The sequence below is a fragment of the Kitasatospora sp. SUK 42 genome, assembly GCF_015776785.2.
Taxonomy (GTDB): domain Bacteria; phylum Actinomycetota; class Actinomycetes; order Streptomycetales; family Streptomycetaceae; genus Kitasatospora.
Genome location: NZ_LFMD02000002.1, coordinates 265,747 through 323,417, shown reverse-complemented (window position 1 = coordinate 323,417; position 57,671 = coordinate 265,747). Strand labels below are relative to the sequence as shown.

At 72.8% G+C, this 57,671-nt stretch carries 45 protein-coding genes and 2 pseudogenes (2 of these 47 only partly in view); 27 read left to right on the top strand and 20 right to left on the bottom strand.

Annotation, left to right across the window (positions count from 1 at the left end; genetic code table 11):
• Positions 1–1,647 carry the 5' end (the start) of a beta-N-acetylglucosaminidase domain-containing protein gene (locus RZ50_RS01370; protein WP_308271131.1) on the bottom strand. It extends 2,340 nt beyond the left edge of the window, so only the first 1,647 of its 3,987 coding nucleotides appear in the window; its start codon is at positions 1,645–1,647; its stop codon lies off the left edge, out of view.
• Between the two features lie 490 nt (positions 1,648–2,137).
• Here RZ50_RS01370 and malQ point away from each other — a divergent pair, with 490 nt between their 5' ends.
• Positions 2,138–4,231 (top strand): 4-alpha-glucanotransferase, encoded by a 2,094-nt coding sequence (gene malQ / locus RZ50_RS01365; protein WP_196948566.1) that lies wholly within the window; start codon positions 2,138–2,140, stop codon positions 4,229–4,231.
• 110 nt (positions 4,232–4,341) lie between these two features.
• Positions 4,342–4,572, top strand: coding sequence for a hypothetical protein (locus RZ50_RS01360; protein ID WP_196948563.1), 231 nt, complete (start codon positions 4,342–4,344; stop codon positions 4,570–4,572).
• A gap of 96 nt (positions 4,573–4,668) precedes the next feature.
• Here RZ50_RS01360 and pepN read toward each other — a convergent pair whose 3' ends face one another.
• On the bottom strand, positions 4,669–7,248 hold the full coding sequence (gene pepN / locus RZ50_RS01355) for an aminopeptidase N (protein WP_196948562.1): 2,580 nt from the start codon (positions 7,246–7,248) through the stop codon (positions 4,669–4,671).
• A gap of 140 nt (positions 7,249–7,388) precedes the next feature.
• Complete coding sequence (locus RZ50_RS01350) at positions 7,389–9,179, bottom strand: PQQ-binding-like beta-propeller repeat protein (RefSeq protein ID WP_217680182.1); 1,791 nt, start codon at positions 9,177–9,179, stop codon at positions 7,389–7,391.
• Positions 9,180–9,762: 583 nt separating this feature from the next.
• On the opposite strand from RZ50_RS01350, the gene RZ50_RS01345 reads away from it, so the two are divergent.
• The 3 genes from RZ50_RS01345 to RZ50_RS01335 all read left to right on the top strand — a co-directional run bounded on the left by RZ50_RS01345 (position 9,763) and on the right by RZ50_RS01335 (position 14,814).
• Positions 9,763–10,941, top strand: a complete 1,179-nt coding sequence (locus RZ50_RS01345; protein ID WP_196948560.1) for an ROK family transcriptional regulator — start codon at positions 9,763–9,765, stop codon at positions 10,939–10,941.
• A gap of 270 nt (positions 10,942–11,211) precedes the next feature.
• A complete protein-coding gene (gene dxs, locus RZ50_RS01340; protein ID WP_196948559.1) occupies positions 11,212–13,116 on the top strand; it encodes a 1-deoxy-D-xylulose-5-phosphate synthase in 1,905 nt (634 codons plus the stop codon).
• A gap of 171 nt (positions 13,117–13,287) precedes the next feature.
• Entirely contained in the window at positions 13,288–14,814 is a 1,527-nt protein-coding gene (locus RZ50_RS01335) for a glycosyltransferase family 39 protein (RefSeq protein WP_308271129.1), read from the top strand.
• A 112-nt stretch (positions 14,815–14,926) separates the two neighbouring features.
• Here RZ50_RS01335 and RZ50_RS01330 read toward each other — a convergent pair whose 3' ends face one another.
• From RZ50_RS01330 to RZ50_RS01310, 5 genes are all read right to left on the bottom strand, one after another.
• The gene (locus RZ50_RS01330; protein WP_196948558.1) at positions 14,927–17,074 is read right to left on the bottom strand and encodes a 3-hydroxyacyl-CoA dehydrogenase NAD-binding domain-containing protein; all 2,148 of its coding nucleotides are present in this window, start codon (positions 17,072–17,074) and stop codon (positions 14,927–14,929) included.
• A 2-nt stretch (positions 17,075–17,076) separates the two neighbouring features.
• Positions 17,077–18,294, bottom strand: a complete 1,218-nt coding sequence (locus RZ50_RS01325) for an acetyl-CoA C-acyltransferase (protein ID WP_196948557.1) — start codon at positions 18,292–18,294, stop codon at positions 17,077–17,079.
• Between the two features lie 258 nt (positions 18,295–18,552).
• A complete protein-coding gene (locus tag RZ50_RS01320; RefSeq protein WP_196948556.1) occupies positions 18,553–19,797 on the bottom strand; it encodes a ribonuclease D in 1,245 nt (414 codons plus the stop codon).
• 161 nt (positions 19,798–19,958) lie between these two features.
• Complete coding sequence (locus RZ50_RS01315) at positions 19,959–20,675, bottom strand: response regulator transcription factor (protein WP_217680181.1); 717 nt, start codon at positions 20,673–20,675, stop codon at positions 19,959–19,961.
• A 323-nt stretch (positions 20,676–20,998) separates the two neighbouring features.
• Positions 20,999–21,661 carry a DUF3000 domain-containing protein gene (locus RZ50_RS01310; RefSeq protein ID WP_196948160.1) on the bottom strand — a complete coding sequence of 221 codons (663 nt, stop codon included), beginning with the start codon at positions 21,659–21,661 and terminating at the stop codon, positions 20,999–21,001.
• Between the two features lie 146 nt (positions 21,662–21,807).
• Between RZ50_RS01310 and hemE the strand changes: the two genes are divergently transcribed.
• Positions 21,808–22,911, top strand: coding sequence for a uroporphyrinogen decarboxylase (hemE, locus tag RZ50_RS01305; RefSeq protein WP_196948161.1), 1,104 nt, complete (start codon positions 21,808–21,810; stop codon positions 22,909–22,911).
• 51 nt (positions 22,912–22,962) lie between these two features.
• Here hemE and RZ50_RS01300 read toward each other — a convergent pair whose 3' ends face one another.
• Entirely contained in the window at positions 22,963–23,937 is a 975-nt protein-coding gene (locus tag RZ50_RS01300; RefSeq protein WP_196948162.1) for a DUF4349 domain-containing protein, read from the bottom strand.
• Positions 23,938–24,102: 165 nt separating this feature from the next.
• Complete coding sequence (locus RZ50_RS01295) at positions 24,103–24,543, bottom strand: DUF523 domain-containing protein (RefSeq protein ID WP_196948163.1); 441 nt, start codon at positions 24,541–24,543, stop codon at positions 24,103–24,105.
• Between the two features lie 44 nt (positions 24,544–24,587).
• On the opposite strand from RZ50_RS01295, the pseudogene RZ50_RS28765 reads away from it, so the two are divergent.
• The 3 genes and pseudogenes from RZ50_RS28765 to hemQ all read left to right on the top strand — a co-directional run.
• Positions 24,588–24,695 (top strand): annotated as a pseudogene (locus RZ50_RS28765) (Uma2 family endonuclease); the annotation flags it as partial.
• A gap of 122 nt (positions 24,696–24,817) precedes the next feature.
• Entirely contained in the window at positions 24,818–26,260 is a 1,443-nt protein-coding gene (hemG, locus tag RZ50_RS01290; protein ID WP_196948164.1) for a protoporphyrinogen oxidase, read from the top strand.
• Complete coding sequence (hemQ, locus tag RZ50_RS01285) at positions 26,257–26,982, top strand: hydrogen peroxide-dependent heme synthase (protein ID WP_196948165.1); 726 nt, start codon at positions 26,257–26,259, stop codon at positions 26,980–26,982. The genes hemG and hemQ overlap by 4 nt, the downstream gene beginning before the upstream one ends.
• 34 nt (positions 26,983–27,016) lie before the next feature.
• Here hemQ and RZ50_RS01280 read toward each other — a convergent pair whose 3' ends face one another.
• From RZ50_RS01280 to RZ50_RS01265, 4 genes and pseudogenes are all read right to left on the bottom strand, one after another.
• On the bottom strand, positions 27,017–27,604 hold the full coding sequence (locus RZ50_RS01280) for a hypothetical protein (RefSeq protein WP_196948166.1): 588 nt from the start codon (positions 27,602–27,604) through the stop codon (positions 27,017–27,019).
• A 45-nt stretch (positions 27,605–27,649) separates the two neighbouring features.
• On the bottom strand, positions 27,650–28,432 hold the full coding sequence (locus RZ50_RS01275; protein WP_196948167.1) for a TIGR04222 domain-containing membrane protein: 783 nt from the start codon (positions 28,430–28,432) through the stop codon (positions 27,650–27,652).
• Between the two features lie 69 nt (positions 28,433–28,501).
• Complete coding sequence (locus RZ50_RS01270; protein WP_196948168.1) at positions 28,502–29,578, bottom strand: TIGR04222 domain-containing membrane protein; 1,077 nt, start codon at positions 29,576–29,578, stop codon at positions 28,502–28,504.
• 27 nt (positions 29,579–29,605) lie between these two features.
• Positions 29,606–30,918, bottom strand: a pseudogene (locus RZ50_RS01265) (DUF692 domain-containing protein).
• Positions 30,919–31,185: 267 nt separating this feature from the next.
• On the opposite strand from RZ50_RS01265, the gene RZ50_RS01260 reads away from it, so the two are divergent.
• The 7 genes from RZ50_RS01260 (at position 31,186) to RZ50_RS01230 (ending at position 37,928) form a co-directional block, all read left to right on the top strand.
• Positions 31,186–32,112: a GNAT family N-acetyltransferase gene (locus RZ50_RS01260; protein WP_196948169.1), complete on the top strand. Its 927-nt coding sequence runs from the start codon at positions 31,186–31,188 to the stop codon at positions 32,110–32,112.
• Positions 32,113–32,304: 192 nt separating this feature from the next.
• Entirely contained in the window at positions 32,305–33,315 is a 1,011-nt protein-coding gene (locus RZ50_RS01255) for an MBL fold metallo-hydrolase (RefSeq protein WP_196948170.1), read from the top strand.
• Positions 33,316–33,451: 136 nt separating this feature from the next.
• Positions 33,452–35,335 (top strand): ATP-binding protein, encoded by a 1,884-nt coding sequence (locus RZ50_RS01250; protein WP_217680179.1) that lies wholly within the window; start codon positions 33,452–33,454, stop codon positions 35,333–35,335.
• Positions 35,332–35,763, top strand: a complete 432-nt coding sequence (locus RZ50_RS01245) for a roadblock/LC7 domain-containing protein (RefSeq protein ID WP_196952674.1) — start codon at positions 35,332–35,334, stop codon at positions 35,761–35,763. The genes RZ50_RS01250 and RZ50_RS01245 overlap by 4 nt, the downstream gene beginning before the upstream one ends.
• On the top strand, positions 35,760–36,122 hold the full coding sequence (locus tag RZ50_RS01240; protein WP_196952673.1) for a DUF742 domain-containing protein: 363 nt from the start codon (positions 35,760–35,762) through the stop codon (positions 36,120–36,122). Before RZ50_RS01245 ends, RZ50_RS01240 begins: the two co-directional genes overlap by 4 nt.
• Before the next feature lie 55 nt (positions 36,123–36,177).
• Positions 36,178–36,738: an ATP/GTP-binding protein gene (locus RZ50_RS01235; RefSeq protein WP_196952682.1), complete on the top strand. Its 561-nt coding sequence runs from the start codon at positions 36,178–36,180 to the stop codon at positions 36,736–36,738.
• On the top strand, positions 36,735–37,928 hold the full coding sequence (locus RZ50_RS01230) for a cytochrome P450 (RefSeq protein WP_196952672.1): 1,194 nt from the start codon (positions 36,735–36,737) through the stop codon (positions 37,926–37,928). The genes RZ50_RS01235 and RZ50_RS01230 overlap by 4 nt, the downstream gene beginning before the upstream one ends.
• A 44-nt stretch (positions 37,929–37,972) precedes the next feature.
• Here RZ50_RS01230 and msrB read toward each other — a convergent pair whose 3' ends face one another.
• From msrB to RZ50_RS01210, 4 genes are all read right to left on the bottom strand, one after another.
• Positions 37,973–38,383, bottom strand: coding sequence for a peptide-methionine (R)-S-oxide reductase MsrB (msrB, locus tag RZ50_RS01225; protein WP_196952671.1), 411 nt, complete (start codon positions 38,381–38,383; stop codon positions 37,973–37,975).
• Positions 38,384–38,405: 22 nt separating this feature from the next.
• A complete protein-coding gene (murC, locus tag RZ50_RS01220; protein WP_374199855.1) occupies positions 38,406–39,809 on the bottom strand; it encodes a UDP-N-acetylmuramate--L-alanine ligase in 1,404 nt (467 codons plus the stop codon).
• A gap of 112 nt (positions 39,810–39,921) precedes the next feature.
• Positions 39,922–40,383, bottom strand: coding sequence for an indole-3-glycerol phosphate synthase (locus RZ50_RS01215; protein ID WP_196952670.1), 462 nt, complete (start codon positions 40,381–40,383; stop codon positions 39,922–39,924).
• 73 nt (positions 40,384–40,456) lie between these two features.
• Positions 40,457–41,227, bottom strand: a complete 771-nt coding sequence (locus RZ50_RS01210; protein WP_196952669.1) for a pyrimidine reductase family protein — start codon at positions 41,225–41,227, stop codon at positions 40,457–40,459.
• A 124-nt stretch (positions 41,228–41,351) separates the two neighbouring features.
• On the opposite strand from RZ50_RS01210, the gene zapE reads away from it, so the two are divergent.
• From zapE to RZ50_RS01190, 4 genes are all read left to right on the top strand, one after another.
• Positions 41,352–42,395 carry a cell division protein ZapE gene (gene zapE / locus RZ50_RS01205; protein ID WP_308271550.1) on the top strand — a complete coding sequence of 348 codons (1,044 nt, stop codon included), beginning with the start codon at positions 41,352–41,354 and terminating at the stop codon, positions 42,393–42,395.
• 36 nt (positions 42,396–42,431) lie between these two features.
• Complete coding sequence (gene uvrB / locus RZ50_RS01200; protein WP_196952667.1) at positions 42,432–44,528, top strand: excinuclease ABC subunit UvrB; 2,097 nt, start codon at positions 42,432–42,434, stop codon at positions 44,526–44,528.
• A gap of 258 nt (positions 44,529–44,786) precedes the next feature.
• Entirely contained in the window at positions 44,787–45,365 is a 579-nt protein-coding gene (locus RZ50_RS01195) for a TerD family protein (RefSeq protein WP_196952666.1), read from the top strand.
• 189 nt (positions 45,366–45,554) lie between these two features.
• The gene (locus RZ50_RS01190) at positions 45,555–46,529 is read left to right on the top strand and encodes a TerC family protein (RefSeq protein ID WP_196952665.1); all 975 of its coding nucleotides are present in this window, start codon (positions 45,555–45,557) and stop codon (positions 46,527–46,529) included.
• 74 nt (positions 46,530–46,603) lie between these two features.
• Here RZ50_RS01190 and RZ50_RS01185 read toward each other — a convergent pair whose 3' ends face one another.
• Together RZ50_RS01185 and RZ50_RS01180 are read right to left on the bottom strand one after the other, a co-directional pair.
• A complete protein-coding gene (locus RZ50_RS01185; protein WP_196952664.1) occupies positions 46,604–47,257 on the bottom strand; it encodes an MBL fold metallo-hydrolase in 654 nt (217 codons plus the stop codon).
• A 45-nt stretch (positions 47,258–47,302) separates the two neighbouring features.
• Entirely contained in the window at positions 47,303–48,040 is a 738-nt protein-coding gene (locus tag RZ50_RS01180; protein WP_196952663.1) for a maleylpyruvate isomerase family mycothiol-dependent enzyme, read from the bottom strand.
• Positions 48,041–48,308: 268 nt separating this feature from the next.
• Between RZ50_RS01180 and uvrA the strand changes: the two genes are divergently transcribed.
• The 7 genes from uvrA to gap all read left to right on the top strand — a co-directional run.
• Positions 48,309–51,224, top strand: coding sequence for an excinuclease ABC subunit UvrA (gene uvrA / locus RZ50_RS01175; RefSeq protein ID WP_196952662.1), 2,916 nt, complete (start codon positions 48,309–48,311; stop codon positions 51,222–51,224).
• Between the two features lie 129 nt (positions 51,225–51,353).
• Complete coding sequence (locus RZ50_RS01170) at positions 51,354–51,797, top strand: Rieske (2Fe-2S) protein (protein ID WP_196952661.1); 444 nt, start codon at positions 51,354–51,356, stop codon at positions 51,795–51,797.
• Positions 51,798–51,863: 66 nt separating this feature from the next.
• Positions 51,864–53,912 carry an excinuclease ABC subunit UvrC gene (uvrC, locus tag RZ50_RS01165; RefSeq protein ID WP_196952660.1) on the top strand — a complete coding sequence of 683 codons (2,049 nt, stop codon included), beginning with the start codon at positions 51,864–51,866 and terminating at the stop codon, positions 53,910–53,912.
• A gap of 118 nt (positions 53,913–54,030) precedes the next feature.
• Positions 54,031–54,915: an RNase adapter RapZ gene (gene rapZ / locus RZ50_RS01160; protein WP_308271116.1), complete on the top strand. Its 885-nt coding sequence runs from the start codon at positions 54,031–54,033 to the stop codon at positions 54,913–54,915.
• Between the two features lie 64 nt (positions 54,916–54,979).
• Entirely contained in the window at positions 54,980–56,065 is a 1,086-nt protein-coding gene (gene yvcK, locus RZ50_RS01155; RefSeq protein WP_196952679.1) for a uridine diphosphate-N-acetylglucosamine-binding protein YvcK, read from the top strand.
• The gene (gene whiA / locus RZ50_RS01150; protein ID WP_196952659.1) at positions 56,056–57,036 is read left to right on the top strand and encodes a DNA-binding protein WhiA; all 981 of its coding nucleotides are present in this window, start codon (positions 56,056–56,058) and stop codon (positions 57,034–57,036) included. Before yvcK ends, whiA begins: the two co-directional genes overlap by 10 nt.
• Positions 57,037–57,336: 300 nt before the next feature.
• Positions 57,337–57,671: the start of a type I glyceraldehyde-3-phosphate dehydrogenase gene (gene gap / locus RZ50_RS01145; RefSeq protein WP_217680177.1), read on the top strand. The gene runs 673 nt beyond the window's last position; the window shows 335 of its 1,008 coding nt (coding positions 1–335); the start codon lies at positions 57,337–57,339; its stop codon lies beyond the right edge, outside the window.

The window sequence follows — 57,671 nt, the reverse complement described above, 5'->3', positions numbered from 1 at the left end:
GGTGTAGGCGCCGAGGAAGAGCCGGTCCGGGCTGGCGTCGTTGACCGGGTAGTTGTCCATGGTGACCAGCGGGTGCCCGTACAGGCCGGCGGTGTCCGAGGCCTGGGCGCCGGTGATCTTCTCCGGGATCACCCCGACCCCGCTCCAGGCCACCTGCACGCCGTCCGGCAGCGCTCCGGCCAGCGCCTTGCGGTACGGGGTCGAGCCCTGCTGGTGGTACTCGGTGGGTACGACGGACAGCGGCGCCAGGCCCGGGTTCTTCGCGATCAGCCGGTCCTGCACCTTGCGGACCAGCTCGGCCTGCGCCTTGGCGGCCGCGGCGGGCCCGGTGCCGTACTTGTCGCGGTCGCCGCCGCAGTGCCACTCGTCGTAGCTGACGTCCAGGAACTGCAACTGGAAGGCGGTGAAGCCGAGCTTGCGCAGCCCGTCCAGCTTGGCGACCAGCGCGTCCACGTCCTTGCCGGAGCTGAAGCAGAGCGACTGCCCCGGGTCGATCGCGTAGCCGAGGGTCACGTGGTTCAGCCGGGCCCGGTCGCCGAGCTCACGCAGCTCCGACTGCTGGGCGGCGGGGTAGGCGTCGCGCCAGCGGGAGAGCCGGAACGGGTCGTCACCGGGGGCGTAGAGGTAGAAGTTCTGCTTGGAGCGGCCCAGGAAGTCCACCTGGTCGAGCCGCTGCTGCGCCGTCCACGGGGTGCCGTAGAACGCCTCCGCGGTGCCGCGCACCGGCGCGCCGCTCGGCCAGTCCCGCAGTGTGATCCCGGGCAGGCCGAGCCCGGCCGCGCCCGGCCCCTGGCCCTGCCCGGCCGGTACGGCGGCGAGCAGTTGGCGCAGGCTCTGCGCGGCGTAGAAGGTGCCGGCCGCGTCCGCGCCCGCCAGCACCACCGCGCCGTACGTCCCGCCGCCCTGGGCGGGCAGCTGACCGGCCGACAGCACGTAGCCGCCGGGCGGCAGGTCCGCGGTCGAGGGCGCGGAGCCCTCCTTGCCGCCGGCCGCGACGGTGAGCTGACGCAGCGTACGGTCGGTCTCGTCCCCGGAGCCCTCGGAGGGCCCGCCGACGTACACCACCAGCGAGCCGGCGGCCGGCGTCCCGCCGTCGGCCTGCGGGGTGACGGCGGTGGCCCCGGCGATGCCGAGCACCTCGTGGACGGCGTCCACCGCGCCGCGGTCGGCCTTGGGCGCGGTCACCAGCGCCACGGCGGCCGGCACCGCGACCGGCTTGCCCGCCACGGTCTGCTGCTGCGGGTGCGGGAACACCTGAGGGTTCGTCATGCTGCCCAGCGGCGTCTGCGACGCGGTACTCACCACGTCCGGTCCGGGCACCGCCGCGTACGCCGCCGAGGGCAGCGGCCCGCCCAGCAGCCCGCCGACCACCGCGGCGGTGGCGACCCCGGCCGCGATCTGCAGCGCCCGCCGCCCCGGCCGCCCGGCCGCACGCCCCGCCCTGACCTCGGCCAGCAGCGGCTCCGTCCCCTTCAGATCGGCGATCAGCCGGTCCGCCGTCCTCGGCGCCAGCTGACGGCAGGTCCGCGCCGTGGCCCGCCGTGCCGCCAGCGCCGCCGGATGGTGGAGCACCTCGCGCAGCGCCGGACTCTGCTCCAACTGCTGCCGCAGCCGCCGCCCGGCCACAACGGACACTCGGGCTTGCACAGGAGCCTCCTCGCCAGGCCTGGACCACATCGCTCGCAACCCCACCAGCTCCCCAACCCGGTGTCAACGTCGCCGACGGCTATGCCGACTTTGCCCCGATTCATCCCCTCCTTCCCCGGGCGTGTCCAACGCGTCGGGCCCGCCCCGCCGACCGGCGGGACGGGCCCAGGAGCGCAGCTCAGGACATGGATGTCAGGTACGCGGCGGCGCAGGCGGCACTGCCGTCCGCAGCATCGGGACGCTCCACTGCTGGTTCGCCCCGTAGCCGCAGTCCCACAGCTGGAGCCGGGCACCGTTGGTCGCCCGCCAACCCCGGCAGGTCGAGGCAGAGGTACGCGGCGCGCGGCCGCGGCGGGCCGTGCGCCCCCGTGTCGCGCAGCGTCATCGGGTCGTCACGCGGGTAGGACTTGGGGAGCCTTGACCGGGCGTCGCCGAGACAGCGCAGGAGCCGCGAGTGGCCGCTTACCACGACAGTGACGGAGCCGACGGAATGCAGGTCCCGGTGCAGGACGCGCCGCCGCCACCCGCCGAACTGGTGGCGCTGGCGCAGGCGTGCGGGGTGGACACCCGGCATCCGGGGCCGGGCGGGCAGGCGGTGGGGGCGCGGACGCTGGTCGCGGTGCTGGCGGCACTCGGGGTGGTGGCGGGAACGCCGGAGCAGGTGCGGGAGGCGCTGGAGCGGCACCGGGCCGAGCAGCGGGCGCGGTTGCTGCCGCCCTGCGTGGTGGTCCGTCAGGGGCGGCGCACCGCGCTGGACGTGCCGGCCGACGCCCGGCTGCACGTGGAGCTGGAGGGCGGGGGGAGCTGGGAGCTGCCGTGCGGGCACTCGCACTGGCTGCCCGCCGACCTGCCGCTCGGGAGGCACACCCTCAGGGCGGACACCAGCGCGGGAAAGGCCCAGGCGGTTCTCATCGTCGCGCCGCGGAAGCTGCCGCAACTCCCGGGCCGCAGCTGGGGGTTCCTCGCCCAGCTGTACTCCGTCCTGTCCGAGCGCTCCTGGGGCATGGGCGACCTCGGCGACCTCGCCGAACTCGCGCAGTGGGCGGGCGCCGGTCTCGGCGCGGGCTTCGTGCAGATCAACCCGCTGCACCAGGCGCTGCCCGCCGACCCCTCCGACCCGTCCCCGTACCGGCCCTCCTCCCGCCGCTTCGCCGACCCGGTGCACCTGCGGATCGAGGCCGTCCCCGAGTACGCGTACCTGGAGGGCAACCGGCGCGACCAGGCCGAGGAGCTGACCCGCCGGGCGGCGAGGCTGCGCGGCGAGGTCCTCGGCCACGACGGGCTGATCGACCGCGACGCCGTCTGGCGGCTCAAGCGCGAGGCCCTGGAGCTGCTGCACGAGGTCCCGCGCGGCCCGGGCGGCGAGGCCGAGTACGAGGCGTACCAGCGGCGCGAGGGCGAGTGGCTGCGCCGCCACGCGCTCTGGAACGCCCTGGCCGAGGTGCACGGCGCCGACTGGCACCACTGGCCGAAGGGCCTGCGTCACCCGAGCGGCCCGCAGATCGAGCAGGCCGCCAAGGAGCTCGCCGACCGGGTCGAGTTCCACCGCTGGCTCGCCTGGCAGGTCGACCGGCAGCTCGCCCACGCCCAGCGCAGCGCCCGCGAGGCGGGCATGCCGGTTGGCCTGATCCACGACCTGGCCGTCGGCGCCCACCCCGACGGCGCCGACGCCTGGGCACTCCAGGACGTGCTGGCGGGCGGCATCTCGGTCGGCGCCCCGCCGGACGCCTTCAACGCCCACGGACAGGACTGGGGCCTGCCGCCCTGGCGCCCGGACGCGCTGGCCGCCGCCGGCTACGCCCCGTACGCGGAGCTGCTGCGGGCGGCGGCGAGGCACGCGGGGGCCCTGCGCATCGACCACGTGATGGGCCTGTTCCGGCTCTGGTGGGTGCCGGCCGGCCACCCGCCGACCGAGGGCGCGTACGTGCGCTACGACGCGGAGGCGATGCTCGGCGTGCTGGCCCTGGAGGCGCACCGGGCCGGGACGGCGGTGATCGGCGAAGACCTGGGCACGGTCGAGCCGGGTGTGCGGGAGGAGCTCGCCGAGCGCGGCGTCCTCGGCACCTCGGTGCTCTGGTTCGAGCGGGACTGGCGCTCCGGCGGCGGCATCCTGCCCCCGGAGCGCTGGCGGCCCGACTGCCTGGCCACCCTCACCACCCACGACCTGCCGAGCACCGCGGCCCGGCTCTCCGGCGAGCACGTCGAGCTGCGGCACCGGCTGGGCCTGCTGGCCCGGCCGCTGGGGGAGGAGCAGGCGGAGGCGGCCGGGGAGCTGGCGGACTGGCGGGCCGAGCTGGACCGGCTCGGGCTGCTGACCCCGGGGGAGCCGCTGTCGATGCCGGTGCTGTACCGCTTCCTGCGGGCGACCCCGGCGGAGCTGGTCGGCGTCTGGCTGCCCGACCTGGTCGGCGATCCGCGCCCGCAGAACCTGCCAGGCACCTGGGACCAGTACCCGAACTGGCGCCTGCCGATCGCGGACGGCGCCGGTGATCCGGTCACCCTGGAGCGCCTCGCCACCGCACCCGCCGCCCGCCTCCTCGCCCACCTCCTCGCCCCGCCGAGCCCCCGGAACCCGTCGCACTGACCGAGCGCGCAGGCCCTGGCCGGACCCGCGGGCCCCCGAACCGGAAGCCCCGACCCCGCTAGCCCGACCCCGACGCGCGCCGCCCCATAAGTGACGGGTAAGTTGGAATCGTGGACAAGAGGAACGCTTTGCGAGCCGGCGCGGTCTCCGCAACGGTCACGCTGATGATGCTGCTGTCGTCGCCCGCCATGGCCCTCACCAGGGACGATGGCGACGACCCGGGTTCCGGCCTGAGCGTCGGCCAGACCATCGGCCTGTACGTGGTGATCCCGATCGTGGCGTTCGTGATCATCGGCGCGCTGGCCGCTCTGCCGTACGGCAAGGGCAAGGGCAAGAAGTAACGGTCGCGTCCACCGAGGAACGCGCAGGACCCCGAAGGGGCGCCGGACGATCCCGTCCGGCGCCCCTTCAGGCGTTTCAGGCGTTCAGCGGCCCGGTCAGCGGGCCCCCGCCGCCCGGTCGACGGCCTGGGCCTTGAGCGCGCGCTCGACCCCGGCCCGAGCCTCGACCACCTGGCGCCGCAGCGCCGGCGCCGGATCGGCCGAGGCCAGCCAGGCGTCGGTGGCCTCCAGCGTCGCCTCGGTCACCTGGAGCGCCGGGTACAGCCCGACGATGATCTGCTGCGAGATCTCGTGGCTGCGGGTCTCCCAGATGCCCTTCACGGCCGCGAAGTACTTCTCCGCGTACGGCGCCAGCAGCTCCCGCTGGTCCGACTGCTGGAAGCCGGCGATCACCGCTTCCTGGACGTAGTTGGTCAGCTTGTCCGACTCCACCACCGCGGCCCAGGACTCCGCCTTGGCCTCGGCGGTCGGCCGGGCCGCCCGGCAGCTGGCCGCGTGCTCCTGGCCGGCCGCGGTGTTGTCCCGCTCCAGCTCGGCCGCGATCTCCGCCTCGTCCGCACGGCCGGTGGCGGCCAGGCGGGCCAGCAGCGTCCAGCGCAGCTCGGTGTCCACGGCCAGGCCCTTGACCTCCACCGAGCCGTCCAGCAGCCCGGCGAGCAGCCCGAGCTGGCCGTCCGTGCGGGCGACCGCGGCCAGGGCGCGGGCCCAGGCCAGCTGGTGGTCGCTGCCGGGCTCGGCGGCCCGCAGGTGCTCCTCGGCGGCGGCGGCCCAGCGGGCCAGGCCCTGCTCGCGCCAGTCCGGGTCGGTGTAGGCGTCCAGCGCCAGCTTGACCTGGCGCTGTACGGACTGCACCACGCCGATGTCGGTCTCCCGCCCGACGCCGGACAGCGCCAGCGACAGGTAGTCGCGGGCGGCCAGCTCGCCGTCGCGGGTCATGTCCCAGGCGGAGGCCCAGCACAGCGCGCGCGGCAGCGACTCGGTGAAGCCGCCGAGGTTCTCGGTGACGACGGCCATCGAGTCCTCGTCCAGCCGGATCTTGGCGTACGAGAGGTCGTCGTCGTTGAGCAGCACCACGGCCGGCCGGTGCCGTCCGACCAGCTGCGGCACCTCGGTGCGCGGGCCGTCGACGTCCAGCTCGATCCGCTCGGTGCGCACCAGCGAGCCGTCCACCAGCTCGTACAGGCCGATGGCGATCCGGTGCGGCCGCAGCACGGCCTCGCCCTTGGCGCCGGCGGGCAGCGCGGGCGCCTCCTGCAGCACGGCGAAGGACTCGATCTCACCGTCCGTGTTCAGCGTGATCGACGGCCGCAGCACGTTGATGCCGGCGGTCTCCAGCCAGGCCTTCGACCAGGCCTTCAGGTCGCGGCCGCTGGCCTCCTCCAGGGCGCCGAGCAGGTCGCCGAGCCGGGTGTTGCCCCAGGCGTGGCGCTTGAAGTACGCCTGCACGCCCTGGAAGAACGCGTCCTGGCCGACGTACGCCACCAGCTGCTTGAGCACCGAGGCGCCCTTGGCGTAGGTGATGCCGTCGAAGTTGACCTGGACGTCCTCCAGGTCGTTGATCTCCGCCATGATCGGGTGGGTGGACGGCAGTTGGTCCTGCCGGTAGGCCCAGGTCTTCATCTGGTTGGCGAAGGTGGTCCAGGAGTGCGGCCACCTGGAGCCGGGCGCCTCGGCCTGGCAGACGGCCTCGGCGAAGGTCGCGAAGGACTCGTTCAGCCAGAGGTCGTTCCACCACTCCATGGTGACGAGGTTGCCGAACCACATGTGGGCCAGCTCGTGCAGGATCGTCGCGGCGCGCGCCTCGTAGGCGGCGTCGGTGACCTTGGAGCGGAACACGTACTGGTCACGGAAGGTGACGGCGCCCGCGTTCTCCATCGCGCCGGCGTTGAACTCCGGGACGAAGAGCTGGTCGTACTTGGCGAAGGGGTACGGGAAGTCGAACTTCTCCTGGAAGTAGTCGAAGCCCTGCTTGGTGACCGCGAAGATCGCCTCGGCGTCCAGGAACTCGCGCAGCGACGGGCGGCAGTAGACGCCCAGCGGCACGCGCTGCCCGCCGTTCTCGTAGGCGTCGAAGACGCCCACGTACGGGCCGGCGATGAGCGCGGTGATGTAGCTGGAGATCCGGCCGGTGGGCTCGAACTTCCAGACCCGGGTGTCCCCTTCGCCGACCGGCTCCGGGGTCGGCGAGTTGGAGACCACGACCCAGCCGCTGGGGGCGGTCACGGTGAAGGTGAACGAGGCCTTCAGGTCCGGCTGTTCGAAGTTCGCGAAGACCCGGCGGGCGTCCGGCACCTCGAACTGGGTGTACAGGTAGGTCTCGCCGTCGACCGGGTCGACGAACCGGTGCAGACCCTCACCGGTGTTGGTGTAGGCGCAGTCGGCGACCACACGCAGCTCGTTCTCGGCGGCCAGGTTCGGCAGCGGGATACGGCTGTCGTCGAAGCTCGCCGGATCGAGCGGCGCGCCGTTGAGGGTGATCTCCTCGACGCTCGGGGCGACGAGGTCGATGAAACTGTCCGCACCGGGCGTGGTGGCACTGAAGCGGACCACCGTGGTGGACCGGAAGGTGCCGCCCTCGCGCGCCGCGCTGAGGTCGAGCTCGATGTCGTACGCGTCCACCCGGAGGAGCTCGGCCCGGATCCGGGCCTCCTCGCGGGTCAGATTGGTGCCGGGCACTCGCTGCACTCCTTTGTCAGGCTGATGGATCGAATCCTCGCATGCCCTACGAATGAGCCGACCGAATAATCGCAGGCGGGGCGGGCCCGGGCTGTTCGCCCGTGCCCGCCCCGCCCCGACGTGCGGTCAGCCGGCCCGCGTCACTTCTTCCACTTGCTGACCGGAGCGTCGGTGGAGCTGCTGAGGCGGCGGAAGGCGTACACCGCGCTGCCGTCGTCCGAGACGATGTACTCCGACGAGCTCATCCCGATGTCCAGGCCGTTGGGCATCGCCATGGTGCCGAGGTCGCTCATCGAACCGTCGGTCGGGGAGAGCGTCACCAGCTTGGCCGGCTTGTCGTAGCCCTGGCTGACGATGGCCCGGACCTTGCCGTCCTTGCTGCCGGACACCAGCCGCATGTCGTTGCTCGACGAGGAGCCGGTCACGGACCAGAGGCGCTTGCCGGTGGTCAGGTCGTACGCGTTGACACCCGACTTGGCACCGCTGATCTGCACGTACATGGTGTTCCCGACCACCACGTTCTGGGTGTAGGCGTCCGACTGGCCGGAAAGCCTCAGGCTGTCCGAGCCCGGCTCCTTGACCGACATCTGGTTGCCCGGCTTGTTGTCCTTGTCGAACGGCAGGATGTAGTCGCCGTTCGGGCCGCTGGCCATCAGCAGCACCAGCGGCTGGTCCTGGATGACCTTGTCGATGCGCTCGATGCTGCCGGAGAGCGGGATCGGCTGGCTGGCGGCCTTGCCGCTCTCGGCGTTGACGACCTGCAGCACCGACTTCTGGATGCCGGTGTCGTAGCAGCGGTCGCTGACCGCGATCTGGGCGCCGGCGGCGCGGCCGTACACGCTGCAGTCCTTGGCGCGCGGCTGGAACTGCCAGGCGGGCTGCCCGTTGTCGATGTTCAGCGCGCCGACGAAGTTGCCGCCGACGGCGACCACCTTGTCGGTCACGCTGAGCGTCGGGGAGGAGAGCCGGTCGGCGCTGACCTTCACGCTCCAGAGCAGCTTGCCCTGGTTCAGGTCGACGGCGCCGACGGTGGAGCAGTCGCTGTCGCCGGTGTTGAAGGAGACGGCGGCGATGCCCTTGGAGTTGGCCGAGTAGGAGGCGGTGCACAGCTCCTTGCTGCCGGCCGGCACCGGGATGCTCCAGGCCTCCTTGCCGTCCGACAGGTTGAGCGCCCGGATGCCGGTGCTGTCGGCCCGGACGGCCACCTTGTCCGCGCCCCAGATGCCCAGCATCTGTGCCAGGCCGTCCGAGTTGGCCGGCTTGGCCGAGTTCCACGCGATGTTGTACGTGGCGTTGGTCCTGGTGTTGGTGGTGTTGTCCGGGGACGGGCTGTCGGAGGTGCCGCTGGTGGTGCCGGCGCTGGTGCCCCCGTTCGCGTTCGGCGAGGGGGAGGGGTCGTTCGGCTTGAGCAGCACGACCAGCCCGATCACGATGGCGATCGCCAGCACACCGCCGATGATCCCGCCCCACAGCATCACGGGGTTGCGCTGCTTGGGCGCGACGGGCATCGGCGCACCCGGGTAGTACCCGGGCTGCTGGTAGTTGTAGCCCCCGGCGCCGTAGCCCGGGGCGGGGTAGCCGCCCCCGGGCACCGGGTCGTACGGACCGATCGGCGCACCGGGCGGGGGCGGCGGGGCCTGCGTGGGGAAGCCTGCCGCGGTGGGCGCGTACGCCGGGTACTCGGCACCGCCGACGGGCGGCTGCGCGGGCGGCTGCGCCGGAGGTGCCGGCGGCTGGACCGGCGGCGGCCCGGCGGGCGCCGGCGGCGCGGCCTGCCCCGGGACCGCCGAGCCGTCGAGCTGCGTCACCTGGTCCGCGACGGCGGCCGGATCCACACCGCCCGCCGGTGGCCCGAACGATCCGCCCCGGTTGTCCTGCGGCCCGCTGCCGGGCACGTCGCCGGCCCCCGGCTTAGGGTGATCCCCTGCCATCTGATTCCCCGTCATGTCTGGAAGCGTCCCCCTGCCGGTACCGTTCACGGCCCGATGGGACGGTTGAGATTGGGCACCATGGTAGTGGCGGGTGTTTCTGAGCCGCCGCCAGGAGCCCCCTGGACCCCTGACCATGCAACACCTTCACCATCCGCCCTCACCCATCGCACCCGCCCCGAGGGCGCGCAGGGCGAAGCCCGCGCGCCCGCACCCACCCGCCCACAGCACCCCCATCACCCCCCCACCCGACCGGGCGAGAGGGACGCGCTGCGGGAGGGGGTGGCGGAGGGGGTGGCCGCGGAGAGGGGCGTAACAGGTGATTTTCAGACTGCCAACGGCGACCAACCCCCCACCCACAGAGTCGGCAGTCGGAAAATCATCCAGCCCCCGGAGCGGCCACCCCCGGAGCCACCCCCGGCGGCACCCACCCTCCCGGGAGCCCCCCGAACACCCGAAGCCCCCGCACCCACCCTCCCGGGAGCCCCCCGAACACCCGAAGCCCCCACCCCGCCCCCCGAGCCGTAGGCTTCAGGAGTTGAAGGGGAAGCCCACCGGAGGCCTCCCCACCCTGGGAGGGTGGATCATGTCGACGGACACGCCGGGCTCGCAGTCGTCCCTGCACCGGGCGAACCTGGAGCGGGTGCTCCGTGCCGTGCGGATGGCCGGTTCGCTCACCCAGGCCGAGATCGCCCGCGGCACCGGCCTCTCCGCGGCCACCGTCTCCAACATCGTGCGGGAACTGAAGGAGAGCGGCACCGTCGTCGTCGCCGACACCTCCTCCGGCGGCCGTCGCGCCCGCAGCGTCTCGCTCAGCGGTGACGCCGGCATCGTGGTCGGCATCGACTTCGGCCACACCCACCTCCGCGTGGCCATCGGCAACCTCGCGCACCGGGTGCTGGCCGAGGAGAGCGCCCCGATCGACGTGGACGTCTCCGCCGCGCAGGGCTTCGACCGGGCCGAGGCGATGGTCGCGCGGCTGCTGGAGCAGGCCGGCTTCCGCCCGGAGAAGGTGATCGGCGTGGGCCTGGGCGTGCCCGGCCCGATCGACGTGGAGACCGGTGCGCTCGGCTCCACCGCGATCCTGCCGGGCTGGACGGGCGTCGCGCCGGGCCGGGAGCTGGCCGAGCGGCTCGGCATGCCGGTGCACGTGGACAACGACGCCAACCTCGGCGCGCTCGGCGAGCTGGTCTGGGGTGCCGGCCGCGGCCTGAGCGACCTCGCGTACATCAAGATCGCCAGCGGGGTGGGCGCCGGCCTGGTGGTCAACGGCCAGATCTACCGCGGCCCGGGCGGCACCGCCGGTGAGATCGGGCACATCACCCTGGACGAGGCCGGCCCGGTCTGCCGCTGCGGCAACCGCGGCTGTCTGGAGACCTTCGTGGGCTCCCGCTACCTGCTCTCGCTGCTCAGCTCCACCCTCGGCCCGGACCTCACCCTGCCCAGGGTGGTCGAGCTGGCCCACCAGGGCGACCTCGGCTGCCGCCGGGTGATCGCCGACGCCGGCCGGCAGATCGGCACCGGCGTGGCCACCCTCTGCAACCTGCTCAACCCGCGCCGGGTGATCCTGGGCGGGGACCTCGCCGACGCCGGTGAGCTGGTGCTCGCCCCGATCCGCGACTCGGTCGCCCGTTACGCGATCCCCAGTGCGGCCCGTCAGCTTTCGGTCGTCCCCGGCACGCTGGGAGGCCGGGCCGAGGTGCTCGGCGCGCTGGCCCTGGTGATGAGCGAGATGGGCGAGTCCGGCGCCCTCGGCCGTCACTGAGCACCCCTGTCGCCGGCGCCTCGGAACCCCAGTTCCACGGCCCGCATCGAACTCATGTCCGTCAATACCGCATTGACCGATGCCCCCTGCCCGACCTCCCGGGATGGCGGTAACCGGTCGGTGGCACCGGGCGTGCCGCTCGGTGTCCGTCAAGCGGAGATTAGACTCGACCGGTCGGCACCGGGCCGAGACCGCCGGCTTGCCGTCTGACCGGGCAGCGAGGCCCGTCGGACCGTCCGCGGTCCGCGAACACTGAACGAGGAGGAACGGGTGGCCCTGCTGACCCGCATTCGGGGACCGCGCGATCTCGACCGGCTCACGCCCGGACAGCTGGCCGCACTGGCCCAGGAGATCCGGACCTTCCTGGTGACCGAGGTCTCCAAGACGGGCGGCCACCTCGGCCCCAACCTCGGCGTGGTGGAGCTGACCATCGCGCTGCACCGGGTCTTCGACTCGCCGCGCGACCGCATCCTCTTCGACACCGGCCACCAGAGCTACGTCCACAAGCTGCTCACCGGCCGCCAGGACTTCTCCGGGCTGCGGACCAGGGGCGGCCTGTCCGGCTACCCGTCCCGCGCCGAGTCCGAGCACGACGTGATCGAGAACTCGCACGCCTCGACCGTGCTGTCGTACGCCGACGGCCTGGCCAAGGCCAACCAGCTGCTGGGCAGGAACGACCCGGTCGTCGCGGTGATCGGCGACGGCGCGCTCACCGGCGGCATGGCCTGGGAGGCGATCAACAACATCGCCGACGCCAAGGACCGCCCGGTCGTCATCGTGGTCAACGACAACGAGCGCTCCTACTCGCCGACCATCGGCGGCATGGCCAACCACCTCGCCACCCTGCGCACCACCCAGGGCTACGAGCGCTTCCTCTCCTGGGGCAAGGACGCGGTGAAGCGCACCCCCGTGGTCGGCCAGCAGCTGTTCGAGACGCTGCACGGCGCCAAGAAGGGCCTCAAGGACTTCATCGCCCCGCAGGGCATGTTCGAGGACCTCGGCCTCAAGTACATCGGCCCGATCGACGGCCACGACCTGACCGCCCTGGAGTCCGCGCTGACCAAGGCGCGCGGCTTCGGCGGCCCGGTGATCGTGCACTGCCTCACCGAGAAGGGCCGCGGCTACCACGCCGCCGAGAACAACGACGAGGACCGCTTCCACGCGGTCGGCGTGATCCACCCGGAGACCGGCCTGCCGATCAAGAGCGCGGGCAAGGACTGGACGTCGGTCTTCGCCGAGGAGATGGTCGCGCTCGGCCGCGAGCGCGAGGACATCGTCGGCATCACCGCCGCCATGCTCCACCCGGTGGGCCTGGCCCCCTTCGCCAAGGCCTTCCCGGACCGCATCTTCGACGTCGGCATCGCCGAGCAGCACGCCGTCACCAGCGCCGCGGGCCTGGCGACCAACGGCCTGCACCCGGTGTTCGCGGTCTACGCGACCTTCCTCAACCGGGCCTTCGACCAGGTCCTGATGGACGTCGCCCTGCACAAGCTGGGCGTCACCTTCGTCCTGGACCGGGCCGGCGTCACGGGCAACGACGGCGCCTCCCACAACGGCATGTGGGACATGTCGATCCTCCAGGTCGTCCCGACGCTGCGGCTGGCCGCCCCGCGCGACGCCGACCAGCTGCGCGCCCAGCTGCGCGAGGCCGTCGAGGTCGAGGACGCCCCCACCGTGGTGCGCTACTCCAAGGGCACGGTCGGCCCGGCCGTCCCCGCGGTCGGCCGGATCGGCGGCATGGACGTGCTGCGCGCGGCCGAGGAGCCGAGCGGGGCGCACCGCGCGGACGTGCTGATCGTCTCGGTCGGCGCGATGGCCTCCACCAGCCTGGAGGTCGCCGACCTGCTGGCCGCCCAGGGCATCACCGCCACCGTGGTGGACCCGCGCTGGGTCAAGCCGGTCGACCCGGCCCTGCCGGGCCTGGCGGCCGAGCACCGGGTGGTCGTCACGATCGAGGACAACGGCCGGGTGGGCGGCGTCGGCGCGGCGGTCGCGCAGGCGCTGCGGGACGCGGACGTGGACCTGCCGGTGCGCGACTTCGGCATCCCGCAGGAGTTCCTGGACCACGCCAGCCGGAACGAGATCCTGGCCGAGATCGGCCTGAACGGCCCCGACATCGCCCGCAAGGTGACCGCCCTGGTCGCCAAGCTGGACGCGGCGCCGGTCGAGGCCTGAGACGGCCCGGGGCGGCCTGACAGGGCCCGGGGCGGCCCGGGAGCTCCGGCCGCCCCGTCGATGGCCGACCGCCGTGGCTCTGTAACAGTTCGCCGCGAAACAAGCTGACAATCGCACCGAAAGGCGGGACCGGCGCCATCCGCGCCGATCCCGCCGGGTAGGTTGTCACTCGTGCCGACCCCCACCCGCCCCAGCCTCGCCGGACTGGCCTCACGCCTGCCCGAGCGCGCCCGTACCCACCTGCGTCAGGGGTACTGGACCAGGCTGGTGCCGGTGCTCGCGCTGGTCGCGCTGGTCACCCACATCCCCTCCTTCGCCCGGCCCGTCTGGAGCCCGGACGAGGGCTTCCTGGCCACCCAGGCCCGGATGCTCGCCGACGGCGGGGTGCTGTACGACACCGTGGTGGACCGCAAGCCGCCGCTGCTGCCCTGGCTCTACCAGGCCTGCTTCGCCGTCTTCGGCTCCGCCTCGCTCTGGCCGCTGCGCACCCTCGCGGTGGTGGCCCACCTGGTCACCGCGATCCTGCTGGCCTCGATCGCCCGCGGCCGCTGGGGCAACCGGGCCGGGGCCGGCGCCGGACTGCTGTACCTGCTGGTCTCCATCGGGCTCTCCCCGGAGGACACCCAGGCGGCGACCTTCGAGGTCTTCATGCTGCCCGCCATGGTGGCCGCCTTCCGGTACGCCGAACGCCGCCGCTGGCTGGCCGCGGGCATCGCGGTGGCGCTCTGCTCGCTGACCAAGCAGACCGGCGGGGCCGTGATGCTGCCGGTGCTCTGGATGCTGTTGCAGGACACCCGCCGGCGAGGGGTGCGCTGGCTGCCCGCCCTGTTCAAGATCGGGTTCGGCTTCGCGGTCCCGATAGCGCTGGTCGCGGTCATCCTGACCAAGCCCAAGGGCTTCCTCTTCTGGGTGGTCACCGGCAGCGGCGACTACGCCTCCTTCGGCGGCGCCTGGCTCCAGATGCTCGGACGGGCCTTCGGCAACCTGGGCATCCTGGCCGCGGCCGGACTCGGCTTCCTGTTCCCGGTCGGCCGCCGGCTCTGGTTCAAGTACCGCCACCGCCCGCTGCCGGTGGCCGGCGAGGAGCACGGTTCGACCGCCGACCTGTGGGTCTGGCTGCTCTCCTCGGTCGTCGCGGTCAGCGTCGGCTTCCACTTCTTCGGCCACTACTACCTCCAGCTGATGCCCCCGCTGGTGCTGCTGGGCACCGGGGCGGTCGCCACCTCGGCGATCCGCTGGAAGCCCGTCCTGGTGTACACCACGGCCGCCGCCACCGTCTTCTGGGGCCTGGCGCTGGCCTGGCCGGGGGAGCGGCTCGACCGCACCACCGAGGTCGCCACCGCGGTCGCCGCCCAGACCACCCCGAAGGACACCGTGCTGGTCTGGGGCATGCACCCCGAGCTGTACTGGCTGGCCGACCGCAAGCCCGCCACCCGCTACCTGACCGCCGGCTTCCTCACCAACTACAGCGGCGGCAAGGACGGCAGCGCCAGCGTCGGCGAGCAGTTCAGCGTCAGCAACGCCTGGCAGACCTTCGACAAGGAGCTGGCCAACGGCCTGCCCGAGGTCTTCGTGGACGACTCCGGCATCGCCCCGTACCAGCCGGTGCTCGTCCCCCGGATCGAGAACCTGCTGGACACCCACTACGAGATGATCGGCGTCATCGGCGACACCGTCGTCTACCGCCTCAAGCACTGAGAGCCCTCAAGCACCGAGACCCCCGTACACGCCCCGACCGCCGAGGCGTCCGTACACACGAAGGAGCCCCGGTGACCGAGTGGTCACCGGGGCTCCGCCGTACCGCTACGCCTTACGCGGGCACCGAGGCCACGCCGGGGGCGAGGAACCTCTTGCCGTTCACCCGCTCGGAGACGCCCTCACGGTCCAGGTACGGGGTGATCCCGCCCAGGTGGAAGGGCCAGCCGGCGCCGGTGATCATGCAGAGGTCGATGTCCTGCGCCTCGGCGACGACACCCTCCTCCAGCATCAGGCCGATCTCCTGCGCCACGGCCTCCAGGGCGCGGCTGAGGACCTGCTCCTCGGTGAGCACCGAGTCGCCGAAGGTCAGCAGCTCCAGCACCTCGGGGTCGAGGACCTGCTTGCCGTCGACCCAGGTGTAGAAGCCGCGCTTGCCGGCCTTGACCACCTTGCCGAGGTTCTCGGAGACGGTGAACCGCTCCGGGAAGGCGCCGTGCAGGGTCTCCGAGACGTGCAGGGCGATGGCCGGGCCGACCAGCTCCAGCAGCACGATCGGGGACATCGGCAGGCCGAGCGGCTCGACGGCCTTCTCGACGCTGGCGATCGGGGTGCCCTCGTCGATGATGTCCTGGATCTCGCCCATGAAGCGGGTCAGGATCCGGTTCACCACGAACGCCGGGGCGTCCTTGACCAGCACCGAGGTCTTCTTCAGCTTCTTCGACACGGCGAAGGCGGTGGCCAGCGACGCGTCGTCGGTCTTCTCGCCGCGGACGATCTCCAGCAGCGGCAGGATCGCGACCGGGTTGAAGAAGTGGAAGCCGACGACCCGCTCGGGGTGCTTCAGCTTCGAGGCCATCTCGCTGACCGACAGCGAGGAGGTGTTGGTCGCCAGCACGCAGGTCGGCGAGACCACGTTCTCCAGGTCCGCGAAGACGGTCTGCTTGACGCCCATCTCCTCGAACACGGCCTCGATCACGAAGTCCGCGTCGCCGAAGGCGGCGGCCTTGTCGAGCGAGCCGGTGACCAGACCCTTGAGGCGGTTGGCCTTGTCCTGGCCGATCCGGCCCTTGCCGAGCAGCTTGTCGATCTCGGCGTGGACGTAGCCGACGCCCTTGTCGACGCGCTCCTGGTCGATGTCGGTGAGGACCACCGGCACCTCCAGACGGCGGGCGAACAGCAGCGCCAGCTGCGAGGCCATCAGACCGGCGCCGACGACGCCGACCTTGGAGACCGGGCGGGCCAGCGACTTGTCCGGAGCGCCGACCGGGCGCTTGGCCCGGCGCTGCACCAGGTTGAAGGCGTAGATGCCGCTGCGCAGCTCGCCGCTCATGATGAGGTCGGCCAGGGCCGCGTCCTCGGCGTCGAAGCCGGCCTGGAGGCTGGCCTTGTCGGCGAAGTCGGCGTCCTTGACGGCGGCGATGATGTCCAGCGCCTTGTACGCGGCCGGAGCGGCACCGTGCACCTTGGCGTCGGCGACCAGCCGGCCCCAGGCGACCGCGTCGTCCCAGGCCTTGCCGCGGTCGATCGGCTCGCGCTCGACGACCACGTCGCCCTTGACGACCTTGGCGGCCCACAGCAGCGACTGCTCCAGGAAGTCGGCCGGCTCGAAGATCGCGTCGGCGATCCCCAGCTCGAACACGTCCTTGCCCTTGAGCTGCTTGTTCTGGCTCATCGAGTTCTCGACGATGACCTTGACGGCCTTGCCGGCGCCGATCAGGTTCGGCAGGAGGGTGCAGCCGCCCCAGCCGGGGACGAGGCCCAGGAACACCTCGGGCAGCGAGAAGGCCGGAAGGCCCGCCGACACCGTGCGGTAGTCGCAGTGCAGGCCGACCTCGACGCCGCCGCCCATGGCCGCGCCGTTGTAGAAGGCGAAGGTCGGGACGGGCAGCGCGGCGATCCGCTTGAAGACCTCGTGGCCGCCCTTGCCGATGGCCAGCGCGTCCGCGTGCTGCTTGAGCAGCTCGACGCCCTTGAGGTCGGCGCCGACCGCGAAGATGAACGGCTTGCCGGTGATCGCGGCACCGACGATCGTGCCGTCGGCGGCCTCGGCCTCGACCTGGTCCAGCGCCTCGTTCAGCTTGAGCAGCGAGCCCGGGCCGAAGGTGGTCGGCTTGGTGTGGTCGAAGCCGTTGTCCAGGGTGATCAGGGCCAGCCGGCCGGCCTGCAGCGGCAGGTCCAGGTGCCGGACGTGCGCGGTCGTGACGACCTCGCCCGGGAACAGCTCGGCGCCGTGCTGGAGCAGCTCAGTCGTGGTGCTCATGGTCACTTACCACCCTCGAAGTGGGGGTTCTCCCAGATGATGGTGCCGCCCATGCCGAAGCCGATGCACATCGTGGTGAGGCCGTAGCGGACGTCCGGGCGCTGCTCGAAGCGGCGGGCCAGCTGGTTCATCAGGCGCACGCCCGAGGAGGCCAGCGGGTGGCCGAAGGCGATCGCACCGCCGTACGGGTTGACCCGCTCGTCGTCGTCCGCGATGCCGTAGTGGTCCAGGAAGGACAGCACCTGGACGGCGAAGGCCTCGTTGATCTCGAAGGCCTGGATGTCGTCGATGGTCAGACCGGCCTTGGCCAGCGCCTTCTCGGTGGCCGGCACCGGGCCGATGCCCATGACCTCGGGCTCGACACCGGCGAAGGCGTACGAGACCAGGCGCATCTTGACCGGGAGGCCGAGCTCCTCGGCGACGTCCTCGGCGGCCAGCAGCGAGGCGGTGGCACCGTCGTTCAGACCGGCCGAGTTGCCCGCGGTGATGTTGCCGTGCGGGCGGAACGGGGTCTTGAGGCCGGCCAGCGACTCCATCGTGGTGCCCGGGCGCATCGGCTCGTCCACGGTGGCTAGGCCCCAGCCGGTCTCGCCGACCTCGGGGTTGGTGTTGCGGATCGAGATCGGCACCAGGTCGGGCTGGATGTCGCCGTTGGCGTACGCCTTGGCGGCCTTCTCCTGCGAGCGCACGGCGTAGGCGTCGCAGCGCTCCTTGGTCAGGTGCGGGAACCGGTCGTGCAGGTTCTCCGCGGTCATGCCCATGAACAGGGCGGACTCGTCGACGAGCTTCTCGGAGACGAAGCGCGGGTTCGGGTCGACGCCCTCGCCCATCGGGTGGCGGCCCATGTGCTCGACACCGCCGGCCACGACCACGTCGTACGCGCCGAAGGCGATGCCGCCGGCGGTGGTGGTCACGGCGGTCAGCGCACCGGCGCACATGCGGTCGATCGCGTAGCCGGGGACGGACTTCGGCAGGCCGGACAGCAGGGCGGCGGTGCGCCCGATGGTCAGACCCTGGTCGCCGATCTGCGTGGTGGCCGCGACGGCGACCTCGTCGATGCGCTCGACGGGCAGGTTCGGGTTACGGCGCACGAGCTCCCGGATGCACTTGACGACGAGGTCGTCGGCGCGCGTCTCGTGGTAGATGCCCTTCGGGCCGGCCTTGCCGAACGGGGTGCGGACGCCATCGACGAAGACGACGTCCCTCGCGGTACGAGGCACGGGGGCTCTCCTCCCAGGGACCAACATTACGAGGTGGGCAGGCTGCCGCCGGCGAAGGCCGGGGCGGCGCCGCACACCGTCATGCTACCGGTCGGTAACCAGCCTGCCCAGGCCCCTCGGAGGGTTCGACCCGTGTGTCCCGCGCCACGTCCCGCGGCACCTGCCACCAGGAACGCTCCCCGGGTACGCCGAAGGGGACACCGTCCGTACGGACGACGTCCCCTTCTCGGCGGAGCCTCTCCGGCGTTCCGCGCCCGGTCAGTCCTTGACCCTGACCGCGGCGGCGAACGCGGTCGCCACCGCCGGCGACACCAGGTCGACCTGCCACTGCCGGGCACCGAGCCGGCGCAGCGCGGCGGACACGCCCTCGGCGCTCAGCTCGATGGGCGGCTGCCAGGAGACCCGGCGCACCAGGTCAGGGGTGATCAGGTTCTCGGCCGGCAGGTGCAGGCGCTCGGCCAGCTCGCTGACCGCGGCGCGGGCACCGGAGAGCCGGGCGGCGGCCACCGGGTCCTTCTCGGCCCAGGCCCGCGGCGGCGGCGGTCCGTCGTGCGGCGCGGCGGCCGGCGGCAGCTGGTTCTCCGGGATCTCCCGGGCGCGCTGCACGGCGGCCAGCCACTGCTCCAGCTGACGGCGGTGCACCCGCGGGCCGAAGCCCTGGACGGTCTGCAGCGCGGCGACGTTCAGCGGCATGGCCAGCGCGGCGTTGACGATCGCCGCGTCCGAGAGCACCCGTCCGGGGGAGACGTCACGCTCCTGCGCCATCCGGTCGCGGGCCAGCCACAGCTCGCGCACCACGGCGAGCTGGCGGCGCCGGCGGACCTTGTGCAGCTGCGAGGTGCGCCGCCACGGGTCGGTGCGGGGTGCCGGGCGGGGCGCGGCGGCGATCGAGGCGAACTCCTCCAGGGCCCAGCCGAGCTTGCCCTGGGCGTCCAGCTCCTGTTCGAGTGCGTTGCGCAGCTCGACCAGCACCTCGACGTCCAGAGCCGCGTAGCGCAGCCAGGGCTCGGGCAGCGGGCGGGTGGACCAGTCGACCGCCGAGTGCTCCTTGGCCAGGCTCAGCCCGAGCACGTTCTCGGTCATCGGTCCGAGCCCGACCCGGGGGAAGCCGGCGATCCGCCCGGCCAGCTCGGTGTCGAACAGGAGCCGCGGTCTCATGCCCACCTCGGCCAGGCAGGGCAGGTCCTGGGTGGCGGCGTGCACCACCCATTCCGCGTCCTCGATGGCGGCGCCCAGCCCGCTGAGGTCGGGGCAGGCGATCGGGTCGATCAGGGCGGAGCCGGCACCCTCGCGGCGCAGCTGAATGAGGTACGCGCGCTGCCCGTAGCGGTAGCCGGAGGCGCGCTCGGCGTCGACGGCGACCGGTCCGGTGCCCGAGGCGAAGGCGGCGACGGTGGCGGCCAGCGCCTGCTCGTCCGCCACGACGGGCGGGATCCCCTCCTTCGGTTCGAGGAGCGGGACCGGGGCTGCTTCTTCTGGGATGGCTGCTACGGCGTCGGTCACCCACCAAGGGTACGACGGTCCTCGGAACCGTGAGTGTTGTCGGACTGGTCAGACCGTCACCCGCATGGCCGCGTCCGGGGCACCGGGGCGCCGCACGATCGCTGCGGCGGCTCAGGAGGAAACGTTCCTCCTGAGCCGCCGCAGCGGTGGGGCCGATCGGCTCAGTGGATGATTCCGGTGCGCAGTGCGACCGCGACCATCCCGGCGCGGTCGCCGGTGCCGAGCTTGCGGGCGATGCGGGCGAGGTGGCTCTTCACGGTGAGCGCCGACAGGCCCATCGCCACGCCGATCGCCTTGTTCGACTGGCCCTCGGCGACCAGCCGCAGCACCTCGACCTCGCGGCCGGACAGCTCGCGGTAGGCGGCCTGCTGGGGGCTCGGCGCACCGGGGGCTCCGGCGGCGCCCGGTGCGCCGCCGGCACCCGGCATGCCCGGCATCCCGGGGCGGCGCATCCGGCCGGCCAGCCCGGCGGCGCCGAGCGGCAGGCCCGGGCGGCCGGGCATCGCGACGTTGGTGCGGGTGCCGGTGACCACGTAGCCCTTGACGCCGCCGGCCAGCGCGCTGCGGACGGCGCCGATGTCGTCGGCGGCGGAGAGGGCCAGGCCGTTGGGCCAGCCCGCGGCGCGGGTCTCGGCGAGGATGGTCAGTCCGGAGCCGTCGGGGAGGTGTACGTCGGCGACGCAGATGTCGCGCGGGGTGGAGACCCGGGGACGGGCCTCGGCGATCGAGGACACCTCGATCACGTCGCGGACGCCGAGCGCCCACAGGTGACGGGTGACGGTGTTTCGGACGCGGGGATCGGCGATGACCACCATGGCGGTGGGCTTGGTCGGCCGGTAGGCGACCACGTTTGCGGGGTGCTCAAGAAGGACCGACACCAGGCCTCCTGCGGGGAGTGGCGGACGGAACCCCGATGGGGGCGGTTCGGAGTGTTCCGCGTTCGGAAAGGGTCACAGTCTGCTTCGGCAGCTACCGTGCCCGGCTTTAGCGAAAGATCACGATCTAGTGAGTAACAATACGGACAAATCGCGCATATGAGTGATGCGACATGCCCGGAATTCGCACAAAATCGATCAGAACCTTCGCAGATCAGTCGATTTCCAGCGGTTAATTGACGTAGAGCGCGGCCGAAGTCACACTCCGTCAGCCCTGGGGGTGGCGTTGCGGGCAGGGAGGTGCCACCCGGCCCGGGCGCCCCCCGTCAGTGCGACCGCGGGCGTCGCCGGGCCGGCATCGGGACCACTCCACCGAGTGACGTCACCTCGGCCGGGCCCTGCGGCGTCGGAGTGGCCGGCGGCAGGCCGGCGCTGATGCAGAGAAGGTCCCCCCAGGCCGCCAGGTGCCGCTCGAACCGGCCGTCGGCCGGCGTCCAGGAGGCCCGGATCTCGATCTCGGTGGAGGACGGGCGGTCCGCCAGGCCGCCGAAGTACTGCGAGGCGGCACGGGTCACCGTGCCGGACGGCTCCGCGTACCCGGCGCCGTGCGCCTGCAGCGCGTCCAGCAGCCAGGCCCAGCCGACCTCGGGGAGCAGCGGGTCGCCGGCCATCTCGGGCTCCAGCTCGGCCCGGGTCATGGTGACCACCCGGAACTCCCCGTTCCAGGCCTCCTGCCCGGCCGGGTCGTACAGCAGCACCAGCCGGCCGTCGGCCAGCTCCTCGCCGTCCACCTCGACGGTGGCGGTCAGCGCGAACGCGTACGGGGCGAGCCGGCGCGGGGCCGGCGCGGGGGAGAGCTGGACCTCGGGCCGGAGCCGTACCCCCTCCAGGGTCTCCACGGCGGCCCGGAACTCGCTCGGCGCCCCCTCGCGACCCGTTCCGCCACCTGCTCCGCCACCCTGCGCGGGGTGCCCTCCGACCGCTGCCATGACCCGAAGACTAGGTCGAAAACCCGGGTTATCGCCGCAACTTCTCTCCGAGCGGCGTGCCGGAACGGCAAACCCGGCCAGATCTTGGAGGAACCGACGAGCCCGGTCGGGGGGTCCGTGCCGGGGCACATGCGAAGATTTGACCCGTGAGCGAGACTACGGCAGACCCGACGGCGGCCCCCAGCGGCGGCCGACCCACCCCCGCGCGCCGCGGCGCCGCGCACGACTCCGCGTTCCTGCGCGCCTGCCGGCAGGAGCCGGTGCCGCACACCCCCGTGTGGTTCATGCGCCAGGCCGGCCGCTCGCTGCCCGAGTACCTGAAGGTCCGCGAGGGCATCCCCATGCTGGAGTCCTGCATGCGGCCCGAGCTGGTCAAGGAGATCACCCTGCAGCCGGTGCGCCGGCACAAGGTGGACGCGGCGATCTTCTTCAGCGACATCGTGGTGCCGCTCAAGGCCGTCGGCATCGACGTGGACATCAAGGCCGGCGTCGGTCCGGTCATCGCCGATCCGATCCGGACCTTCGAGGACCTCAAGCGGCTGCGCCCGCTGGAGCCCGACGACGTCCCCTACATCACCGAGGCCGTCGGCCTGCTGGTGGACGAGCTCGGCGGGACTCCGCTGATCGGCTTCGCGGGCGCGCCGTTCACCCTGGCCAGCTACCTGGTCGAGGGCGGCCCGTCCAAGAACCACGAGAACACCAAGGCCATGATGTACGGGCAGCCCGAGCTGTGGGCCGCCCTGGTGGACCGGCTCGCGGACATCACCTCGGCGTTCCTCAAGGTGCAGATCGAGGCGGGCGCCTCGGCGGTCCAGCTGTTCGACTCCTGGGTCGGCGCGCTCGCGCCGGACGACTACCGCCGCTCGGTCATGCCGGCCAGCAGCAAGGTCTTCGACTCCGTCGCCCACTACGGGGTGCCGCGGATCCACTTCGGCGTCGGTACCGGTGAGCTGCTCGGCCTGATGGGCCAGGCCGGCGCGGACATCGTCGGCGTCGACTGGCGGGTGCCGCTGAACGTCGCCGCCGAGCGGGTCGGCCCCGGCAAGGGCCTTCAGGGCAACCTCGACCCGGCGGTGCTGTTCGCGCCCACCAAGGTCGTCGAGACCAAGGCCCGCGAGGTGCTGCACGCCGCCCAGGCGCTCGGCACCAGCGGCCACATCTTCAACCTCGGCCACGGCGTGATGCCGTCCATGGACCCGGACGCGCTCAGCCGTCTGGTCGCCTTCGTGCACGAGACCAGCGCGCGCTGACGCCCCGTGGTGGCGGGCCCTCCGGAGCCGGAGGGCCCGCCACCGGTGTGTTCAGGGCTGGGGCCAGGCGCTCTGCCCGTTCGAGGGGTCCGCGCTTACGGCGGGCTCGGCCTCCGGGGGCTCGAATCCCGTGGGCTCGGCGTCCGGCGCCGCGGACGCGGCGGGCCGCGGGTGGCGCCGACGCCAGTAGCGGTAGCCCAGCGCCGCCGGGACCCCCAGCACCAGCAGGAACGGTGCCAGCGCGGCGATCGCCACGGCCAGCGCACGGGCGATGACCACCAGGACGTGCCAGCCGCCGCCGAGCGCCGAGCCGACCGAGCCGCCGAAGCCCTCCGCCTTCGGTGCCGGGGTCGCCGGCGGCGTCGGTGAGGCGGCCGCGCGGTGGACCTCCAGAGTGACGGTGGAGTAGGAGGTCCGCGCGGACAACTCCTTCTGCTGCTTCTGGAGGGACTCCAGGTCCGCCTCGCGCCGGCTCAACTCCGACTCCAGCGAGGTGATCTCGCTCAGTGACTTGGCCTGCGCCATCAGCGCCCGCACCCGCTCCACGCTCGCCTGCTGGGTCTGCACCCGGCTCGCCACGTCGGCGACCTGCTGGGTCAGGTCGTCAGCCTGGCTCTTGCGGGTCGACACCTCGCCCAGGGCGGCCAGCTGGTCCAGGGTCTGCTGGTAGGCGGCGGACGGGATCTTGAGCACCAGCTGCCCCGACTCGTTCCCGGGACTGCCGTAGACCTGCTCACCGCCGACGTAGCCTCCCGAGTTCGTGGCCAACTCCCGGGCCTTGGCGAGTACTTGGGAGACGTTCTGGGCGTTCAGGGTGAGCTGCGCGGTGTACGCGATCAGATGGGTGTCGGCGACCGGGGTGACACCGGCCGCCGCCGGCGCCCCCGAGACCTGGGGGGCCGCCGCGCCGGTCGGCCCGCCCGGGTTGGCCGGCGCCGCCGCAGGGGCCCCCGCCGAGTCGTTCTTGGCCGGGCCCCCCGAGTCGGCCGCGCTGCAGCCGCCGACCAGTAGCGCGGCCAACGCCACCGCTGCCCCCAGCGCACCGGCTCTCGCCGGTCTTGCCTGTCTTCCCATTCCCGGGCCCTCCCCATGTCCGTTGGCAGTACTCCCCATTGGACGAAAGAGCCTGCCGGACGGACCCGCTCGGGAGATCGCGACTGCATCACAGCTCGGCGGCGGGGCGGATACGCCCTAACCGGCGGTGACCTCGATCCCGGCCCGCCGCAGCAGCGCCGCCGTCACGCCGTCCCCGGGGCGCAGTTCCCCGGAGAACGTCCCGTCGTACACCTGCCCGCAGCCGCAGGACGGGCTGCGCGCCATCAGCACCGCCCGCCGGGCCCCCGACGCCTCGGCGGCCGCGAGCGCCGCCCGGGCCCCGGCCACGAACTCCTCGGTGCAGTCCGCCCCGGTGGTGTCCACCACCCGGGCCCGCCCGTCCAGCACGTCCGCGCCGTCCCCGCCCACGATCTCCGCCGCCGGCCGGGGCGTCGGCAGCCCGCCCGCCCCCTCCGGGCACACCACGACGGCCCGCCCCTCCTCGACCAGCCGCACCACGCCCTCATCGGTCTTCGCCCGCCCGTCGTAACGACAGGGGATTCCGGCCAGACACGCACTCACCACGATCGACTCCACGGCGAACAGTCTACGAAGCGTGGCAGGGCCACTACTTTGGGCCCATGGACGGACTGCCGGACCGGATGTATCCGCCGCGGGCCGAGGGGTGGTTCGCCGATGACCTCGACCACCTGCCCGACGCGCCCAGGCACACCGAACTGATCGACGGCGTACGTGCCCGCCGGGATCTTCCGGGGCGTGCTGGAACGCCCGGTGCCGTTCCCGATCAGGATCGATCTCCGGCGTGCAGTGGATTGAGGGTTCGGTGTAAAGACCTGCGAGACTGCGAAGCATGTCGGAAGCACAGGTCGTCGTCGTCGGTGGTGGGATCGCGGGGCTGGCTGCGGCCGCCTTCCTGAGCGGGGCGGCCGGGGGGCCGGCGCGGGCGCGGGTGACGGTGCTGGAGGCGTCCGGGCGGGTCGGCGGGAAGCTGTGGGGCGGAGAGGTCGGCGGGGTCCGGGTGGACCTCGGGGCCGAATCGGTGCTGGCGCGGCGGCCGGAGGCGGTCGAGCTGGCGCGGGCGGTCGGGCTGGCGGAGGAGCTGGAGCCGCCGACCACCGCCAAGGCCGCGATCTGGACCCGGGGCGCGCTGCGGCCGCTGCCGGGCGGGCAGGTGATGGGCGTCCCGGGTGATCTGGAGGCGCTGGCGGCCTCCGGAGTGCTCACCGCCGAGGGGCTGGAGCGGGCCCGGAACGAGCGGGCCACCGAGGTCGGGGCGGACGTCGCGATCGGCCGCTACGTCGCCGACCGGCTGGGCCAGGAGGTCGTGGACCGGCTGGTCGAGCCGCTGCTGGGCGGCGTCTACGCCGGCCGCGCCGAGGAGATCTCGCTGCGCGCCGCCGTACCGCAGCTGCTGCCGATCGCCCGGGGCGGCGGCTCGCTGGTCGAGGGGGTCCACGAGCTGGCCTCCCGGCCGAAGGTGGTCGGCACCCCGGTGTTCCAGGGCCTGCGGGGCGGCCTCGGCACCCTGCCGGAGGCGGTCGCCGCGGCCTGCGTCAAGGCGGGCGTGGAGCTGCGCACCGACACCCCGGTCGAGGAGCTGCGCCGCACCCCCGAGGGCTGGCGCGTGGTGGCCGGCGGCGAGGTGCTGACCGCGGACGCCGTGGTGCTGGCCGTCCCGGCCCCGGCCGCGGCCCGGCTGCTGCGCGCGGACGCCCCGGCCGCCGCCGCCGAGCTGGACACCGTCGAGTACGCGGGCATGGCGCTGGTCACCCTGGCGTTCCGCCGGGCCGACCTGGCCGAGCCGCCGAGCGGCAGCGGTTTCCTGGTGCCGCCAGTGGACGGGCGGCGGATCAAGGCCTCGACCTTCTCCTCCAACAAGTGGGGCTGGCTGGAGCGTTCCGCACCGGACGCCTTCCTGCTGCGCACCTCGCTCGGCCGCCACCGCGAGGAGGAGGCGCTGGAACTGCCGGACGAGGAGCTGGTGGCCCGCTCGCTGGCGGACCTGAAGGAGGCGATCGGGCTGACCGCCCGGCCGTACGACACCTTCGTCTCGCGCTTCACGGCCGGCCTGCCGCAGTACCCGGTGGGCCATCTGGACCGGGTGGCCCGGGTGCGGGCGGCGGTCGAGGGGGTGGGCGCGCTGGCGCTGTGCGGCGCCGCGTACGACGGGGTGGGGATTCCGGCCTGCATCGGCTCGGCGGCGGCCGCCGCCGCGGCCGTCGGCGAGCACATCGACAGACTGCCGACCCCGGCGACCGGGGAAGCTTTCACGGAGAGGACAATGGGCGCATGACTGAGACCGTTGAGCGGGAGCCGGAGCAGCAGCCCGAGAAGAAGAAGGCGCGCGACCTGAACCAGGTCATCCGCTACACCATGTGGTCGGTGTTCAAGCTCAAGGGGGCCCTGCCCGAGGACCGTACCGCGCTGGCCGCCGAGGTGGACGAGCTGTTCGCCCAGCTGGCCGCGAAGGACGTGACGGTGCGCGGCACCTACGACGTGTCCGGTCTGCGCGCGGACGCCGACATCCTGGTCTGGTGGCACGCCGCCGACTCGGACGACCTTCAGGAGGCGTACAACCGCTTCCGCCGCACCGGTCTGGGCCGCCAGCTGGAGCCGGTCTGGTCGAACATGGCGCTGCACCGCCCGGCCGAGTTCAACAAGTCGCACATCCCGGCGTTCCTCGCCGACGAGCGTCCGCGCGACTACGTCTGCGTGTACCCGTTCGTCCGCTCCTACGAGTGGTACCTGCTGCCGGACGCCGAGCGGCGCGCGATGCTCGCCGAGCACGGCCAGATGGCCCGCGGCTACCCCGACGTGCGGGCCAACACGGTGGCCTCGTTCGCGCTCGGCGACTACGAGTGGCTGCTCGCCTTCGAGGCGGACGAGCTGCACCGGATCGTCGACCTGATGCGCGACCTGCGCCCCTCCCGGGCCCGGCTGCACGTCCGCGAGGAGGTGCCGTTCTTCACCGGCCGCCGCAAGCCGCTGAGCGAGCTGCTGAACGGCCTGGTCTGAGCGAGCCGTTCCACGGAGGCCGGTTCCCTGCGCGTCACGCGGGGGAGCCGGCCTCCGCGGCGTTGCGTTCCGGTCGCGGGCCTGCGAACTCGCGCAACACCTCCGTGTAGTACGTGCCGAAGTCGACCCGGGTGATGTCGTTGAGCCGGTACTTGCCCGGCTTCGGGTACCAGCGCGCCTCGGTGTCGACCTCGTGCAGCCGCAGTGAGCGGGGGCGCAGCTCGGTGACCGTGCCGACCCGGAGGATGCCCGGATCGATGTGCTCGGCGTGCAGGGAGACCAGGCCGTACTCGGCGCTGGCGGCGGCGAGCAGGCCGGCGTGGTCGTCCAGCGGCAGGTCGGCGGGGGGCAGGCGGAGCGGCCACAGGCCGCGGCCGCGCAGCGCCCGTATGGTCAGGGACTCCTCGCCGCCCCGGTCGCGGACCTTGTGCAGGGTGCAGGTGTGGACGGCGGTCCAGCCGTCGAGCTGGTGGTCGGCGCAGTTGGCGAGCAGGGTCCAGATCGGGCCGGTGTGGAGGACGAAGCCCTCCAGCCGTTCCGCGCCGGGGAGGGTCCGGCGCAGCCGGACGAGCCGCCCCTCGTCCAGGGCGCGGTCGAGTACGTCGTGGTCCCGCTTGTTCATGGGCGGAAGTCTGCCCTGGTCAGCGCGGGTGTGCAGCCGGTTTTTCTAGGAGCGGTGCGGGCGCAGGGCGGCGCGGAGGCGGGCGTCGGGGAGGACGGCGGGGCCGTTCATGGCGACGGCGGTGAGCAGTTCGCGCTCCTCGTCGTCGGCGAGGCCGTGCTGGCGGGCCGGGCGGACCTCGCGCAGCACCTCCTGGCCGGTCGGGGAGGCCCAGCGGGTGTAGGGGTAGACGTCGACCCGGGCCATCAGCAGGGTGCCGGAGGTGAGCACCAGCGGCAGGGAGAACCAGGCGAGCGGGGCGACGGTGTCACCGCCGGTGAAGCCGCTGAGGGACAGCGCGGCGGTGAGCAGGACCAGTGACAGCAGCAGCGCGTGCCGGACCTGCCGGACCACCACCACGGTGTTGCGCTGCACCAGCGCCGGGGTGGCCAGGCCCGCCACCGAGAGCCGGGCGCCGATCTCCAGAACGGTGGGGTGCTCAGCCATCGCCCGGCGCAGTTCGTCCGTACGGCACTGGCCCTCGGGGCCGACGGCGGTCACGATCGCGCGCTCCAGGCGGCTGCGGCCCTTGGGGTCGACCACGGTGGTCCAGCCGGTGTGCGCGAGGTGCAGGCGGCCCCGTCCGGACATCAGGACGAGCGCGAGTTCCACCACCCGGTCCGGTCCGCCGGCCAGGTAGGCGGTCTCGTAGAGCCCGATGCCGACGGCCTCCGGGGGGCGCAGCCGGTCCTGTTCGGCGAGGGCGTCGGCGGTGGCGGTCATCCGCACCAGCCGGAGGCAGGACAGCACCGCCGCGACGCAGGCCGGTATCAGGAACAGCAACCACATGGGCTTGTTCTATGCCTGCGCCGCCGACCCGGGGAACGGCTTCCCGGTTCGCGATACCGAACTGTGACGTCAGGAGCCACAGCCGCCGCCGCAGCTCGACCCGCAGCTGGAGGACGAGGAGCCGCAGCTGGAACCGCTGGAACCGCAGCTGGAGGAGGATCCGCCGCAGCTGGAGTGCGACGACCCGCAGCTGCTGGAGGACGACCCGCAGCCGGAGTGGTGGGAGGAGCCGGAGGACCCGGAGTCGGAGGAACCGCACCAGGCCGCGGAGCCGCCGCAGGAGGCACCGGAGCAGGACGAGGAGCCGACCCCGGAGGAGTAGGAGGAGGAGCCGCCGACCGCGCCGTTCACCGCCGCCTGCTGGGCCGCCGCACCCACCAGGAGCTCCTGGAGCTCCTCGATGCCCGGCTCCGCGGCGGCCGCGGCGAGGCCACCGAGCGCGATCGCGCCGAGCACCGCGCCGCCGGTCATCCGCGGGTAGAGGCCGGAGTTGGGCGTCCACGGCTTGCCGACGTACATCAGGACGAGCTGGCTGCGGCCGGCCAGGGTGATCCGGTCCCTGGGCGGCCGGGTGCCGATCAGGGAGGCCAGACCGAACACCAGCAGGACCACGGGCACCCACAGGGCCGGGCGGTCGGCGTGGCCGTCGTCCAGCAGGAGGGCGAGGAGGGCGGCCGCGGGAACCGGGAGCAGCGAGAGCCAGAGCAGCCGGCGGGCCCTGCGGGCGGCCCGTAGCCGGTCGGGGTGGCGCATCAGGCCGCGGTCGGCGAGGTCGTCGCCGAGCGCCTGGACGGCGGGGGAGCGCATCACGTCGGCGCGCAGGGCGGCGACGCCGCGGCTCCTGGTCGGGCCCGCCGAGTCCATGATCGCCTGGTCGACGGCGTCGTACGGCCGGTCGTGGGTGATGGTGACCGTGCCGCCGCGGCTGATCACCGCGCGCTCGGCCACGTGCATGCGGACCAGCGCGGTGTCGAAGACCCGGCCGGGCCCGCCGGCCAGGAAGGCCGCGCTCAGCAGGGACAGGCCGCGGCCGGGCAGGCCGCGCGGGTTGGCGACGTGCTTGGCCCGCCGGGTGGTGCGGCCGGCGTGGAACGAGGCCGCGACCAGCAGGGCGGCCGGGATCAGGAAGTAGGTGTTGTGCCACATGGGCGGTTCCCCCGGGGTGTTGACGGATCAGCGTCCGCGCAAGGCGGTCCCGACGGCCGCTCGCAGCCGGGCGAGCGGGCCGGGCGACCGGTCGGGCGCCGGGTGGAGCCAGCGCTCCAGGGCCCGGCGGCGGTCGGCGGCGAGCGGGCCGCCGTCGGTGAGCACCCACGCGGCGAAGGCCCGGGCGTCGGCGTGGTAGCCGCCGGTCTGCGGGTGGGTGCGGGCGTAGCCGAGGAAGAGCGGCCCGTACTGCGCCCCGAGCAGGCGGGGCAGGTCGGGGGCGACCTTCGCGGCGGTGTCGCGCCGTTTGGCGGCGAGGCCGGTGGACTGGGCGCGGACCTGGTCCGGGTCGAAGCCGGGCGGGACGGGGCCGCCGGCCACCAGGGCGGTCAGCAGCTCCGCCTGGCGCCGGGCCAGCCGTTCCCGGGGCGTGCCGGTGCTGACGGCGCCGGCGGGCCCGTTCGGTTCGGCGTGGTTCAGGTCGTTCATCGCCGGGTGCTCCCCTCCAGCACCCGGCGGATGGCGTCCAGTTCACCGGCCAGTTCGGAGGGCGGCGGGAAGTTGGCGTCCCGCTCCAGCAGCACACCGGGCGGCTCGACCCGGGCGCGGAGTTCGGCCAGGACCTCCAGCACCGGTTCGGTGACGGGGTGGGCGTGCGTGTCGTGCCAGACGCCGTCCACCAGGGTGCCGCCCGCGACGTGCACGTAGGCGAGCGCCTCCAGCGGAAGGCGGTCGAGCTCGGCGGCCGGGTCGATGCCCAGGTTGACCCGGTTGGTGTGCAGGTTGGCGACATCGATCAGCAGTCGTACGCCGGTGCGCTCGACGAGCTCGGCGAGGAACTGGCCTTCGGTGAACTCGTCGTCCGGCCAGGCGAGTTGGGCGGCTATGTTCTCCAGGGCGAGCGGTACCGGGAGCTGGTCCCGGGCGATCCGGACGTTCTCGGCGATCACCCGCAGCGAGTCCCGGGTGCGGGGCACGGGCAGCAGGTGGCCGGCCTCCAGGCCGCCGGCCCGGACGAAGGCCAGGTGCTCGGTGACCAGCGGGGAGCCGAGCGCCAGCGCCGTCGCGGCGAGCTTGGCGAGGCGGTCGGGGTCGGGCAGGTCGGCGCCGCCGAGGCCGAGGCCGACGCCGTGCGGGACGACGGTGACGCCGCGTTCGCGCAGCACGGTGAGCGAGGCGGGCAGGTGGTCGGCGCAGATGTTCTCGGCGACCACCTCGACCCAGTCCAGGCCGGGTTGGCGCTCGACCACGGTGTCGATCTCGCTGCGCCAGCCGAGGCCGACGCCCAGTCGGGTCGGGGCGGGGGCGGAGCCGGGTCGTTCCAGAGCGGGAGAGGTCATCGTTCGCCCCCTTCGGAGGGCTCGATCGGTGAGACCGTCAGGCGGTGCGGGCTTCGTCGCCAGGACCGCGCGGCCGTGGTGCTGAGGATGTCCCCGGGCGGGGTGGCTGCCAAGCCCCATCCGGTCTTCTCAGAGCATTATTTGAGCTTGCCGTCCTGGTGGTGAGGGACTTTGGTCCCCAGTCGTGGACGTCCCCGCAGGTGGGGCGCCGTGCCGGGGTGAAAATCGGAGGCGGTCGGCCGGTGCGCGCGGGTAGCGTGCGAACCCATGACTTCGACTGAACTGACGATCCGTGACTTTCGCCCCGATGACGCCGAGGCGGTGATGGCCGCCCACCGGGCCGGGCGCGAACACCTGGTGTTCACCGCCGAGGCCCTGCGCTGGCTGAACGCCCGGCAGAACCCGGACGAGCACTTCCGCGTCCTCGTCGCCGAGTGGGACGGCCGGGTGGTCGGCGCGGTGCGCTGCGGGGTGGTGCTCGGCACGACGACCGAGGGCGTCGGGTACGCCAACGGCAGCGTGCTGCCGGAGTTCCGGCGGCGCGGCGCGGCCACCGCGCTGCTGGCCGCGGCCGAGCGGCACCTGGCCGAGCACGGGGTGGCCGCACTGCACACCTGGCTGGACGACGTGCCCGGCTCGCTGGCCTTCGCCGCCGCCCGGGGCTACGAGCTGGGCCGCTCGGCGCAGTTCGCCGGACGGGACCTGACGCTGCCGCTGCCGCCGGAGCCCGTGCGGCCGGCCGGCGTCGAGCTGCGCCCGGCCGCCGACTGGGCGGCGGACCCGCGCCCGCTGTTCCTCGCCGACGCGGACGCCGCCGCGGACGAGCCCGGCGAGGTGCCGATGGACGCCCTGGAGTACGAGGAGTGGCGCCGGAGCGTCTGGGAGCGGCCGGACCTCGACCGGGAGTTGACCGTCGTCGCCGTGGTGGACGGCGCACCGGCCGCGTTCAGCCTGGCGCAGACCGACGGGGTGGACCGCTACTGGTCCGCGTTCACCGCCTGCCGCCCGGAGTTCCGCGGCCGGGGCCTGACCAAGCTCGCCAAGCTGGAGTCGCTGCGGCGGGCGGTGGCGGCGGGCTACCGCCACGCGTACACCAGCAACGACACCACCAACGCGCCGATGCTCGCGATCAACGAGTGGCTCGGGTACGAGCGCTGTGCGGGGGAGCGCAAGGGGATCAAGCGGCTGAAGTAGCACCCGCCGTCCCCTCCCTCATCTCCTCCGGGTTCCGGGGCGAAGTGTCCACCAGTCGTCCCGAATGGTGAGAGGATTGGTCTCGACCACGCGGTGCGAAACCGGACAGCCCGGGAGGGACTGGGGCACGAACTCAGGCCGTTCGTGCAGGTTTTGCCCCACTCCAGGCACAAGGTGGGCATAATCGCGCGCATGACGATCAACCGTGCGAACGTGAGCGCGATTGCCGAGGACCTGTACGTGTGGCTCCCCCCTAAGCGGGGCTGGGGCCTGGCCAACTGCGGTCTGCTCGCCTCCGGGACGACCGCGCTCTGGATCGACACCCCCTACGACCCCTCGCTCGCCGGGGAGTTCCTCGCCGCGAGCCGCCGCCTGCTGCCGACCGGGGTGGAGATCGACCGGGTGGTCGTCACCCACGCCAACGGTGACCACCTGTGGGGCGCCGGAGTGCTCCCGGACGCCGAGGTGATCGCCACCCGCGAGGCGCTGGAGCACATCCACTGGGAGCCCACCCCCCAGCAGCAGCACGCGCTGGTCACCAACAGCGACCCGGACTCCCTGCTCGGCAACTACCTGCGGGAGCACTTCGGGCGCTTCGACTGGTCCGCCACCGAGCCGGTGCACCCGGACACCGTCTTCACCGGCGAGCTGGAGCTGAAGGTCGGCGACTACCCGGTGCAGATCACCAGCCTGCCCGCCGCCCACACCGGCGGCGACCTCATCGTCCACCTCCCGCACCAGCGGGCCGTGTTCACCGGCGACGTGATCTTCTCCTCGACCCCCGAGCAGCCCGGCGACCACCCCTCGCACTGGGCCGGCCCGCTGGAGAACGTCATCGGCGCCTGCGAGCAGGCCCTGGCCACCGGCGCCGAGATCTTCGTCCCCGGCCACGGCCCGGTGCTCGACCGCGAGGGCGTCCGCGAGCACATCGGCTACCTCGGCTACGTCCGTGAGCGCGCCCACGCGCTGCACGCCGCCGGAATACCCGCGCTGGACGCCGCCCGACGGGTGATAGCCGAGCAGCGGCACCCCGAACTCGGCCTGCCCGAGCGGCTGGTGCTCACCATCGCGGCCGAGTACCGGCACCTGGACGGCTCCGAGGCGCCCGGCATCCTGGACGCGATGAGCCAGGTCGCCCTGGTGGCCCGCGAACTGGCCGAGGACGCCGCCCGCGTCCCGCGCCCGCGCCCGGCGCGCAACTGACCGCCCGTCACCGGCCCTCCGCCACCGGCCACCGGCCCCACCCGTGACCGACCGCCCGTGACCGGCCACCCCCGACAGGCCGCCGGCCACCGGCGCCACCGCCCAGGACGACCCGCAAGGACACCCGAGGACTTCGATGACGCAGATCGCGCTGGTCGCGCTGATCGCCCTGGCGCTGGTCGCCGCCGTGGCCGCGGGCGCGTTCGCCCGCGGCCGGGCCAAGGCCGTCACCCGGGCGGTGGCCGCCGAGACCGCCCGAGGCCACGGGGAGGAGCGCATCCGCGTCGCGGAGGGCCGACTCGCCCGCGCCGAACAGCAGTTGCGCGAGGCCCAGGAGGCCGCCAGGAACTCCGCCGGGCAGGCCCAGCGGGCCGAGGAGCACCAGCGGGCCACCGAGCGGAGCGTCCGGGAGGCCCAGGAGGCGGCCCGCGACGCCCAGGAGGCCGCCCGGGAGGCGGAGCGGCACGGCGCCGCCGCGACCGCCCGCGCCGAGGAGGCCGAGCGCCGCCTCGCCGCCGCCGAGCAGCACGCAGTCGCGCTGCTCGCCGAGATCGGCCACCTCGCCCAGGAGCGGGTCGCCGCCACCGCCGTACGGCTGACGCACGCCAACGCCCCGCTGGTGGGCCCGCTGGACGCGCAGGCCGTCGGCCCCGAGGCCGTCCGGGCGTTGCAGTCCGTCCTGGACGCCGCCGGCGCCGCGCTCACCGACGAGCGCGAGCGGGTCGACGCCGCCGCCCGGGCCGCGATGCGCGGCGCCACCTCCCGGATCCAGACCCTGCTATACCAGATCCAGAGCCTGGTCCAGCAGCTCCAGCACGACAACGACGACCCCCGGCTGCTGGAGGTCGACTTCCGCAACGAGGTCGCGCTGCGCCGGATCCAGACCATCGCCGTGCTCTGCGAGGCCTGGCCGGGCCTGGCCCGCACCGACTCCCCGCTCGCCGAGGTCGTGGTCGGCGCGCTCTCCCGGGTGCCCGGCTACGCCCGGATCAAGGTCGCCAACCACCTGCGGGAGCAGCGGCTCGCGGTGGTCGCCCGGGCCGCCGAGCCGATCGCCATCGCGATCGCCGAGCTGCTCGCCAACGCCACCGCCTACTCCCACCCGGAGACCGACGTCCCGGTCACCGTCCAGCAGGGCGGCCGCGGCGCGCTGGTGATCATCGACGACAGCGGCATCGGCATGGACGAGGACCAACTGCGCCGCGCCCGCCGACTGCTGGCCGGCCCGTCGGACGTCCTGCTCACCGAGCTCGGCAACCCGCCCAAGACCGGCTTCGCGGTGGTCGGCAAACTGGCCCGCCAGTACGGCTTCGCCTGCCACATCGAGCCCTCGCCGTACGGCGGCATGCGGACCATCCTGCGCATCCCGGCCGGCCTGGTGACGGTGGTGGACGACGAGCAGCCGTTGTCGGTCCTCACCCCGCTGCCGCTGCGGGCCGGCAGCGGACCGGCCCCGGCGCCCACCGTCCAGGCCGTCCCGCCGATGCGCGACGCCGACGAGCAGGACGGGCCGGTGCTCGCCGACCGCCACCACCAGCCGGGCCCGCACCCGGCCCCGGCCATCCACGTGGTGCGGGACCCGGAGCCGGCCGGTCCGGCGACCGCCCCCGCCCCGGAACGGGCCGCGGAAGCGGCGACGCCGACGGCGGAACCGAAGCCGGCCGGGACGCCGGGCCCGTCCGGCGACGGCAGCGGCCTGCCCAGCCGGCGCCGCCGCCGTCCGATCGCGACCGGGGAGCCGGGCGCGCCCGCGCCCGCCCCCGCCGTGGACCGGACCCCCACCGCCGACCGGTGCCCCGAGCGGGCCGCCGCCCACTGGCAGGCGCTGCAGCAGGGCACCGGCTCCGGCCGGGCCGCCGTGGCGCAGGCCCGCGAGCAGGCCGCCCGCGAGCGCGCCGTACCCGACGAGACCTCCGAAGCCGTACCCGAACCGACCGGCACCGCGGTCGGCGGCACCACCGCCGACCGCGATCCAGGTGACCACACCACCGGCCAGACCTTAGAAGGAGCCGAGCAGTGAGCAGCTCGCCCAGCCCGACCGCGACCGACGAGATCTCCTGGGTGCTGAGCCCGCTGCTGGAGCTCCCGGGGGTGCTGCACGCGGTGATCGCCACCGGCGACGGCCTCGTCGAGGGCGCCTCCGACGGCCTCGGCCGGGCCTCCGCCGAGCGGGTCGCCGCGATGACCGCCACCGTGCACGCCGCCGCCCGGGCCTTCACCACCGCCTTCACCGACACCGAGCGGCCCCGGCTGGCACAGACCGTGGTGGAGTCCGACCTCGGCTACGCCATCGTCGTCCCCGCCGGGGAGAACACCTCGCTCGCGGTGTTCACCACCCCGGACGCCCAACTCGGCAACGTGTCCTACCAGATGCAGCTCCAGGTCGCCGCCCTGGCCCGCGCGCTCGCCAGCCCGTCCCGGCGGCCGGACGCCACCGCCGGATCATGAACGCCGTCCCCCGCAGGCGGATGGTGCCCGCCTATCTGGCCACCGGCGGCCGCAGCCGCCCCGGCACCGAGGGCTTCGAGCGGCTGACCGTGCTGTTCGCCGACCGGACCGACCGGGCCGAACCGCCGGCCGAACTCGAACCCGAACACCGCCGGCTCTGGGAGTTGCTGCGCCCCGGCGCGCTGACCGTGGTGGAGGCCGCCGCGCACCTGCGCCTGCCGGTCAGCGCCACCGTCTTCCTCGCGGCCGATCTGGTCGAGGCGGGCCGTCTGCACGCCCGCGCACCGATCCCGCGGGCCCAGCAGACCGACCGCTCCATCGTCGAGAGGCTCCTCGTTGGACTCCGTGCGCTCCGGTAGCCCGGTCGACCGGCCGGGCCGGGTGGGCTACCTGCCCGACCGGGACCAGCTGCTCATGAAACTGGTGGTCGCCGGCCCGTTCGGGGTCGGCAAGACCACCCTCATCCGCACCCTCTCCGAGATCGCCACCCTGCACACCGAGGAGGCGATGACCGAGACCGGACGGCCGGTGGACGACCTGGCCGGCCTGCCCGAGAAGTCCACCACCACCGTCGCCGTGGACTTCGGCCGGCTCACCCTGCCCGGCAACACCGTGCTCTACATGTTCGGCACCCCCGGCCAGCGTCGCTTCTTCCCGCTCTGGCAGGACATCGCCCGCGGCGCCCTGGGCGCCCTGGTGCTCGCCGACACCCGCCGGCTGGCCGACTCCTTCGAGATCATGGACATGGTCGAGGAGCAGGGCCTGCCGTACGCCGTGGCCGTCAACCGCTTCCCGGACTCCCCGGACCACCCGTCCGAGGTGCTGCGGGCCCACCTGGACCTGCACCCCACCACCCCGCTGCTGCTCTGCGACGCGCGCGAGCGCGACAGCAGCCTCGACGCGCTGATCGCCCTGGCCGAGCACGTCCTCGACACCCTGCCCGCCGCCTCCACCGACGCCGAGGAACGCCCGTGACCGTCGAGACCCGCCCGACCCCGATCTACGGACCGGTGTTCGCCGCCGACCCGCAGCTGGTGTACGAGCGGCTGCGCCGCCACGGCGCGGTCGCCCCGGTGGAGATCGCGCCCGGCGTCGAGGCCCTGCTGGTCACCGACTACCAGGCCGCCCTGGACCTGCTGCGCGACACCGACACCTTCTCCAAGGACTCCCGGGACTGGCAGCGGACCGTCCCGTCGGACTCCCCGCTGCTCCCGGTGCTCGGCTACCGCCCCACCGCGCTGTTCAGCGACGGTGAGACGCACGCCCGCTACCGCGCGGTGATCACCGACGGCCTCGCCCTGTTCGAACCGCACCGGCTCCAGCGCCAGGTCGCCGAGGTCGCCCACCAGCTGATCGACCGCTTCGCGGCGGTCGGTCGCGCCGACCTGATCGCCGAGTACGCCCGCCAGCTGCCCGCGTTCGTGCTCACCACCTGGTTCGGCGTGCCCGAGCGGGACAGCGCCGAGGTGGTCGCCGCGATCACCGGGCTGATCGAGTCCACCGAGCGGGCCGGCGCCGCGTACGGGAAGCTCGTCGCGGTGGTCACCGCCATGGTCGCCGAGCGCCGCGCGCACCCCCGGCACGACCTCGCCTCCTGGTTCGTCACCCACCCCGTCGGGCTGGACGACGACGAGGTGATCCGGCAGATCACCCTCTCGCTGATCGCCGGGCACGAGCCGACCACCAACCTGATCGGCAACGCCCTGCTGCGCCTGCTCACCGACGCCCGCTACGCCGGCTCGCTGTTCGGCGGCGCGATGACCGCGCACCAGGCGATCGACGAGGTGCTCTGGCACGAGCCGCCGCTGGCCAACCTCTCCGCCCACTACCCGCGGTACGACATCACCTTCCACGGCCGGGAGATCCCGGCCGGCTCGCTGGTGCTGGTCTCGTACGCGGCCGCCAACTCCCAGGCCGCGCCGCCCACCGACGGCACCGAGCTGCGCAGCGGCGAGAGCGCCCACCTGGCCTGGGCGGCCGGCCCGCACGCCTGCCCGGCCCGCGACCCCGCGCTGCTGATCGCGATCACCGCGATCGAGCAGCTGACCAGCCGGCTCAGCGACCTCGAACTGGCCACCCCGGCCGAGGAGTTGCTCTGGCGGCCGGGCCCCTTCCACCGCGCCCTGGTCCACCTCCCGGTCCGCTTCGCGGCGGTGGCCGGGTAGCGCGAAGGGCCCGGAGTCGGCTCCGGGCCCCTCGTGTTCGCAGGTCAGCCCTGCTCGGCCGGCCGGAGCGTCAGCGAGATGCTGTTGATGCAGTACCGGAGGTCGGTCGGGGTGCCGTAGCCCTCGCCCTCGAAGACGTGGCCGAGGTGGCCGCCGCACCGCTTGCAGCGGACCTCGACCCGGCGCATGCCGAGGCTGTTGTCCTCCAGCAGCTCCACGGCGTCGGAGTCGCGCGGATCGTAGAAGGACGGCCAGCCGCAGTGGCTGTCGAACTTGGTCTCGGAGCTGAACAGCTCCGCACCGCAGGCCCGGCAGCCGTAGACGCCGACCGTCCTGGTGTCGGTGTACTCACCGGTGAACGGGCGCTCGGTGCCCGCCTCACGGAGCACGTGGTACTCCTCGGGGCTGAGCTGGGCGCGCCACTCGGCCTCGGTCTTCTGGATCTCGTAGCTCATCACGACTCCCGCTCGGCGTACGTCAGACGTTGGAGGCAACGTTCGCGAGGTGCTCCAGAATTTCGGGGCCGAGGTTGGTGACGTCGCCCGCGCCCATGGTGAGCAGCAGGTCGCCGGGGCGGGCCAGCCCGGCCAGCAGGGCGGGGGCGGCGGCGAAGTCGTGCTCGGCGGTGACGTCGGCGCCGGCCCGGCGGGCGGCGTCGATGATCAGCTCGCTGGTCACGCCCGGGATCGGGTCCTCGCGGGCCGGGTAGATGTCCAGCACCACCGAGGCGTCGGCCAGCGCGAGCGCCCGGCCCATCTCCTCGGCGAGCTGCTGGGTGCGGCTGAACAGGTGCGGCTGGAAGACCACCAGGACGCGGCCGGTGGCGGCCTCGCGGATCGCGTCGAGGTCGGCGGCCATCTCGGTGGGGTGGTGGGCGTAGGAGTCGATCACCTGGACGCCGGCCGCCTCGCCCTTGAGCTGGAGGCGGCGGCGCACGCCGGTGTAGGCGCCGAGCGCCTTGGCCAGGTCGGCGGCCGGGACGCCCAGCGCGACGCCGGCGGCCAGCGCGGCCACCGCGTTGTGGGCGTAGTGCCGGCCGGGCACCGAGACGGTGAAGGCCAGCTCGGTGCCGTCCAGCAGCACGGTGACCTCGCTGGTCATGCCGCGGGCGACCACCGAGAGCACCCGGACGTCGGCGTCCTCGGCGGCGCCGACGGTCACGACCTTCAGACCCTCGCGGCCGTTCACCCGGGCGGTCAGCTCGCGGGCGCCGTCGTGGTCGGCCGAGACCACCAGGGTGCCGCCGGGGGTGATCCGGCCGACGAAGGTCTCGAAGGACTCGTAGATCTCCTCGATCGAGGCGTAGTTGGCGTGGTGGTCCAGCTCCACGTTGAGCACGATCGCCACCTCGGGCGCGTACTTGTGGAAGCTGCGGTCGCTCTCGTCGGCCTCGGCGACGAAGATCTCGCCGACGCCGTGGTGGGCGTTGGAGCCGGGCGCGTCGAGGTCGCCGCCGATCGCGTAGGACGGGTCGAGGCCCAGCTCGCCGAGGGCGACGGCGAGCATGCTGGTGGTCGTGGTCTTGCCGTGGGTGCCGGCCACGGCCAGCGCCCGGCGGCCGCCCATCAGCGCGGCCAGCGCGTCGGAGCGGTGCACCACGGGGATGCCGCGCTCGCGCGCCGCGGCCAGCTCCGGGTTGTCGGCCCGGATCGCGCTGGAGACGACCACGCTGCTGGTGCCGTCCGGCACGTGCTCGGCGGCGTGGCCGACGTGCACGGTGGCGCCGAGGGCGCGCAGCGCGAGGACGGTCTCGGACTCCTTGGAGTCGCTGCCGGAGACGCTGGCACCGCGCACTGCGAGGATCTTCGCCAGGCCGGACATCCCGGCGCCGCCGATGCCGATGAAGTGCGGGGCGTGCAGGTCGTGCGCGGCGTCGTTCAAGGCGTGGCTCCGTACGGGCGGGGGATGGGTGGGCACAGGTGGGTCCCTGCGATGTGCGAATCGTCCTCGCGGGCGGACCGCAAGGACGATTCTGCACCACGGGCGCCCCGGGCTAGGAGTCGCTGGCGAACAGCCTCAGCACCGGGACCCCCACCTTGTGCCGGGCCTGGGAGGCCCAGTCGCGGTGGAAGAACTCCTCCACGAAGTGCGGGGAGGTGAGCACCACGACCTCGTCCGCCTCCTGGTCCCGGACCACCTCGCGCAGCCGCTCCAGCGGCTTCTCCTCGACCAGTTCGCCGCTCGCCTCGGCCCCGGCCGAGCGCAGGTGGCGCAGGCTGTGTTCGAGCGATTCACCGGCCACGGTGGGACCGCTCTCGGACTCGTCGTGCTCGTGCACCACCTTGTCGAGGTGGCCGAGGGCGACGTCGTCCAGCGCCCGCAGCAGTTCGTCCTGCCTGCCGCGCGGCTGCATCAGGACGACGAAGGACACCTTCTCGTCGCTGTGGAGCGTGGTGACCAGCTCCACGTCCGCGTCGGAGAGAGCCTTTTCGATCATCAGTACCGTCTTGAACACGTGAGTCCCTTCCAGTGGCCGGCCCCCGGGCCCCGGCATCGCATAACGGGATCAGGACCGGGGGGTCACGGGGTCATTCCGAGCCCGGGTGGCGCAGGTAACGCGAGAAGAGGAATCCTTTCTGCTCGATCAATGAGACCAGCCGCATCCGCTGCGCGTCGGGCATGTGCGAACCGTGGACGATACGCGGCGCGTCGCCGCCCGTGATCAACGGGGCCAGCGACAGGCACAGCTCGTCCAGCAGGCCGGCCGCCGCCAGCTGCCCCAGCAGCCGCGGGCCGCCCTCGCTCAGCAGCCGCGTCCAGCCCCGCTCGACCAGGGCCGCCACGCCCGCCCGCAGGTCCACCGAACCCCGCCCGGCGAGCACCAGGTCGGCCACCTCGGCGACCGCCCGGCGGCGCTCCTCGGGGGCGTCCTCGACGGTGATCACCACCGTCCTGACCAGTGGCTCCGTGAACAGCGGCGCGCTCAGGTCCAGGTCCAGCGAACGGCTCACGATCGCGATCGCCGGGGCCGGGGCCTGCCCCGCCGCCGCCCGCGCCGCCGCGAACTCCTTGCGGGCCCGGGCCGGCCGGTAGCCCTCCGCGCGGACCGTCTCGGCGCCCACCAGCACCACGTCGGACAGGGCGCGCAGCACGCCGAAGATCCGCTTGTCGGCGTCGCCGGACAGGCCCTCGGACAGGCCGTCGAGCTTCGCCCCGCCGTCCAGCCCGGCCACCATGTTGGCGCGCAACCAGGGGCGGCCCCGATTCACCTGGTCGGGGTACGCGTAGACGGCGGCGAGCGACTCCAGCGCGGACGGATCGGCGACCGGCTCACCCAGCGGGCTGATCAACAGGTGCATGCCCTCAGTGTTCCACCGCGGGCCGTTCGGGGGACGCCCGGAGGCCGTTCGGAGGCGTCGACGAGCAGGCGTACCCTCTACTGATGTGCCCGCAGCCTCCCGCCCCGCCACCGCGACCGAGTCCATAGCCGACGCGAGCCCGGCCGGCGCCCCGACCGCGCTCGCCGACCGCCGCCCCGTCGTGCCCGCCGAGCGGCTGGTCGCCGAGATGGTCCCGCCGCCCCGGTTCGCCGACGTGAGCTTCGGGACGTACATTCCCGACCCGAACCAGCCGAGCCAGTACGAGGCCGTCCAGGTCCTGGAGCAGTTCGCGGCCACCCTCGGTGGGGGAAACGGTTCAGCACCCAAGCGCGGCTGGTTCCGCCGCTCCGCCCCCGCGCCCACCGGCCCGGCCGGCGTCTACCTCGACGGCGGCTACGGCGTCGGCAAGACCCACCTGCTCGCCTCGCTCTGGCACGCCGCCCCCGGCCCCAAGGCCTTCGGCACCTTCGTCGAGCTGACCAACCTGGTCGGCGCGCTCGGCTTCCAGCAGGCCGTCCAGACCCTGTCCGGGCACAGGCTGCTGTGCATCGACGAGTTCGAGCTGGACGACCCGGGCGACACCGTGCTCGTCTCCACCCTGCTCGGCCGCCTGGTCGACAACGGCGTCAAGCTGTGCGCCACCTCCAACACCCTGCCGGAGAAGCTCGGCGAGGGCCGCTTCGCCGCCGCCGACTTCCTGCGCGAGATCCAGGGCCTGTCCGCGCACTTCCGCCCGATGCGGATCGACGGCCAGGACTACCGCCACCGCGGCCTGCCCGACGCCCCGCCGCCGTACACCGACGACGCCGTCGAGTCCGTGGCCGCCCGCACCCCCGGCGCCTCGCTGGACGACTTCGACACCCTGCTCGCCCACCTCTCCGCCGTCCACCCCAGCCGCTACGGCGCGCTGCTGGACGACGTCACCGCCGTCTGCCTGCGCGGCGTCAAGCAGGTCGAGGACCAGTCCACCGCCCTGCGCCTGGTCGTCCTCGCCGACCGCATGTACGACCGCGAACTCCCCATCACCGCCTCCGGCCTCCCCTTCGACCAGGTCTTCCCCGAGGACATGCTCCGCGGCGGCTACCGCAAGAAGTACCTGCGCGCCATCTCCCGCCTCGTCGCCCTCGCCCGCGACAGCGCCAAGTAGGCGCCGCTTGTCGGTGGTGGGCCGTACGGTGGAGGCGTGCGTCCCATCACGAGTATTGAGCGGTCCGTGGCGCCCTTCGAGGTCGTCAGTCCCTACCAGCCGAACGGTGACCAGCCGACGGCGATCGCCGAGTTGGAGCGGCGGATCAGGGCGGGGGAGAAGGACGTCGTGCTGCTCGGTGCCACCGGTACCGGCAAGTCGGCCACCACGGCCTGGATGATCGAGAAGCTGCAGCGGCCCACCCTGGTGATGGCGCCGAACAAGACGCTGGCCGCGCAGCTGGCGAACGAGTTCCGCGAGCTGCTGCCGAACAACGCGGTCGAGTACTTCGTCTCGTACTACGACTACTACCAGCCCGAGGCGTACGTCCCGCAGACGGACACCTACATCGAGAAGGACTCCTCGATCAACGAGGAGGTCGAGCGGCTGCGGCACTCGGCGACCAACTCGCTGCTCACCCGCCGCGACGTGATCGTGGTCGCCTCCGTCTCCTGCATCTACGGCCTCGGCACCCCGCAGGAGTACGTGGACCGGATGGTCCCGCTCAAGGTCGGCCAGGAGATCGACCGGGACGTGCTGCTGCGCCGCTTCGTGGACATCCAGTACGCGCGCAACGACGTGGCCTTCACCCGGGGCACCTTCCGGGTCCGCGGCGACACCATCGAGATCTTCCCGGTGTACGAGGAGCTCGCCGTCCGGATCGAGATGTTCGGCGACGAGATCGAGGCGCTCTACACCCTGCACCCGCTCACCGGCGAGATCATCAGCCAGGACGAGCAGATCTACGTCTTCCCCGCCTCGCACTACGTGGCCGGCCCCGAGCGCATGGAGCGGGCGATCACCGGCATCGAGAAGGAGCTGGAGGAGACGCTCGCCAGGCTGGAGAAGCAGGGCAAGCTGCTGGAGGCCCAGCGGCTGCGCATGCGCACCACCTACGACATCGAGATGCTGCGCCAGATCGGCACCTGCTCGGGCGTCGAGAACTACTCGATGCACTTCGACGGCCGCGAGCCCGGCTCCCCGCCGAACACGCTGCTGGACTACTTCCCGGAGGACTTCCTCCTGGTCATCGACGAGTCGCACGTCACCGTCCCGCAGATCGGCGCGATGTACGAGGGTGACGCCTCGCGCAAGCGCACCCTGGTCGAGCACGGCTTCCGGCTGCCGTCCGCGATGGACAACCGCCCGCTGAAGTGGGAGGAGTTCCTGGGGCGGATCGGTCAGACGGTCTACCTGTCGGCGACGCCCGGCCCGTACGAGCTGTCGCGCGGGGACGGCCAGGTCGAGCAGATCATCCGTCCGACCGGCCTGATCGACCCCGAGGTGATCGTCAAGCCGACCGAGGGCCAGATCGACGACCTGGTGCACGAGGTCCGCAAGCGGGTCGAGCGGGACGAGCGCGTCCTGGTCACCACGCTCACCAAGAAGATGGCCGAGGACCTCACCGACTACATGCTCGGCCTGGACATCCGGGTCCGGTACCTGCACAGCGACGTGGACACCCTGCGCCGGGTGGAGCTGCTGCGCGAGCTGCGGGCGGGCAGGTACGACGTGCTGGTCGGCATCAACCTGCTGCGCGAGGGCCTGGACCTGCCCGAGGTGTCGCTGGTGGCGATCCTGGACGCGGACAAGGAGGGCTTCCTGCGCTCCGGCACCTCGCTGATCCAGACCATCGGCCGCGCCGCCCGCAACGTCTCCGGCCAGGTGCACATGTACGCGGACCGGATCACCCCGTCGATGGAGAAGGCGATCGACGAGACCAACCGCCGCCGGGCCGTGCAGCAGGCCTACAACAAGGAGCACGGGATCGACCCGCAGCCGCTGCGGAAGAAGATCGGCGACATCCTGGACACCCTCGCCCGCGAGGACGTGGACACCGACGAGCTGCTCTCCACCGGCTATCGCGGGGCGGGCCAGAAGGGTGGCAAGGCCCCGGTGCCGATGCTGGGCGCGGAGCGCAAGCCCGGCAAGTCCATGCCGGCCGCCGAGCTGGCGGATCTGATCCAGGAGATGACCGAGCGGATGCACACGGCGGCCGCCGATCTCCAGTTCGAGGTCGCGGCCCGGCTGCGCGACGAGGTGAAGGAGCTGAAGAAGGAGCTGCGGCAGATGCGCGAGGCCGGTGTGGCGTAGCCGTACCGCGTACCGCCGGGGAGTCGGGTTTGGCCGGTTCGACACCGGTCAAGCCCGGCGGTGTCTCAGCCTTGCCACAATGCGGGTGGCCCGGAGGAGCCGGGGACGCCGCAGGGCCTAGGCTGGCCTGCGGCATCGCGCCCTCGGGACGGGGTGGCGGGCCGTAGCAGAGGGGGCCTCAGCCGGGGGACGGCGACGGGGTGTTCCACCGTGGAGCCGTGCGGGTGCGCCCGCGTGGCCGGCAGAGAGGACAACGTCGTGTCGGTGAACCTTGCCAAGGGGCAGCGGGTCAGCCTCCAGAAGGGGGCGGGCGGCACGCTGACCGTGGTCCGGATGGGGCTGGGCTGGCAGGCCGCCCCCAAGCGGGGACTGTTCGGCAGCCGGACGCGGAAGATCGACCTGGACGCCTCGGCGCTGCTGTACGCCGAGCGGACCCCGTCCGACGTGGTGTTCTTCCAGCACCTGGAGTCCACCGACGGATCCGTCCGGCACACCGGGGACAACCTGGAGGGCGGTTCGGGGGCCGGGGACGACGAGGCGATCCTGGTCGACCTGATGCACGTGCCGCCGCACATCACCCAGGTGGTGTTCACGGTCAGCTCCTACACCGGGCAGACCTTCGCCGAGGTGAGCCGGGCGCACTGCCGGCTGGTGGACGAGACCACCGGGGTGGAGCTGGCCCGCTACGAGCTGGCGGGCGGGGGGCCGCACACCGGCCAGATCATGGCCAAGGTGGTCCGGGACGGCAACGGCGGCTGGGAGATGCAGGCGATCGGGGCGCCGGCCAAGGGCCGGACGTTCCAGGACCTGCTGCCGGCCATCGAGCCCTTCCTCTGACCGTTCTTTACCTTCTTTACCTTCCCTTGGCCATGCTGTTACTCTCGATGGCAGCGGAGGGGAGTATTCCTCGACAGCCGACCCCGTCATCACGGGTGCCCGTCGTGGCATCCCGGGGCGCTGGCCCGATGGGCGGAAGAGACCTCCGGCAGTGACGACCTGTCTCGCCTAGCTGCCGGAGGAGCAGTAATGGACGTTTCCGTGGCCATGTGGGTCTCCACGATCGGTGTGCTGATCGCACTGATCGTGGCGGACTTCTTCATCGGAGGGCGCAAGCCGCACGAGGTCTCGATCAAGGAGGCCGGGATCTGGACGGCCGTCTGGGTCGCGCTGGCGGTGCTCTTCGGCGGCTTCCTCTGGTGGCACTCCGGCGCGCAGCCGGCGGGCGAGTTCTTCGCCGGCTACATCACCGAGAAGTCGCTCAGTGTCGACAACCTCTTCGTGTTCATCCTGATCATGGGCAAGTTCGCGGTGCCCAGGATCTACCAGCAGCGCGTACTGATGTTCGGTGTGATCATCGCCCTGGTGCTGCGGGCGGTGTTCATCGCCGGCGGCGCGGCGCTGGTCTCCGAGTTCTCCTGGGTGTTCTTCATCTTCGGCGCCTTCCTGATCTGGACGGCCTGGAAGCTGGTCAAGGAGGCCCGGGCCGACGAGGAGGACGAGGAATTCGAGGAGAACCGGCTGCTGAAGTCGATCACCCGGCGCTTCCCCGCCACCGACGACTACCGCGGCACCAGGCTGTTCGTCCGGGAGAACGGCCGCCGGCTGATCACCCCGATGCTGATCGTCATGCTGGCCATCGGCACGACGGACGTCCTGTTCGCCCTGGACTCGATCCCGGCCATCTTCGGCCTTACCCAGGACCCGTACATCGTCTTCACCGCCAACGCCTTCGCCCTGATGGGCCTGCGCCAGCTCTACTTCCTGATCGGCGGCCTGCTGAAGAAGCTGGTCCACCTGAGCTACGGCCTCTCGGTGATCCTCGGCTTCATCGGCGTGAAGCTCGTGCTCCACGCCGCCCACGAGGCCGGCGCCAGCGTCCCGGAGATCGGCATCCCGTTCTCGCTCGGTTTCATCGTGGTGGTGCTGGCCGTCACCACGGTGACCAGCCTCCGCGCCTCGAAGAGGCAGTCCGAGCGCGAGCCCGAGAAGCTCGACGCCTGAGAGCCGCCCGGGCCCCGCGACGACCGTTGGAATCCACGGTCCGCGTCGCGGGGCCCAGGCGTGCCCGGACTTCGTCACCAGCCGCGGTCGCGCCACTCGGGGAGGTGGGGGCGTTCGGCGCCGAGGGTGGTGTCGTTGCCGTGGCCGGGGTAGATCCAGGCCTCGTCGGGGAGGACGTCGAAGATCTTCTCGTTGACGTCCCGGAAGAGGGTCCTGAAGGCCTCAGGGTCGCCCCAGGTGTTGCCGACGCCGCCGGGGAAGAGGCAGTCCCCGGTGAAGACGTGCGGGTGGCCCTGCGGGTCGTCGTAGACCAGCACGATGGCGCCCGGGGTGTGGCCGACCAGGTGCCGCACGGTGAGCTCGACCTCGCCGACCCGCAGCCGGTCGCCGTCCGCGAGCAGCAGCTCGGTGGGGACGTCGATGCCCTCGGCGTCGTGCTGCCCGGCGGCGGTGCGGGCGCCGGTGGTGGCGACCACCTCGGCGAGCGCGCCCCAGTGGTCGTGGTGCCGGTGGGTGGTGACCACCGTGGCCAGGTCCTCCCCGACGGTCTCCAGCAGCACCGGGGCGTCGGCGGCCGCGTCGATCAGCAGCTGTTCGTCGGTGGCACGGCAGCGCAGCAGGTAGGCGTTGTTGTCGTACGGCCCGACGGCCACCTTGGTGATGATCAGGTGGGCCAGCTCGCGCACGTCCGGCGGCCCGCCGACCTTGACCGCTCCGTGGTACGTCATCAGTCCGCTCCTCGTTGTATCGGTCCTGGGATCATCCTCGCCCCGTCAGCCCAGTGGGGGAAGCTGGGGGAGCGCGGCGTCGGGGGTGCGCCGCAGGTCGGCGCCGTCGGAGCGGCCGGAGAGCCAGGCGAGCAGGGCTCGCAGCGGGCCGCGGACGGTCAGGGCGGGCTCGCCGGTGCCGATCAGGCCGGTGTCACCGGTGTCCTCGGCGACGAGCTCGACGGCGGGCAGGTCGGTGCCGTGCAGCCTGGTGGCGAGCTTGTGGAACTCGGTGACCGCGAACACCTCGGGCCACCGGTCGGGGGTGTAGCCGGCGCCCAGGTCGACCAGGTGGTACTCGATCTCGGCCAGGCGCTTCCACACGAGGTCGCGGGCCGGGAAGACGGCGCCGGACCGGTGCCGCACCTCGGCGGCCCAGTGCTCGCCGGTCATCTGCGCGGCGGCCGCGGCGAAGCGCTCGTGCGACTCGCGCAGGTCGGCGAGCTGCTCCTCCACCGGGCGGCCGGCGCCGTCCTCGATCCCCTGGTCGCGGGCCTGCTCGCTGGCGTACTGCGGGACGTCGGTGCCGGTGCGGGCGCCGGTCAGCAGGTTGACCAGGGAGTCGGCGTTGCGGGCGAGGTGGGCCAGCACGTGGCCGCGGGTCCAGCCGGGGAGCGCGGAGGGTTCGGCGACGGCCTCGGGCTTCAGCCCGGAGACGGTCTCCAGCAGGCCCCGGGTGCTCTCCTCGACCAGGCCCAGCCACTCGGCGGCGGTGACGGCGGCGGCGGACTGCGGGTCGGTCATCGAATCTGCCTTCTCTGCGGGACGGCGCGTTGCCCGCGGGGGGCTTCGCTCGTTGACCAGCCGACGCTACCGCCGAATCGGGGCCCTGAGCAGGGGGTATTTCGGTGCGGGTACGGACGGTCCGGGGTCCTTCCTCACTCGTTCGGGTGGTCCCCGTTGGACAAGGTCGATATTCGAACGTCTGAGCTATAGGCTGACTGCCGCATCCTGGAAGAAGCAACCGAACTCACCACAAGCCGTCTCGCCCCGGAGAAAGGCGCCAGAAGCAGTGGCCGACCGCCTCATCGTCCGCGGTGCTCGCGAGCACAACCTCAAGAACGTCTCGCTCGACCTGCCCCGCGACTCCCTCATCGTCTTCACGGGCCTCTCCGGCTCCGGCAAGTCATCCCTCGCCTTCGACACGATCTTCGCCGAGGGTCAGCGCCGCTACGTCGAGTCGCTGTCCTCGTACGCCCGCCAGTTCCTCGGGCAGATGGACAAGCCCGATGTGGACTTCATCGAGGGCCTCTCCCCGGCCGTCTCGATCGACCAGAAGTCCACCAATCGCAACCCCCGTTCGACCGTCGGCACGATCACCGAGGTCTACGACTACCTGCGCCTGCTGTTCGCCCGGATCGGCAAGCCGCACTGCCCGCACTGCCGCCGCCCGATCGCCAAGCAGTCGCCGCAGGCGATCGTCGACAAGGTCCTGGAGCTCGCCGAGGGCACCCGCTTCCAGGTGCTCAGCCCCGTGGTGCGCGAGCGCAAGGGCGAGTTCGTCGACCTCTTCGCCGACCTCCAGTCCAAGGGCTACTCCCGCGCCCGCGTCGACGGCGAGACGATCCAGCTCGCCGAGCCGCCGAAGCTCAAGAAGCAGGAGAAGCACACCGTCGAGGTGGTCATCGACCGCCTGACCGTCAAGGAGAGCGCCAAGCGGCGGCTCACCGACTCGGTGGAGACGGCCCTGCGGCTGGCCGGCGGCATGGTCGTGCTCGACTTCGTCGACCTCCCCGAGGACGACCCCGAGCGCGAGCGGATGTACTCCGAGCACCTCTACTGCCCGTACGACGACGTGTCCTTCGAGGAGCTGGAGCCGCGCTCCTTCTCCTTCAACTCGCCGTTCGGCGCCTGCCCGGACTGCTCGGGCCTGGGCAACCGGATGGAGGTCGACCCCGAGCTGGTCGTGCCGGACCAGGAGCGCTCGCTGAACGAGGGCGCGATCCACCCGTGGTCGGCCGGGCACGCCAAGGAGTACTTCCAGCGCCTGATCGACGCGCTCGCCGAGGAGCTCGGCTTCCGCACCGACATCCCCTGGGCCGGGCTGCCCGCCCGCGCCAAGAAGGCGCTGCTGTACGGGCACAAGCACCAGGTGCAGGTCCGCTACCGCAACCGCTTCGGCCGCGAGCGCTCGTACAGCACCGGCTTCGAGGGCGCCGTCCCGTTCATCCAGCGCCGGCACACCGAGGCGGAGAGCGACAGCAGCCGCGAGCGCTTCGAGGGCTACATGCGCGAGGTGCCCTGCCCGACCTGCGAGGGCACCCGGCTCAAGCCGGTGGTGCTCGCGGTCACCGTCGAGGGCAGGTCGATCGCCGACGTCTCCTCGATGTCGATCAGCGACTGCTCCGAGTTCCTCGGCGCGATGAAGCTGAACGCCCGGGACAAGCAGATCGCCGAGCGGGTCCTCAAGGAGGTCAACGAGCGGCTGCGCTTCCTGGTCGACGTCGGCCTGGACTACCTCTCGCTGGACCGCGCGGCCGGCACCCTGTCCGGCGGCGAGGCCCAGCGCATCCGGCTGGCCACCCAGATCGGCTCCGGCCTGGTCGGCGTCCTGTACGTGCTGGACGAGCCGTCCATCGGCCTGCACCAGCGGGACAACCACCGGCTGATCGAGACGCTGGTGCGGCTGCGCGACATCGGCAACACCCTGATCGTGGTCGAGCACGACGAGGACACCATCAAGACCGCGGACTGGGTGGTCGACATCGGCCCGGGCGCCGGCGAGCACGGCGGCAAGGTGGTGCACTCCGGTTCGCTGAAGCAGCTGCTCTCCAACAAGGAGTCGCTGACCGGCCAGTACCTCTCCGGCAAGCGGTCCATCCCGATCCCGCCGGCCCGCCGCGACCGGGACAAGAAGCGCCAGCTGACCGTCCACGGCGCCCGCGAGCACAACCTCAAGGACGTCACGGTCGGCTTCCCGCTCGGCACCCTCACGGCGATCACCGGGGTCTCCGGCTCCGGCAAGTCGACGCTGGTCAACGACATCCTCTACACCCACCTCGCCCGGGAGCTGAACGGCGCCCGCAGCGTGCCCGGCCGGCACACCCGGATCACCGGCACCGACCTGGTGGACAAGGTGGTGCACGTCGACCAGTCGCCGATCGGCCGCACCCCGCGGTCCAACCCGGCCACCTACACCGGGGTGTTCGACCACGTTCGCCGGCTCTTCGCGGAGACGCAGGAGGCCAAGGTCCGCGGCTACCTGCCCGGCCGGTTCTCCTTCAACGTCAAGGGCGGCCGCTGCGAGAACTGCACCGGCGACGGCACCATCAAGATCGAGATGAACTTCCTGCCGGACGTCTACGTGCCGTGCGAGGTCTGCCACGGCGCCCGGTACAACCGGGAGACGCTGGAGGTCCACTACAAGGGCAAGTCCATCGCCGAGGTGCTGGACATGCCGATCGAGGAGGCGCTGGCCTTCTTCGAGGCCGTCCCGGCGATCGCCCGCCACCTCAGGACGCTCAACGACGTCGGCCTCGGCTACGTCCGGCTCGGCCAGTCCGCGCCGACGCTCTCCGGCGGCGAGGCGCAGCGCGTCAAGCTCGCCTCGGAGCTGCAGAAGCGCTCCACCGGGCGGACGGTCTACGTGCTGGACGAGCCCACCACCGGTCTGCACTTCGAGGACATCAGCAAGCTGATCAAGGTGCTCAGCGGACTGGTCGACAAGGGCAACACGGTGATCGTGATCGAGCACAACCTCGATGTGATCAAGACCGCCGACTGGGTCGTCGACATGGGTCCCGAGGGCGGCTCCGGCGGTGGCACGGTGGTCGCCGAGGGCACCCCGGAGCAGATCGCGGCCGTCCCCGAGAGCCACACCGGCAAGTTCCTGCGGGACATCCTGCCGGGTGACTTCGCGGACGCCCCGGTTGCCGCGCCCGTCAAGGCCAAGGCCCCGCGCAAGCGGGCCGCCGCGGCGAAGAAGTAGCCCCGCCACGCCCCACCGCACCCCCCGCGCGCCCCGCTGCCCCCAGGACACTCCCGGGAGCGGCGGGGCGCGTGCCGCATAGACTTCCGTGGTCCCTCGCAGAGCAGCAGCAACCGTAGGAGCGCACCGATGTCCGAGGCCCCCGAGACCAGCCCCGCCACCTCCCGCCGCACCCTGCTCTGCGGCGCCGCGGCCGTCCTGGCCGCCGGCGGCACCGTGGCGGTCACCGGCTGCAGCAGCTCCGCCTCCTCCTCGGGCTCCAGCAGTGCCCCCAAGGGCCCGGTCGACCTCGGCCCGGCCTCGGCGGTCCCCGAGGGCGGCGGCAAGGTCTTCCGCGAGCAGAAGATCGTGGTGACCCAGCCGACCGCCGGCCAGTACAAGGCCTTCAGCGCCAAGTGCACTCACGCCGGCTGCATCGTGGACCAGGTGAAGAAGGAGCAGATCCAGTGCCCCTGCCACGGCAGCCGGTTCGCCATCGCCGACGGCGCCGTGCAGGACGGCCCGGCCCCCAGCCCGCTGCCCGCCTACACCGTCACGGTCGAGGACGGGAACCTCAAGGTCACCCCGAGCTGAAGCAGTTGAGCTCCTCCCTGTTGATCTTCGCCCCACGGCGCCGACCGCACTCGGTACGGTGGACCCATGGCTGACCCGAGCACCTACCGCCCGGCCCCGGGCGCGATCCCGACCTCCCCGGGCGTCTACAAGTTCCGTGACGCCCACGGCCGGGTCATCTACGTCGGCAAGGCCAAGAGCCTGCGGCCGCGCCTGTCGTCCTACTTCCAGGACCTGGCGGGCCTGCACCCGCGCACCGCGACCATGGTCACCACCGCCGCCTCGGTGGAGTGGACCGTGGTCGCCACCGAGGTCGAGGCGCTCCAGCTGGAGTACTCCTGGATCAAGGAGTTCGACCCGCGGTTCAACGTCAAGTACCGCGACGACAAGAGCTATCCGGAACTCGCCGTCACCCTCAACGAGGAGTACCCGAGGGTCCAGGTGATGCGCGGGGCGCACAAGAAGGGCGTGCGCTACTTCGGCCCGTACGGGCACGCCTGGGCGATCCGCGAGACCGTCGACCTGCTGCTGCGCGTCTTCCCCGTCCGCACCTGCTCCAACGGCGTGTTCAAGCGCGCCCGGCAGGTCGGCCGGCCCTGCCTGCTCGGCTACATCGGCAAGTGCGCCGCGCCCTGCGTCGGCAAGGTCTCGGCGGACGAACACCGGGCGCTGGCCGAGGACTTCTGCGACTTCATGGCCGGGCGCACCGGCAACTACCTGCGCCGCCTGGAACAGCAGATGCAGGAGGCGGCCGAGGAGATGGAGTACGAGAAGGCGGCCCGGCTGCGGGACGACATCGGCGCCCTCAAGCGCGCGATGGAGAAGAACGCCATCGTGCTCGCCGACGCCACCGACGCCGACCTGCTGGCCGTCGCCGAGGACGAACTCGAGGCCGCCGTCCAGATCTTCCACGTCCGCGGCGGCCGGGTGCGCGGCCAGCGCGGCTGGGTCACCGACAAGGTCGAGGACGTAGACACCGCCGGACTGGTCGAGCACGCCCTCCAGCAGCTGTACGGAGGCGCCTCCCCGGACGAGCGCAACGAGTCCGTCCCGCGCGAGGTGCTGGTGCCCGCCCTGCCCGACCAGGTCACCCCGATACGGGAGTGGCTCAGCGGACTGCGCGGCAGCCAGGTCGACCTGCGCATCCCGCAGCGCGGCGACAAGAAGGACCTGATGGCCACCGTGCAGCGCAACGCCCAGCAGGCGCTCGCACTGCACAAGACCAAGCGCGCCTCCGACCTCACCACCCGCAGCCGCGCCCTCCAGGAGATCGCCGACGCGCTGGAGTTGGACTCCGTCCCGCTGCGCATCGAGTGCTACGACATCTCCCACCTCCAGGGCGAGGACGTGGTCGCCTCCATGGTCGTCTTCGAGGACGGCCTGGCCCGCAAGAGCGAGTACCGGCGCTTCCAGATCAAGGGCTTCGAGGGCCAGGACGACGTCCGCTCGATGCACGAGGTGATCGGCCGCCGCTTCCGCCGCTACCTCCAGGAGCGCGAGCAGACCGGCGAGTGGGCCGTCCCCGAGGAGGAGGAGGCGCCCGGCGGCGCCCGCGACGAGGAGGGCCGCCCCCGGCGCTTCGCCTACCCGCCGCAGCTGCTGGTGGTCGACGGCGGCCAGCCGCAGGTCGCCGCCGCCAAGCGCGCCCTGGACGAACTGGGCATCGACGACGTCGCGCTGTGCGGCCTGGCCAAGCGCCTGGAGGAGGTCTGGCTGCCCGGCGAGGACGACCCGGTGGTGCTGCCCCGCTCCAGCGAGGGCCTCTACCTGCTCCAGCGGGTCCGCGACGAGGCGCACCGCTTCGCGATCAGCTACCAGCGCAACAAGCGTTCCAAGCGACTCACCGCCGGGGAGCTGGACTCCGTCCCGGGCCTCGGCGAGACTCGCCGCCAGGCGCTGCTCAAGCACTTCGGCTCGCTGAAGAAGCTCCGGGCCGCCACCGTGGACGAGCTCTGCGCGGTACCCGGCATCGGACGCCGCACCGCGGAGACTGTTGCGGCGGCGTTGTCCTCCCGTACACCCGCCGCACCCGCGGTCAACACCGCGACCGGCGAGATCATCGAGGACGGGGCCGAGCCGGCCGCCGAGCCGGTGGCAGCAGCACCCCAGACCGCACCATCCCAGGAGACGCCATGACGGCCGACGCCGCCCGTCGATCGGCGCGCCCCGACCCCGCCGGCCCGTCCGGACCGGGGAAGGGCGGCCGTGCCGTGCGCGTTCTCCCCAGCAGAAAGACCGAGAGCGGGGAACCGAAGTGACCGTGTCAGACGTGGCCGAGAACGCACCGGAGCTGGTGATCATCTCCGGCATGTCCGGAGCCGGCCGTTCCACCGCCGCGAAGTGCCTGGAGGACCTGGGCTGGTTCGTGGTGGACAACCTGCCGCCGGCCCTGATCCCGACCATGGTCGACCTGGGAGCCCGGTCCCAGGGCAACGTCGCCCGGATCGGCGTGGTCGTGGACGTCCGCGGCCGGCAGTTCTTCGACGACCTGCTGACCTCGCTGGACGAGCTGGAGAAGCGCGGAGTCCGCCTCCGGGTGGTCTTCCTCGACTCCTCCGACGAGGCGCTGGTGCGCCGCTTCGAGAGCGTCCGCCGCCCGCACCCGCTGCAGGCCGACGGCCGGATCGTGGACGGCATCGCCCTGGAGCGCGACCTGCTGCGCGACCTGCGCGGCGAGGCCGACCTGGTGATCGACACCTCCAACCTCAACGTGCACCAGCTGCGCGCCAAGCTGGACGCCCAGTTCGCCGACCACGACGAGCCCGAGCTGCGCGCCACCGTGATGTCCTTCGGCTTCAAGTACGGCCTGCCGGTCGACGCCGACCTCGTGGTGGACTGCCGCTTCCTGCCCAACCCGCACTGGGTGCCCGAGCTGCGCGCCCGCACCGGCACCGACGCGGACGTCGCCGACTACGTGTTCCAGCAGCCCGGCGCCAACGAGTTCCTGGACGGCTACGCGCAGCTGCTGCGCATCGTCACCGAGGGGTACCGCCGCGAGGGGAAGCGCTACATGACGCTTGCCGTAGGCTGCACCGGTGGCAAGCACCGTAGCGTCGCCATGTCCGAGCGTCTGACCAAGCGTCTCATCGCCGACGGAGTCGAGACGGTGCTCGTCCACCGTGACATGGGTCGGGAGTAACCGCCGCCTCCCCTGCCGGGCCGCCGGCGGAGCCGGTGGCGGGCCGAGGAACGCGAGGTGAGTGTTGGCGGGATACGTGCCCGGGCGGCAGCCGCAGAGCAGGACCGGTGACCGGGCGGGCAGCCCGGCGCCGGGCCGTCCGCGCTCCAGTCCCGCCAGGGCCAATCCGGCCCCCCGGATCACCGCGCTCGGCGGCGGCCAGGGCCTGTCCGCCTCGCTGTCCGCGCTGCGCCGGCTCACCAGCGACGTCACCGCCGTGGTCACCGTCGCCGACGACGGCGGCTCCAGCGGACGGCTGCGCGAGGAGCTGGGCGTGCTGCCCCCGGGCGACCTGCGCAAGGCGCTGGCCGCGCTGTGCGGGGACGACGACTGGGGCCGCACCTGGTCCGAGGTGATCCAGCAGCGCTTCACCGGCAGCGGCGACCTGGGCGGCCACGCCGTCGGCAACCTGCTGATCGTCGCGCTGTGGGAGAAGCTCGGCGACCCGGTGGCGGCACTGGACTGGGTCGGCCGGCTGCTGAACGTCCAGGGCCGGGTGCTGCCGATGTCGGCCGTGCCGCTGGACATCGAGGCGACGGTGCGCGGCCACGACCCGGCCCGCCCGGCCGAGGTCACGGCGGTGCGCGGCCAGGCCAGTGTCGCGGCCACCCCCGGCACCGTGCAGTCGGTCCGGCTGCTGCCGGACGAGCCGGCGGCCGCCCCGGAGGCCGTCGCCGCCGTGCGGGAGGCGGACTGGGTGGTGCTCGGCCCCGGCTCCTGGTTCACCAGCGTGCTGCCGCACCTGCTGGTGCCCGAGCTGGCCAAGGCGCTGGTGGAGACCCGCGCCCGCCGCCTGCTCACCCTGAACCTGGCCCCGCAGCCCGGCGAGACCGAGGGCTTCACCCCGCAGCGTCACCTGGAGGTCATCGCCGACCACGCTCCGGAATTCGCGGTGGATGCGATCCTGGTGGACGAGCGCGCCGTCACCGGTGGCGCTTTCGGCCAGGCGGACCTGGCCGGTTTGGAGAAGGCCGCCGAACGGATGGGTGCCGCTCTGGTGCTCGGTACGGTGGCCCGCGCCGACGGCACCCCGCGACACGACCCGGAGCTCTTGGCGGCCGCGTACGACCGGATTTTCCGGACACATGGAAGGATCGGGCCATGGCGATGACTCCAGCGGTGAAGGACGAGATCAGCCGGCTCCCGGTCACCCGGGCCTGCTGTCGCAAGGCGGAGGTGTCGGCGATCCTGCGGTTCGCGGGTGGACTGCACATCGTGAGCGGTCGCATCGTGATCGAGGCGGAGCTGGACACCGGGGCGGCGGCGCGGCGGCTGCGCAAGGACCTCCTGGAGATCTTCGGGCACTCGTCCGACCTCGTGGTGATGGCCCCCGGCGGGCTGCGGCGCGGCAGCCGCTTCGTGGTCCGGGTGGTCAAGGACGGCGAACTGCTCGCCCGCCAGACCGGCCTCGTGGACGGTCGTGGACGTCCGATCCGGGGTCTTCCCCCGGCGGTCGTCTCCGGGGCCACCTGTGACGCCGAGGCGGCCTGGCGCGGGGCCTTCCTGGCGCACGGCTCGCTCACCGAGCCGGGCCGCTCCTCCTCGCTGGAGATCACCTGCCCCGGCTCCGAGGCCGCCCTCGCCCTGGTCGGTGCGGCCCGCCGGCTCGGCATCCCGGCCAAGGCCCGCGAGGTGCGCGGTGTGGACCGGGTGGTGATCCGGGACGGCGACGCGATCGGCGCCCTGCTGACCCGGCTGGGCGCGCACGAGTCGGTGCTCGCCTGGGAGGAGCGCCGGATGCGGCGCGAGGTCCGGGCCACCGCCAACCGCCTGGCCAACTTCGACGACGCCAACCTGCGCCGCTCGGCCCGTGCCGCGGTGGCGGCCGGTGCCCGGGTGGCCCGTGCGCTGGAGATCCTCGGCGACGAGGTGCCCGAGCACCTGGCCGCGGCCGGCCAGCTGCGGATGCAGCACAAGCAGGCCTCGCTGGAGGAGCTGGGCGCGCTCGCCGATCCGCCGCTGACCAAGGACGCGGTGGCCGGCCGGATCCGCCGCCTGCTGGCGATGGCCGACAAGCGCGCCGCCGAGCTCGGCCTGCCGAGCACCGAGGCCAATCTGACCGACGAGATGGCGCTGAACTGACGATCACGCTCCGTGACTGACACGCGGCCGGTGTCCGGGTTCCCGGACACCGGCCGCGGCCGTCTTCGGACAGGTGCGACACACCCGAATTGGTAGAGACCATTGGCCCGGGACCAACTGCCCGCCGGACCAAGGCCGGACGGCCTGAACACGGGCTCCGGGCGCGCCACGCCAAGTCTCACGGAGCGGCGCGATGTGCCGTCCCAGGCCTGGGAGGGGTAGGGTCATAGGCGGTCGGGGACTTCCCAAATCTCACCCCCGTCGGCTTAGCTCCGGCGTACCTAACGAGGAGATCGGTTCGTGACGATCCGGGTAGGCATCAACGGATTCGGCCGCATCGGCCGCAACTTCTTCCGCGCGGTCAAGGCCCAGGGCGCGGACATCGAGATCGTCGGTGTCAACGACCTGACTGACACGAAGACCCTGGCTCACCTGCTCAAGTACGACACCACCCTGGGCACCTTCCCGGGCGAGGTCTCGCACACCGAGGACAGCATCACCGTCGACGGCCACACCTTCAAGGTGACCGCCGAGCGTGACCCCGCGAACCTGCCGTGGGCCGCCCTGGGCGCCGACATCGTCGTCGAGTCCACCGGCATCTTCACCAAGGCCGAGGCCGCGAAGAAGCACCTCGC

What these genes read in the sequence shown, in the direction of transcription:
- malQ (WP_196948566.1), top strand. Translation starts at nt 2,138, where the DNA reads ATGCAGGTCCCGGTGCAGGACGCGCCGCCGCCACCCGCCGAACTGGTG.
- RZ50_RS01350 (WP_217680182.1), bottom strand. Translation starts at nt 9,179, where the DNA reads ATGGCAGGGGATCACCCTAAGCCGGGGGCCGGCGACGTGCCCGGCAGC.
- RZ50_RS01345 (WP_196948560.1), top strand. Translation starts at nt 9,763, where the DNA reads ATGTCGACGGACACGCCGGGCTCGCAGTCGTCCCTGCACCGGGCGAAC.
- RZ50_RS01330 (WP_196948558.1), bottom strand. Translation starts at nt 17,074, where the DNA reads ATGAGCACCACGACTGAGCTGCTCCAGCACGGCGCCGAGCTGTTCCCG.
- RZ50_RS01310 (WP_196948160.1), bottom strand. Translation starts at nt 21,661, where the DNA reads ATGGCAGCGGTCGGAGGGCACCCCGCGCAGGGTGGCGGAGCAGGTGGC.
- hemG (WP_196948164.1), top strand. Translation starts at nt 24,818, where the DNA reads ATGTCGGAAGCACAGGTCGTCGTCGTCGGTGGTGGGATCGCGGGGCTG.
- hemQ (WP_196948165.1), top strand. Translation starts at nt 26,257, where the DNA reads ATGACTGAGACCGTTGAGCGGGAGCCGGAGCAGCAGCCCGAGAAGAAG.
- RZ50_RS01280 (WP_196948166.1), bottom strand. Translation starts at nt 27,604, where the DNA reads ATGAACAAGCGGGACCACGACGTACTCGACCGCGCCCTGGACGAGGGG.
- RZ50_RS01275 (WP_196948167.1), bottom strand. Translation starts at nt 28,432, where the DNA reads ATGTGGTTGCTGTTCCTGATACCGGCCTGCGTCGCGGCGGTGCTGTCC.
- RZ50_RS01270 (WP_196948168.1), bottom strand. Translation starts at nt 29,578, where the DNA reads ATGTGGCACAACACCTACTTCCTGATCCCGGCCGCCCTGCTGGTCGCG.
- RZ50_RS01260 (WP_196948169.1), top strand. Translation starts at nt 31,186, where the DNA reads ATGACTTCGACTGAACTGACGATCCGTGACTTTCGCCCCGATGACGCC.
- RZ50_RS01255 (WP_196948170.1), top strand. Translation starts at nt 32,305, where the DNA reads ATGACGATCAACCGTGCGAACGTGAGCGCGATTGCCGAGGACCTGTAC.
- RZ50_RS01250 (WP_217680179.1), top strand. Translation starts at nt 33,452, where the DNA reads ATGACGCAGATCGCGCTGGTCGCGCTGATCGCCCTGGCGCTGGTCGCC.
- RZ50_RS01240 (WP_196952673.1), top strand. Translation starts at nt 35,760, where the DNA reads ATGAACGCCGTCCCCCGCAGGCGGATGGTGCCCGCCTATCTGGCCACC.
- RZ50_RS01235 (WP_196952682.1), top strand. Translation starts at nt 36,178, where the DNA reads ATGAAACTGGTGGTCGCCGGCCCGTTCGGGGTCGGCAAGACCACCCTC.
- msrB (WP_196952671.1), bottom strand. Translation starts at nt 38,383, where the DNA reads ATGAGCTACGAGATCCAGAAGACCGAGGCCGAGTGGCGCGCCCAGCTC.
- RZ50_RS01210 (WP_196952669.1), bottom strand. Translation starts at nt 41,227, where the DNA reads ATGCACCTGTTGATCAGCCCGCTGGGTGAGCCGGTCGCCGATCCGTCC.
- RZ50_RS01190 (WP_196952665.1), top strand. Translation starts at nt 45,555, where the DNA reads ATGGACGTTTCCGTGGCCATGTGGGTCTCCACGATCGGTGTGCTGATC.
- RZ50_RS01185 (WP_196952664.1), bottom strand. Translation starts at nt 47,257, where the DNA reads ATGACGTACCACGGAGCGGTCAAGGTCGGCGGGCCGCCGGACGTGCGC.
- RZ50_RS01180 (WP_196952663.1), bottom strand. Translation starts at nt 48,040, where the DNA reads ATGACCGACCCGCAGTCCGCCGCCGCCGTCACCGCCGCCGAGTGGCTG.
- RZ50_RS01170 (WP_196952661.1), top strand. Translation starts at nt 51,354, where the DNA reads ATGTCCGAGGCCCCCGAGACCAGCCCCGCCACCTCCCGCCGCACCCTG.
- uvrC (WP_196952660.1), top strand. Translation starts at nt 51,864, where the DNA reads ATGGCTGACCCGAGCACCTACCGCCCGGCCCCGGGCGCGATCCCGACC.
- whiA (WP_196952659.1), top strand. Translation starts at nt 56,056, where the DNA reads ATGGCGATGACTCCAGCGGTGAAGGACGAGATCAGCCGGCTCCCGGTC.